Annotated in this window: 53 protein-coding genes, 1 tRNA gene and 1 pseudogene (1 of these 55 running past the window's edge); 19 read left to right on the top strand and 36 right to left on the bottom strand. The window is 72.8% G+C overall.

The features are described from left to right. Nucleotides 1-191: 191 nt before the first annotated feature. The 3 genes from ACFWUY_RS05130 to ACFWUY_RS05120 all read right to left on the bottom strand — a co-directional run bounded on the left by ACFWUY_RS05130 (nt 192) and on the right by ACFWUY_RS05120 (nt 5,836). The gene (locus ACFWUY_RS05130; protein WP_384102125.1) at nt 192-2,060 is read right to left on the bottom strand and encodes a PQQ-binding-like beta-propeller repeat protein; all 1,869 of its coding nucleotides are present in this window, start codon (nt 2,058-2,060) and stop codon (nt 192-194) included. Between the two features lie 13 nt (nt 2,061-2,073). Then, complete coding sequence (locus ACFWUY_RS05125; RefSeq protein WP_384102123.1) at nt 2,074-3,915, bottom strand: PQQ-binding-like beta-propeller repeat protein; 1,842 nt, start codon at nt 3,913-3,915, stop codon at nt 2,074-2,076. A 112-nt stretch (nt 3,916-4,027) separates the two neighbouring features. Further along, complete coding sequence (locus tag ACFWUY_RS05120; RefSeq protein WP_384102121.1) at nt 4,028-5,836, bottom strand: ABC-F family ATP-binding cassette domain-containing protein; 1,809 nt, start codon at nt 5,834-5,836, stop codon at nt 4,028-4,030. Between the two features lie 137 nt (nt 5,837-5,973). On the opposite strand from ACFWUY_RS05120, the gene ACFWUY_RS05115 reads away from it, so the two are divergent. Further along, on the top strand, nt 5,974-6,591 hold the full coding sequence (locus tag ACFWUY_RS05115; RefSeq protein WP_384102400.1) for a Uma2 family endonuclease: 618 nt from the start codon (nt 5,974-5,976) through the stop codon (nt 6,589-6,591). On the opposite strand, the gene ACFWUY_RS05110 is transcribed toward ACFWUY_RS05115, so the two are convergent. Next, nucleotides 6,569-7,858 (bottom strand): acyltransferase, encoded by a 1,290-nt coding sequence (locus tag ACFWUY_RS05110; RefSeq protein ID WP_384102119.1) that lies wholly within the window; start codon nt 7,856-7,858, stop codon nt 6,569-6,571. The two genes, ACFWUY_RS05115 and ACFWUY_RS05110, sit on opposite strands and share 23 nt — an antisense overlap. Before the next feature lie 254 nt (nt 7,859-8,112). On the opposite strand from ACFWUY_RS05110, the gene ACFWUY_RS05105 reads away from it, so the two are divergent. Further along, nucleotides 8,113-9,087 (top strand): hypothetical protein, encoded by a 975-nt coding sequence (locus tag ACFWUY_RS05105; RefSeq protein ID WP_384102117.1) that lies wholly within the window; start codon nt 8,113-8,115, stop codon nt 9,085-9,087. On the opposite strand, the gene ACFWUY_RS05100 is transcribed toward ACFWUY_RS05105, so the two are convergent. From ACFWUY_RS05100 to rsmI, 6 genes are all read right to left on the bottom strand, one after another. Then, on the bottom strand, nt 9,084-9,989 hold the full coding sequence (locus tag ACFWUY_RS05100) for a 4-(cytidine 5'-diphospho)-2-C-methyl-D-erythritol kinase (protein ID WP_384102115.1): 906 nt from the start codon (nt 9,987-9,989) through the stop codon (nt 9,084-9,086). The genes ACFWUY_RS05105 and ACFWUY_RS05100 overlap by 4 nt on opposite strands. Next, nucleotides 9,986-10,858 carry a 16S rRNA (adenine(1518)-N(6)/adenine(1519)-N(6))-dimethyltransferase RsmA gene (gene rsmA, locus ACFWUY_RS05095; RefSeq protein ID WP_384102113.1) on the bottom strand — a complete coding sequence of 291 codons (873 nt, stop codon included), beginning with the start codon at nt 10,856-10,858 and terminating at the stop codon, nt 9,986-9,988. Before rsmA ends, ACFWUY_RS05100 begins: the two co-directional genes overlap by 4 nt. Nucleotides 10,859-10,908: 50 nt before the next feature. After that, entirely contained in the window at nt 10,909-12,243 is a 1,335-nt protein-coding gene (locus tag ACFWUY_RS05090; protein ID WP_384102109.1) for a ubiquitin-like domain-containing protein, read from the bottom strand. A gap of 72 nt (nt 12,244-12,315) precedes the next feature. Continuing rightward, nucleotides 12,316-13,185 carry a TatD family hydrolase gene (locus ACFWUY_RS05085; protein WP_384102107.1) on the bottom strand — a complete coding sequence of 290 codons (870 nt, stop codon included), beginning with the start codon at nt 13,183-13,185 and terminating at the stop codon, nt 12,316-12,318. Nucleotides 13,186-13,247: 62 nt separating this feature from the next. Further along, nucleotides 13,248-13,778, bottom strand: a complete 531-nt coding sequence (locus ACFWUY_RS05080) for a hypothetical protein (protein ID WP_384102105.1) — start codon at nt 13,776-13,778, stop codon at nt 13,248-13,250. 247 nt (nt 13,779-14,025) lie between these two features. Then, the gene (gene rsmI, locus ACFWUY_RS05075; RefSeq protein ID WP_384102103.1) at nt 14,026-14,901 is read right to left on the bottom strand and encodes a 16S rRNA (cytidine(1402)-2'-O)-methyltransferase; all 876 of its coding nucleotides are present in this window, start codon (nt 14,899-14,901) and stop codon (nt 14,026-14,028) included. 61 nt (nt 14,902-14,962) lie between these two features. Between rsmI and ACFWUY_RS05070 the strand changes: the two genes are divergently transcribed. Continuing rightward, nucleotides 14,963-16,705, top strand: a complete 1,743-nt coding sequence (locus ACFWUY_RS05070) for a dolichyl-phosphate-mannose--protein mannosyltransferase (RefSeq protein WP_384102101.1) — start codon at nt 14,963-14,965, stop codon at nt 16,703-16,705. Between the two features lie 74 nt (nt 16,706-16,779). On the opposite strand, the gene ACFWUY_RS05065 is transcribed toward ACFWUY_RS05070, so the two are convergent. Together ACFWUY_RS05065 and ACFWUY_RS05060 are read right to left on the bottom strand one after the other, a co-directional pair. After that, a complete protein-coding gene (locus tag ACFWUY_RS05065; protein WP_384102099.1) occupies nt 16,780-17,346 on the bottom strand; it encodes a DUF4291 domain-containing protein in 567 nt (188 codons plus the stop codon). Between the two features lie 115 nt (nt 17,347-17,461). Then, on the bottom strand, nt 17,462-18,358 hold the full coding sequence (locus tag ACFWUY_RS05060; RefSeq protein WP_384102097.1) for an NAD(P)-dependent oxidoreductase: 897 nt from the start codon (nt 18,356-18,358) through the stop codon (nt 17,462-17,464). Between the two features lie 49 nt (nt 18,359-18,407). Between ACFWUY_RS05060 and ACFWUY_RS05055 the strand changes: the two genes are divergently transcribed. The 4 genes from ACFWUY_RS05055 to ACFWUY_RS05040 all read left to right on the top strand — a co-directional run bounded on the left by ACFWUY_RS05055 (nt 18,408) and on the right by ACFWUY_RS05040 (nt 22,128). Further along, the gene (locus ACFWUY_RS05055) at nt 18,408-18,815 is read left to right on the top strand and encodes a MerR family transcriptional regulator (RefSeq protein ID WP_384102095.1); all 408 of its coding nucleotides are present in this window, start codon (nt 18,408-18,410) and stop codon (nt 18,813-18,815) included. Nucleotides 18,816-18,925: 110 nt separating this feature from the next. After that, nucleotides 18,926-20,572 (top strand): penicillin-binding transpeptidase domain-containing protein, encoded by a 1,647-nt coding sequence (locus tag ACFWUY_RS05050; RefSeq protein WP_384102093.1) that lies wholly within the window; start codon nt 18,926-18,928, stop codon nt 20,570-20,572. Nucleotides 20,573-20,756: 184 nt separating this feature from the next. Further along, a complete protein-coding gene (locus ACFWUY_RS05045; RefSeq protein WP_384102091.1) occupies nt 20,757-21,257 on the top strand; it encodes a YbaK/EbsC family protein in 501 nt (166 codons plus the stop codon). 19 nt (nt 21,258-21,276) lie between these two features. Beyond that, on the top strand, nt 21,277-22,128 hold the full coding sequence (locus tag ACFWUY_RS05040; RefSeq protein ID WP_384102089.1) for an EamA family transporter: 852 nt from the start codon (nt 21,277-21,279) through the stop codon (nt 22,126-22,128). Between the two features lie 122 nt (nt 22,129-22,250). On the opposite strand, the gene ACFWUY_RS05035 is transcribed toward ACFWUY_RS05040, so the two are convergent. Continuing rightward, a complete protein-coding gene (locus tag ACFWUY_RS05035; protein WP_384102398.1) occupies nt 22,251-22,952 on the bottom strand; it encodes an NUDIX domain-containing protein in 702 nt (233 codons plus the stop codon). 35 nt (nt 22,953-22,987) lie between these two features. Next, the gene (locus ACFWUY_RS05030) at nt 22,988-23,371 is read right to left on the bottom strand and encodes a DUF4406 domain-containing protein (protein WP_384102087.1); all 384 of its coding nucleotides are present in this window, start codon (nt 23,369-23,371) and stop codon (nt 22,988-22,990) included. 49 nt (nt 23,372-23,420) lie between these two features. Here ACFWUY_RS05030 and ACFWUY_RS05025 point away from each other — a divergent pair, with 49 nt between their 5' ends. Beyond that, on the top strand, nt 23,421-24,179 hold the full coding sequence (locus ACFWUY_RS05025; protein ID WP_384102085.1) for a DeoR/GlpR family DNA-binding transcription regulator: 759 nt from the start codon (nt 23,421-23,423) through the stop codon (nt 24,177-24,179). A 172-nt stretch (nt 24,180-24,351) separates the two neighbouring features. Here ACFWUY_RS05025 and ACFWUY_RS05020 read toward each other — a convergent pair whose 3' ends face one another. Next, nucleotides 24,352-25,146 carry an SDR family NAD(P)-dependent oxidoreductase gene (locus tag ACFWUY_RS05020; RefSeq protein WP_384102083.1) on the bottom strand — a complete coding sequence of 265 codons (795 nt, stop codon included), beginning with the start codon at nt 25,144-25,146 and terminating at the stop codon, nt 24,352-24,354. A 173-nt stretch (nt 25,147-25,319) separates the two neighbouring features. Between ACFWUY_RS05020 and ACFWUY_RS05015 the strand changes: the two genes are divergently transcribed. Continuing rightward, the gene (locus ACFWUY_RS05015) at nt 25,320-25,871 is read left to right on the top strand and encodes a GNAT family N-acetyltransferase (protein ID WP_384102081.1); all 552 of its coding nucleotides are present in this window, start codon (nt 25,320-25,322) and stop codon (nt 25,869-25,871) included. A gap of 50 nt (nt 25,872-25,921) precedes the next feature. Next, nucleotides 25,922-26,539 carry a LysE family translocator gene (locus tag ACFWUY_RS05010; protein WP_384102079.1) on the top strand — a complete coding sequence of 206 codons (618 nt, stop codon included), beginning with the start codon at nt 25,922-25,924 and terminating at the stop codon, nt 26,537-26,539. A 9-nt stretch (nt 26,540-26,548) separates the two neighbouring features. On the opposite strand, the gene ACFWUY_RS05005 is transcribed toward ACFWUY_RS05010, so the two are convergent. The 5 genes from ACFWUY_RS05005 to ACFWUY_RS04985 all read right to left on the bottom strand — a co-directional run bounded on the left by ACFWUY_RS05005 (nt 26,549) and on the right by ACFWUY_RS04985 (nt 30,933). Then, nucleotides 26,549-27,082, bottom strand: coding sequence for a YbaK/EbsC family protein (locus tag ACFWUY_RS05005; protein ID WP_384102077.1), 534 nt, complete (start codon nt 27,080-27,082; stop codon nt 26,549-26,551). 47 nt (nt 27,083-27,129) lie between these two features. Then, entirely contained in the window at nt 27,130-28,308 is a 1,179-nt protein-coding gene (locus tag ACFWUY_RS05000) for a serine hydrolase domain-containing protein (protein ID WP_384102075.1), read from the bottom strand. 69 nt (nt 28,309-28,377) lie between these two features. Then, on the bottom strand, nt 28,378-29,133 hold the full coding sequence (locus ACFWUY_RS04995; RefSeq protein ID WP_384102073.1) for an energy-coupling factor ABC transporter ATP-binding protein: 756 nt from the start codon (nt 29,131-29,133) through the stop codon (nt 28,378-28,380). Continuing rightward, complete coding sequence (gene cbiQ / locus ACFWUY_RS04990; protein ID WP_384102071.1) at nt 29,121-29,882, bottom strand: cobalt ECF transporter T component CbiQ; 762 nt, start codon at nt 29,880-29,882, stop codon at nt 29,121-29,123. Before cbiQ ends, ACFWUY_RS04995 begins: the two co-directional genes overlap by 13 nt. A 1-nt stretch (nt 29,883) precedes the next feature. After that, complete coding sequence (locus ACFWUY_RS04985) at nt 29,884-30,933, bottom strand: energy-coupling factor ABC transporter permease (RefSeq protein ID WP_384102069.1); 1,050 nt, start codon at nt 30,931-30,933, stop codon at nt 29,884-29,886. Nucleotides 30,934-31,135: 202 nt separating this feature from the next. Between ACFWUY_RS04985 and ACFWUY_RS04980 the strand changes: the two genes are divergently transcribed. Next, nucleotides 31,136-31,519: an SsgA family sporulation/cell division regulator gene (locus ACFWUY_RS04980; protein ID WP_384102067.1), complete on the top strand. Its 384-nt coding sequence runs from the start codon at nt 31,136-31,138 to the stop codon at nt 31,517-31,519. 60 nt (nt 31,520-31,579) lie between these two features. On the opposite strand, the gene ACFWUY_RS04975 is transcribed toward ACFWUY_RS04980, so the two are convergent. Both ACFWUY_RS04975 and ACFWUY_RS04970 read right to left on the bottom strand, forming a co-directional pair. After that, nucleotides 31,580-33,754: an MMPL family transporter gene (locus ACFWUY_RS04975; RefSeq protein WP_384102065.1), complete on the bottom strand. Its 2,175-nt coding sequence runs from the start codon at nt 33,752-33,754 to the stop codon at nt 31,580-31,582. A gap of 182 nt (nt 33,755-33,936) precedes the next feature. After that, nucleotides 33,937-34,509, bottom strand: a complete 573-nt coding sequence (locus ACFWUY_RS04970; protein WP_384102063.1) for a TetR/AcrR family transcriptional regulator — start codon at nt 34,507-34,509, stop codon at nt 33,937-33,939. 184 nt (nt 34,510-34,693) lie between these two features. Here ACFWUY_RS04970 and ACFWUY_RS04965 point away from each other — a divergent pair, with 184 nt between their 5' ends. Continuing rightward, nucleotides 34,694-38,008, top strand: a complete 3,315-nt coding sequence (locus tag ACFWUY_RS04965; protein ID WP_384102061.1) for a S41 family peptidase — start codon at nt 34,694-34,696, stop codon at nt 38,006-38,008. On the opposite strand, the gene ACFWUY_RS04960 is transcribed toward ACFWUY_RS04965, so the two are convergent. From ACFWUY_RS04960 to ACFWUY_RS04940, 5 genes are all read right to left on the bottom strand, one after another. Beyond that, the gene (locus tag ACFWUY_RS04960; RefSeq protein WP_384102059.1) at nt 38,005-38,526 is read right to left on the bottom strand and encodes a GNAT family N-acetyltransferase; all 522 of its coding nucleotides are present in this window, start codon (nt 38,524-38,526) and stop codon (nt 38,005-38,007) included. The two genes, ACFWUY_RS04965 and ACFWUY_RS04960, sit on opposite strands and share 4 nt — an antisense overlap. 169 nt (nt 38,527-38,695) lie before the next feature. After that, the gene (locus ACFWUY_RS04955; protein WP_384102057.1) at nt 38,696-38,926 is read right to left on the bottom strand and encodes a hypothetical protein; all 231 of its coding nucleotides are present in this window, start codon (nt 38,924-38,926) and stop codon (nt 38,696-38,698) included. A 122-nt stretch (nt 38,927-39,048) separates the two neighbouring features. After that, a complete protein-coding gene (locus ACFWUY_RS04950) occupies nt 39,049-39,930 on the bottom strand; it encodes an SDR family oxidoreductase (RefSeq protein WP_384102055.1) in 882 nt (293 codons plus the stop codon). After that, nucleotides 39,927-40,841: an alpha/beta fold hydrolase gene (locus ACFWUY_RS04945; protein WP_384102053.1), complete on the bottom strand. Its 915-nt coding sequence runs from the start codon at nt 40,839-40,841 to the stop codon at nt 39,927-39,929. The genes ACFWUY_RS04950 and ACFWUY_RS04945 overlap by 4 nt, the downstream gene beginning before the upstream one ends. Further along, a complete protein-coding gene (locus ACFWUY_RS04940; RefSeq protein WP_384102051.1) occupies nt 40,838-42,388 on the bottom strand; it encodes a flavin-containing monooxygenase in 1,551 nt (516 codons plus the stop codon). Before ACFWUY_RS04940 ends, ACFWUY_RS04945 begins: the two co-directional genes overlap by 4 nt. Before the next feature lie 269 nt (nt 42,389-42,657). Between ACFWUY_RS04940 and ACFWUY_RS04935 the strand changes: the two genes are divergently transcribed. From ACFWUY_RS04935 to ACFWUY_RS04910, 6 genes are all read left to right on the top strand, one after another. Further along, nucleotides 42,658-43,296: a MerR family transcriptional regulator gene (locus ACFWUY_RS04935; protein WP_384102396.1), complete on the top strand. Its 639-nt coding sequence runs from the start codon at nt 42,658-42,660 to the stop codon at nt 43,294-43,296. Nucleotides 43,297-43,374: 78 nt separating this feature from the next. Next, complete coding sequence (locus ACFWUY_RS04930; RefSeq protein ID WP_384102049.1) at nt 43,375-43,962, top strand: hypothetical protein; 588 nt, start codon at nt 43,375-43,377, stop codon at nt 43,960-43,962. Nucleotides 43,963-43,965: 3 nt separating this feature from the next. Further along, nucleotides 43,966-45,279: a peptidoglycan-binding protein gene (locus ACFWUY_RS04925; RefSeq protein ID WP_384102047.1), complete on the top strand. Its 1,314-nt coding sequence runs from the start codon at nt 43,966-43,968 to the stop codon at nt 45,277-45,279. After that, entirely contained in the window at nt 45,276-45,989 is a 714-nt protein-coding gene (locus ACFWUY_RS04920; RefSeq protein ID WP_384102045.1) for an ABC transporter ATP-binding protein, read from the top strand. Before ACFWUY_RS04925 ends, ACFWUY_RS04920 begins: the two co-directional genes overlap by 4 nt. Then, nucleotides 45,986-47,224 carry an ABC transporter permease gene (locus tag ACFWUY_RS04915; protein WP_384102043.1) on the top strand — a complete coding sequence of 413 codons (1,239 nt, stop codon included), beginning with the start codon at nt 45,986-45,988 and terminating at the stop codon, nt 47,222-47,224. The genes ACFWUY_RS04920 and ACFWUY_RS04915 overlap by 4 nt, the downstream gene beginning before the upstream one ends. Nucleotides 47,225-47,617: 393 nt before the next feature. Continuing rightward, the gene (locus tag ACFWUY_RS04910; RefSeq protein ID WP_384102041.1) at nt 47,618-47,983 is read left to right on the top strand and encodes an SH3 domain-containing protein; all 366 of its coding nucleotides are present in this window, start codon (nt 47,618-47,620) and stop codon (nt 47,981-47,983) included. On the opposite strand, the gene ACFWUY_RS04905 is transcribed toward ACFWUY_RS04910, so the two are convergent. The 3 genes from ACFWUY_RS04905 to ACFWUY_RS04895 are packed head-to-tail and all read right to left on the bottom strand — an operon-like array spanning nt 47,974 to nt 51,208. After that, nucleotides 47,974-49,650, bottom strand: a complete 1,677-nt coding sequence (locus ACFWUY_RS04905; protein WP_384102039.1) for a sensor histidine kinase — start codon at nt 49,648-49,650, stop codon at nt 47,974-47,976. The genes ACFWUY_RS04910 and ACFWUY_RS04905 overlap by 10 nt on opposite strands. Next, nucleotides 49,647-50,348, bottom strand: coding sequence for a response regulator transcription factor (locus ACFWUY_RS04900; protein ID WP_384102037.1), 702 nt, complete (start codon nt 50,346-50,348; stop codon nt 49,647-49,649). Before ACFWUY_RS04900 ends, ACFWUY_RS04905 begins: the two co-directional genes overlap by 4 nt. A gap of 56 nt (nt 50,349-50,404) precedes the next feature. Beyond that, nucleotides 50,405-51,208 carry an exodeoxyribonuclease III gene (locus ACFWUY_RS04895; RefSeq protein ID WP_384102035.1) on the bottom strand — a complete coding sequence of 268 codons (804 nt, stop codon included), beginning with the start codon at nt 51,206-51,208 and terminating at the stop codon, nt 50,405-50,407. A 51-nt stretch (nt 51,209-51,259) separates the two neighbouring features. On the opposite strand from ACFWUY_RS04895, the gene ACFWUY_RS04890 reads away from it, so the two are divergent. Continuing rightward, entirely contained in the window at nt 51,260-51,739 is a 480-nt protein-coding gene (locus tag ACFWUY_RS04890) for a GNAT family N-acetyltransferase (RefSeq protein WP_384102033.1), read from the top strand. Nucleotides 51,740-51,829: 90 nt separating this feature from the next. Here the strand turns inward: ACFWUY_RS04890 and ACFWUY_RS04885 are convergent. The 6 genes and pseudogenes from ACFWUY_RS04885 to ACFWUY_RS04860 all read right to left on the bottom strand — a co-directional run. After that, nucleotides 51,830-51,903 (bottom strand) — tRNA-Ala (locus ACFWUY_RS04885). Nucleotides 51,904-51,996: 93 nt separating this feature from the next. Beyond that, nucleotides 51,997-53,031, bottom strand: coding sequence for a gephyrin-like molybdotransferase receptor GlpR (gene glpR / locus ACFWUY_RS04880; protein WP_384102031.1), 1,035 nt, complete (start codon nt 53,029-53,031; stop codon nt 51,997-51,999). A 137-nt stretch (nt 53,032-53,168) separates the two neighbouring features. Then, entirely contained in the window at nt 53,169-53,762 is a 594-nt protein-coding gene (locus ACFWUY_RS04875; protein ID WP_384102029.1) for a GNAT family N-acetyltransferase, read from the bottom strand. Nucleotides 53,763-53,776: 14 nt separating this feature from the next. Then, nucleotides 53,777-54,337: a molybdenum cofactor biosynthesis protein B gene (locus ACFWUY_RS04870; protein ID WP_384102027.1), complete on the bottom strand. Its 561-nt coding sequence runs from the start codon at nt 54,335-54,337 to the stop codon at nt 53,777-53,779. Continuing rightward, nucleotides 54,334-54,819 carry a cyclic pyranopterin monophosphate synthase MoaC gene (moaC, locus tag ACFWUY_RS04865; protein ID WP_030546596.1) on the bottom strand — a complete coding sequence of 162 codons (486 nt, stop codon included), beginning with the start codon at nt 54,817-54,819 and terminating at the stop codon, nt 54,334-54,336. Before moaC ends, ACFWUY_RS04870 begins: the two co-directional genes overlap by 4 nt. A 47-nt stretch (nt 54,820-54,866) precedes the next feature. Continuing rightward, nucleotides 54,867-55,203: pseudogene (locus tag ACFWUY_RS04860) on the bottom strand (hypothetical protein) (it continues 774 nt past the right edge of the window).

Below are 55,203 nucleotides of genomic sequence, written 5' to 3'. Positions count from 1 at the left end.
GGCACGCCTGACCCGGCAAGGTACACGCTCCCCCGCCCCGTGCGGACCCAATCCGCCCCCCGGGTCGACGGAGCGTCACCTCACGCTCCCGGGTGACACCGTGACGCCCCGTCCGCCCGACTGCGACCGGAACGACGGAACGGGCCCCTCCGGCATGCCGGAGGGGCCCGTACGTGATGCTTCCGCGGCCGTCAGCCCTTGGCGTTGTACGAGACGGCGAGGTGTTCCTGGTAGGAGGAGCCGCCGTCACGGGTCTTGCTCACGTACGTCCGCGAGACGAAGAACCTGCCGTCGCCGTAGAGGTACTCGCTTCCGGTCACGCCGAAGCTCCGCTCCGTCTCCCGCGCCGACTTCTCCGACGGGTTCTCCAGGAGGAGGGTCTCCTTCATCGTGCCCCCGTTGATGGACACGACCCGGCCGCCCTTGTCGTACGGGGGCACCTTGTACGCGATCAGGTCGCCGCCGTCCATGCGCAGCGGGACCAGGGTGTACGCGTCGCCCGCGTCCGCCTTCTCCGGCACCGTCCGGCCGGTGGCCAGGTCGAAGGCGATGATCTCGTTCGTCTCGTCGCCGTACTCGCCGGTCGCGCCCTCGTGCTCCTCGGTCGGCACGTAGAGCCTGCCGTTCCCGACGAGCGCCTGGGTGCAGGACTCGACCTTGGTCGAGCGGCAGCGGGCCGCGTACTGGTCGGCGTCCGCCGTGATCTTCGCCTTCAGCTTCCCGGTCTTCTCGTCGATCGAGAAGAAGTCCGAGATCCCGCTGCCGTCACCGGCGCTGTCGCCGACGTCGGCCGCGACGACCAGCGGCTTGGTGGAGACCACCGACGCGTACTTCACACCGGTCGGCATCTTGTACTGCGAGACCGGACCGCCCGTCATCGGGTCGAGGTTCTGGATCATCACGTACTGGCTGCCGTACGAACCGCACTTGCGGACCGCGACGAGTCCCTCGCCGCCGCCGTACCCCAGGTCGTAGCAGCTCTGCGCGTCGGACTGCGGCTTCCAGCGCGGGTTGCCGTTGGCGATGTCGAAGGCCGCGCCCCCGTCGGTGCCGCCGGCCGCGACGGTCTTCCCGCTGAGCGTGATCTCGCCGAACCGGGCCTTGCCGTCACCGGCGGAACCACCGGTGACGGAGGTGGACCACAGCAGCTTCCCGGTGGTGAGGTCGACCATGCCGACCTCGGTGCAGAGCTGGTAGTAGCGCGGTGCCACCCGCTTGGTGGCCTCGAAGAGGATCGGCACCTTGTAGTCGGCGGTCATGTGCCGGGACGTGCCGCAGACCTGCCCGGTCAGCGGGAGCGTCCACAGGACGGTGCCCTTGTCGAGGTCGTAGCCGACGATGGAGTTCACGCCGGTCTTCACGAACGCCTTGTCCGTGATCCAGGAACCGGAGACGTCCGTGGTGTCGGGAACCTTCGGCAGACCGAGGCGGAAGGCCTCCTTCGACTGGGTGACCGCCGGGGCCTTCTCCTTGCCGTCGCCCCCGATCCCGTTCGAGCCGCCGGACCCGCCGTCGGTGCCCTGCGAGGTGCCGGCCGTGCCCTTGGCCTCGCCGCCCGGGTCCTCGTCGCCGGAGTTGGCGTACCAGATGCCGCCGCCGATGATCAGGACGACCGCGACGGCCGCCGCGATGATGATCTGCAGCTGTGCCGACAGCTTCTTGCCGCCGCCCGCCGGCGCCGGGGCCGGCTGCTGGTACCCGTCGTAGGCCTGCTGGGGCTGGGTCGGGTAGCCGTACGGGGGCGGGACCGGCTGCTGGTGGCCGCCGTAGGGCTGCTGCGGGGCGGTGGGATACCCGTACGGCTGCTGCGGGGGCGCGGGAGGCTGCTGCGGGTAGCCGTAGCCCTGGTCGGGCTGCTGCGGCTGCCCGTAGCCCTGGTCCGGCTGCTGGGGGTAGCCGTACCCCTGGTCCGGCTGCTGGGGGTAGCCGTAGCCCGGCTGCTGCGGGGGGTAGCCGTAACCCTGGTCCTGGCCGGGCTGCTGCGGCGGGGGCGTCGGCGCGCCGAAGCCTCCCTGCGGGTCCGGGGGCTGGTTCGGCGGGGGCGGGGGTGGCTGCGTCATCGGTCCGTGCACCTCACTTGCTGAAGGCCATCATCGTCTTGACCTGCTTCTCGGCCTCGTCGTTGGTGGCGGAGACGCGTCCGCTGGCCACCACGAAGGTGCCGGAGCCGTAGGCGTAGCCCGCGCTGTAGAAGCTGCTCTCGACCTGGGCCGTGGACGCCGGGTGCTGGAGCAGGATCTTCGGCGCGCCGCCGGTCGGGGCGATGGTCGCGACGGCGCCGCCCGTGTCGTACTTCGGGTCCACGTACACCAGGACCTGGCCGCCCTCCATGCGCAGCGGGATCATGGACTGATCGCCGGGCGCCTTGGAACGCCACTTGGCCTTGCCGTTCCTCAGGTCGAAGGCGACGACCTCGTTGGCCGTGCCGTACGAGGTCTCGGTGGCCATGTAGAAGGTGTTCGCGTCGGCCGCGACACCGGTGCAGCCCTCCAGGTTGCGGCCGAAGATGACGAATCCGCCGCCGCACGACGGGGCGAACTTGTCCTTGCCGCCCTGGATCTGCGAGCGGAGCTTGCCCGTGGCGTCGAGCGTGAAGATGGTCCACTTCTTCTGCTCGCGCTGGGTGGCGGAGACGACCAGCGGGTCGACCGAGTAGACCTTGTCGACCTCCCAGTCGGTCTCCAGCTTGAACGTGAACGCGGGCTTGCCGGTGGCCGGGTCGACCACGCCGACGGCCTGGGACTTCTTGGACGTGCTGCCCGAGGGGCAGTCCATGGCGGCGACCAGCTTGCTGCCGCCCGCGTACGCGAAGGGCTTGCAGCCGGTGGTCGCGCCGGTGAACAGCTGCCTGCCGTCGGCCAGGGAGAAGCCGTAGGCGCTGCTGCTGCCCGCGACCGTCACCGTGTTGCCGCTGATGGACAGGGTGTTGTCCGAGAAGGCGAACAGGCCCTTCGGCTTGGGCACCGCCTTCTTCCAGCCCGCCTTGCCGGTCTTCAGGTCGACCTGCTGGAGCGAGGTGCACTTGGCGCCGTCCTTGGCGCTCTCGGCGTAGCCGAAGACCATGACCCCGTTCGCCGACGGGTTCGCGGGCGCCGCGCACAGTTCGAACGGCAGGTCGACGTTCCACTTGGTGGAGCCGTCGCTCAGGCTGTAGCCGGAGACGCTCTTGTACATGGCCTTGACGACGGTGTCGCCGACGATCCACGGGCCGTAGACGTCGGCGCCGTTGCGCGGCAGGTCGACGTTGTTCTTGAGCAGCCAGTTGATCTTGGCCTCGCCGTCCTTGCGGCCCGCGTTGAGGTCTTCCTCGCCGTTGGAGCCGTCACCCGTGCCGTCGCCCTTGTCCACGGACTCGGTGGGCTTCGGAGCGGCCGAGGAGGACGCGGAGGTGGTGGGCGGGCCGGCGATCGGGTCCTTCTCGTCGTCACCGCCGACGACGGCCCAGGTGGTGACGGCAGCCACCAGGACGGCCGCGGCGGCCACGGCGGCGACGACACCGGTACGGCCCTTGAGGGGGCCGCCGCCGGAGGGCGGGGTCGGGGCGCCCGGGAACCCCGGCTGCGGCTGGGTGGGGTAGCCGCCGTAAGGGTTCTGCTGCTGGCCGTACGGGCCCGGCTGCTGGCCGTACGGGCCGGGCTGCTGCGGGTAGCCGGGCTGGCCCTGCTGCGGGTAGCCGTACGGCTGCTGCGGAGGCTGCTGGCCGTACGGCCCCGGGGCCTGCTGCGGGTAGCCGTAACCGGGCTGCGGCTGCTGCCCGTACGGTCCGGGCGCGGCCGGCGGCGGGTTCTGCGGTGCCTGGGGCGGGACGGGCGGCACGGGCGGCGTGCCCTGGGGCCCGCCGGTGTGCGGGCCCTGGTTCGGGTCCTGGGGGACTCCGAAGCCCCCCGGCGGCTGGTTGCTGGGCGGCTGGGTCATCAGCGGTTCCCCCTTGACGTGAACGGGTTTTCTTTCTACCACTCACGCCATGGCGCAAAAGCGACCGGTCCGTCCCTTGTACCCAAGGGAGGACCGGCCTGTGATGCCCTCGTTATGCGTCCTCGGCCAGTTCGAGCCAGCGCATCTCCAGTTCCTCGCGCTCCCCCGCGAGTTCCCGCAGCTCGGCGTCGAGCTTCGCCACCAGCTCGAAATCGGTGGCGTTGTCGGCGATCCGGGCGTGCAGCTTGGCCTCCTTGTCGGAGACCTTGTCGAGCTGCCGCTCGACCTTCTGCAGCTCCTTCTTCGCGGCGCGCGAGTCCGCGGCGGAGACGCCGGGCTTCGTCTGCGCGGGCGCGGCGGCGGCCGGCGTCGGGACGGACGCCTCGATCATCCTCCGGCGCCGCTCCAGGTACTCGTCGATGCCGCGCGGCAGCATCCGCAGCGTCCTGTCGCCGAGCAGCGCGAGCGTCTTGTCCGTGGTGCGCTCGATGAAGAACCGGTCGTGGGAGATGACGACCATGGAGCCGGGCCAGCCGTCGAGGAGGTCCTCCAGCTGGGTGAGGGTCTCGATGTCGAGGTCGTTGGTGGGCTCGTCGAGGAAGAGGACGTTCGGCTCGTCCATCAGCAGGCGCAGCAGCTGGAGACGGCGGCGCTCACCGCCGGAGAGGTCGCCGACCGGCGTCCACTGCTTCTCCTTGGTGAAGCCGAACTGCTCGCAGAGCTGGCCGGCGGTCATCTCGCGGCCCTTGCCGAGGTCGACCCGGTCGCGGATCTGCTGGACGGCCTCCAGGACCCGCAGGGCGGCGGGGAGTTCGGTGACGTCCTGGGAGAGGTAGGCGAGCCGGACGGTCTTGCCGACGGTGATGCGGCCGGCGGCGGGCTGGATCTCGCCCTGACTGACGGCCGCGTCCGCGAGTGCGCGCAGGAGTGAGGTCTTGCCCGCGCCGTTGACGCCGACGAGGCCGATGCGGTCACCGGGACCGAGCTGCCAGGTCAGGTGCTCCAGGAGCGTCTTGGGACCTGCGGTGACGGTCACGTCCTCCAGGTCGAAGACCGTCTTGCCGAGGCGGGCGTTGGCGAACTTCATCAGCTCGGAGGTGTCGCGCGGCGGCGGCACGTCGGCGATCAGCTCGTTGGCGGCCTCGATGCGGTAGCGCGGCTTGGACGTACGGGCGGGGGCGCCGCGCCGCAGCCAGGCCAGCTCCTTGCGCATCAGGTTCTGCCGCTTGGTCTCCTCCGTGGCGGCGATGCGCTCGCGCTCGGCACGCGCGAAGACGTAGTCGGAGTAGCCGCCCTCGTACTCGTGCACGTCACCGCGCTGCACGTCCCACATGCGGGTGCAGACCTGGTCGAGGAACCAGCGGTCGTGGGTGACGCAGACGAGGGCCGAGCGGCGGGTCTGGAGGTGCTGGGCGAGCCAGGAGATGCCCTCGACGTCGAGGTGGTTGGTGGGCTCGTCGAGGACGATCAGGTCCTGGTCGTCGATGAGGAGCTTGGCGAGCGCGATGCGCCGCCGCTCGCCGCCGGAGAGCGGACCGATGACGGTGTCGAGGCCCTGCTCGAAGCCGGGCAGGTCGAGCCCGCCGAAGAGTCCGGTGAGCACGTCGCGGATCTTGGCGCTGCCGGCCCACTCGTGGTCGGCCATGACGCCGATGACCTCGTGCCGGATGGTGGCCTTCGGGTCGAGCGAGTCGTGCTGGGTGAGCACCCCGAGGCGCAGCCCGCCGCTGTGGGTGACCCGGCCGGTGTCGGCCTCCTCCAGCTTCGCGAGCATCCGGATGAGGGTGGTCTTGCCGTCGCCGTTGCGGCCCACGACCCCGATCCGCTCCCCCTCGGAGACGCCGAGCGAGACGCCGTCGAGCAGGGCACGGGTGCCGTACACCTTGCTGACGTTCTCGACATTGACCAGGTTGACGGCCACGTTGACTCCTGTACAGGGGATCGATCGACGTCCAAGGGTAGACGCTGGGGCGGCCGGTCACTCTTTGTGATGACGCGCTCGACTCTCTGTCGTTACCGTGGACGGCAGGCCGAAGAATCCCGCCCGTGGGAGGAACCATGACCGCCGAGCCGACGACCAGGCCGACCTCGCAGGGGTCGGCGCCCGCATGGCCGGTGCCGCCTCGCGAGGGCTGGACGGTGGACGACCTGAAGACCCTGCCCGGCCTCCCGCCGCACACCGGGTTGATCGACGGGAGCCTGGTCCTCGTGCGTTCGCAGCGCCGTTTCCACAACATCATGATCCGACTGCTGACGAACGGACTGGTCTCCGCCGTCCCATCGACGCACAAGGTCTGCAACGAGATGACGGTGGTCATCGACCGCAGCAACGGTCCCGAGCCCGATGTCCTCGTCGTCCGGAAGGAAGCCGTGAAGGGGCTCGGGCAGACCTCGTACCCGGTCGCCGACGTCCTGCTGGCTGTCGAGGTCGTCTCGCCCGACTCGGAGTCCCGGGACCACGACACCAAACCCCACAAGTGCGCCGCCGCCGGGATCGAGCACTTCTGGCTCGTGGAGATGGAGGGCGAGGACGACCACGCCGTCGTACGGGTCTACGAACGCGACCCGGTCACCAAGACGTACACGTGCACCGGAGTCCACCGCGACCGGCTCAAGCTCTCCGCTCCGTTCGACATCGACATCGACATCGGCCTCACCGCGATCGACGAGATGTAGGGCGGTCGACGAGCAGCCAGCCCACGAGGGCCATCGCGACCGCCGCCGGGGCGGTGACATCGAACGCGATCAGGGTCGCCGTGTGGCCCTCCAGGAGGCCGCCGAGGCCGGTCGCCGAGAGACCGAGGACGCCGAGGAGCGCCAGGGTGATGCCGAGGGCCGCGAGCGGCCCGGACCCGCCGTCCCGGCGGGTGGGCCCCGGCGCCTCGAAGCGGCGGAAGACGGCCACGAGCAGCGCCGTCAGGGTGGCGGCCGCGGCGATACGGAGCGGGACCTGCGCCCACCAGGCGGCCGAGGCCGGGGCCGGGAGCTCCAGGCCGAGGCCGAGCATCGCGCCGTACACCGCGAGCATGGCCGTCAGGTGCCAGAGGAACGCCGTCATCGCGATCCCGTTGGCCGCGACCACCGTCCGCCACACCCCGGCACGGGCGACGAGGCGCGCCCCCGGCCCCTTCAGCAGCTCGACCGCGCCGACCAGCCACAGGCCGTGGCAGAGGAGGGCGAGGGTCGGCGGGGCCATGTTCGAGACCTTCTCGCCGGGCATCCCCACCATGGACAGCGGGTACGGGCCGAGGGCGACGAGAGCGGTCGCGCCGAGGAGGCCCGCGCCGGCGAGCAGGGCCGGGCGGCGGAGCATGCCGTCGGCGCGGAGGAAGCCGAGCTGGTGGACCGCCAGCCACACGAACGCGAAGTTCAGGAACTCGACGAACGGGACGTGCGCCGCGAACCGCAGGACGTCGACGAGGACGGCCGCCCCGACGAGCCCGGCGAACGCGCCCCACCCGTACCGCTCGTGCAGCTTCAGGAGCGGCGGGGTGAAGGCGACCATCGCCAGGTAGATCCCGATGAACCAGAGGGGCTGGGTGACGAGCCGCAGCGCGACGCCGGTGAGCCCTCCGTCCGCGCCGGACAGCTGGAGGACGAGGGCGGCGGCGCCCCACACGCCGACGAACACCATCGTCGGCCGCAGCAGCCGCTGGAGCCGGGCCCGCAGGAAGGCCGCGTACGCGGGGCGGGAGCGGTGGGCGAGGGCGTGCGAGAAGCCGCCGACGAAGAAGAAGACCGGCATCACCTGGAACACCCAGGTGACGAGCTGGAGTGCGGGCACGACGGCGAGCAGATTGCCGACCTGCCCGTCGGTGGTGACGGCCGCCATCAGCCAGTGCCCGAGCACGACGACGGCGAGCGAGGCGACCCGGAGCAGATCGACGTACCGGTCCCGGCTCGCCGGCGTTGCGGCGGCGAGCTCACGCGCGCTGGTTCCCATGCCGGTACGGTCCCGCGGGCGGCCTCGCGGCCGACAGGGCGCTGATACTCAACCGGCACGTGAGTACGGGCCTCCGTACCCCCGGCGCGGTGCCGACCCACCCGCCTCCCGGACCCCCGGGCGCAGTGCCAACCGGCCCCATGCCGTCGGCCAGGCGGGCGACCCGGCGGCCACGGCTGCCGGACCCCACCACTGACGATCCGTCATGTTCTCCTCGGGCCACCGCCCCCAAGCCGCCTCGAAGGAGAGCCCCCATGACGAGACACCCACGCCTCGCCGCCGTCGCCACCGCCACCGCCGCCCTCGCCGTGCTCGCGGCCGGACCCGCGTCGGCCGGTGATCCGACCGTGACCGACCCCCGTGTCGTCGCCCACTTCGACTTCGCCGCCGGGCAGAACCCGGAGAACATCGCCCTCGAACCCGACGGCTCCGCCGTCATCACCTTCGCCTTCGCCCATCAGGTCGCCCGCGTCACCAAGGAGGGCGACACGACGATCCTCGCCACCCTCCCCGAGGTGCCGGACGCGCAGACGCCCGTCGGCGGGGCCGTCGCGCTGGGCATCGCCCGCGCCCACGACGGCACCCTGTACGTCGCCTACGTCACCGGTACGGAGGAGACCGGCATCTGGCGCATCGCGCCCGGCGGCGGCGAGCCGGAGCAGATCGGGTTCTTCCCGGCGGACTCCTTCCCCAACGGGCTCGCCCTCGACGAGGAGTGCGGCACCCTCTACACCGCCGACTCGCGGCTCGGCAGGGTGTGGAGCCTCCCGGTGACCGGCGGCACGCCCACGGTCTGGGCCACCGGAGCCGCGCTCGAACCCACCGCGCAGATCCCCTTCGGCGCCAACGGCCTCAAGGTCCGCCACGGTGCCGTCTGGGTGTCCAACACCGGCCGCGCGACCCTGCTGCGCATCCCGATCGGCCCCGGTCCCGACCACGCGGCCGGCCCGGTCGAGACCCGGGCGACCGGGCTCACGTCCATCGACGACTTCGCCTTCACCGGGCACGGCGACACGGTCCTCGCCGCGCTGAACCAGGTCAACGAGCTGGCGCTCGTACGCCCCGACGGCAGCCACAAGACCGTGCTCACCCGCGCGGACGGCCTCGACAACCCGACCTCCGTGGCGGTGCGCGCCAAGGCGGTCTACGTGAACAGCGCGGCCTTCTTCAACACACTGGACCCGGACCCGAACCTGCTCCTGGCCCGGATCTCCAAGAACAAGCTCTAGAGAACCCTGGCGCCCGGCGCCGGCGAGGTCGCCACCCGCGCCGTGCGGCAGGTGCCCGAGGCGATCAGGGCGGCGGCGACCGCCTCCGCGGACTCCGCGTCCTTCACCAGGAAGGCGGTCGTCGGGCCCGAGCCGGAGACCAGGGCCGCGAGGGCGCCCGCCTCCGTGCCCGCCGTCAGGGTCGCCGCCAGCGACGGGCGCAGGGAGAGCGCCGCCGGCTGGAGGTCGTTCGTGAGGGTGCCCGCGAGGGCGGTCGGGTCGCCGGTGCGCAGGGCGTCCAGGAGGGCCGGGGACGCGGTCGGCTCGGGGACCTCGGCGCCCTCGGCCAGGCGGTCGAACTCGGCGAACACCGTCGGCGTCGACAGTCCGCCGTCGGCGACGGCGAACACCCAGTGGAAGCTCCCGCCGACCGGCAGCTCCGTCAGCTTCTCACCGCGGCCCGTGCCGAGCGCCGCCCCGCCGACCAGGCTGAACGGCACGTCGGAGCCGAGTTCCGCGCAGATCTCCAGGAGTTCGTCCCGGGTCGAGTCCAGGCCCCACAGGGCGTCGCAGGCGAGCAGCGCGCCGGCGCCGTCCGCGCTGCCGCCCGCCATGCCGCCGGCCACCGGGATGTCCTTGGCGATGTGCAGGTGCACGTCCGGGGAGATGCCGTGCCGGGCGGCGAGCAGCTCGGCGGCCCGCGCGGCCAGGTTGGTGCGGTCGAGCGGCACCTTGTCGGCGTCCGGACCCTCGCAGGTGACGGTCAGCCCGGCGGCGGGGGTGGCGGTCACCTCGTCGTACAGCGACACCGCGAGGAAGACGTTGGCCAGGTCGTGGAAGCCGTCGGGGCGGGCCGCGCCGACCGCGAGCTGGACGTTGACCTTGGCCGGGACGCGGACGGTGACGCCGCCGGGGGTGGTCACGCCTTCGCCTCCGCGATCCTCGCGAACTCCTCCACCGTCAGCGCCTCGCCGCGCGCCTGCGGCGAGATCCCGGCCTTCACCAGGGCCTCCTCCGCCGCCGCGGGCGAGCCCGCCCACGTGGCGAGGGCGGCGCGGAGCGTCTTGCGGCGCTGCGCGAAGGCCGCGTCGACGACCGCGAAGACCTCCTGCCGGGTGGCGGTGGTCGCGATCGGCTCGGTGCGGCGGAACAGGGCGACGAGGCCGGAGTCGACGTTCGGCGCGGGCCAGAAGACGTTGCGGCCGATGGACCCGGCGCGCTTGACCTCCGCGTACCAGTTGGCCTTGACCGACGGCACGCCGTAGACCTTGTTCCCGGGCTTGGCGGCCAGCCGGTCGGCGACCTCGGCCTGGACCATGACGAGGGTCCGCTCGATGCTCGGGAACCGCTCCAGCATGTGGAGGAGCACCGGCACGGCCACGTTGTACGGCAGGTTGGCGACGAGCGCGGTCGGCGCCGGGCCCGGCAGTTCCTGGACGTGCATCGCGTCGGAGTGCACGAGCGCGAAGCGGTCGGCGCGCGCGGGCATGCGGGCGGCGATCGTGGCGGGCAGCGCGGCGGCGAGGACGTCGTCGATCTCGACGGCCGTCACCCGGTCCGCGGCCTCCAGGAGGGCCAGGGTGAGGGAGCCGAGGCCCGGCCCCACCTCCACGACCACGTCGTCGGGGCGCACCTCGGCCGTGCGGACGATCCGCCGGACGGTGTTGGCGTCGATGACGAAGTTCTGGCCCTTCTGCTTCGTGGGGCGCACGCCGAGGGCGGCGGCCAGTTCACGGATGTCGGCGGGGCCGAGGAGGGCGTCGGGGCTTTCGGGGCCGGTGGTGGTGCTCACCGGTACAGCCTACGGGGCACGGGTGGGGCAGCCCTACGACTCACCCCGTCTCACCCGTGCAGCCGCCTGCCGCAGTGGGGCCACGGGCTCGCCCCCCGCTGCATGTAGAGCTTCTTGGCGCGGAAGGTCTGCTCGGCGGCGGGCGCGTTCTGGGCGGTGCCGCTGCCGCCGAGGGAGCGCCAGGTGCCGGGGTCGAACTGGTAGAGCCCGCCGTACGTCCCCGAGGGGTCGACGGCGTTCGGGCGGCCGCCGGACTCGCAGGCGGCGAGCGCGCCCCAGTCGAGGCCGTCGGCGCCGGCGACGGAGGTGGGCATCGGCCGGGTGCCGACCCGCACCGTGCGGCTGACCGGTTCGCGGACGATCTCCTCGGCGATCCTGCGGGGCTTCTGCCGGACGCCGTTGACGGTGCGCAGGCCGTAGGTGACGCGGCGGACGCCCTGGACGCCCTGCCGTTCGACGACCTCGGTGCCGGTGAACAGCTCGGGGTCGCGGGTCCGCTCGACGGCGTACGGGATCACCTCCTCCCGTACCTGCCGGGAGGCGGTGATCCGCAGCACGGTGACGGTCTGGCCGTCGCGGGGGAAGGAGTCGGCGGGGACGGAGACGGTGTCCTGGCCGGAGAGGGTGATGCCGGCCTCGGCGAGGGCCTCGCGGACGGTGGCGGCGTTCGTGCGGACGGTCCGCTCGCGTCCGTCGGCGAGGAAGGTGACCGCCCGCTCGGTGCGGACGTCGAGGGCGAGGCCCTGCCGGGAGATGGGGGCGCCACGGGAGACCGAGAGGTACGCGCCCTCGGCGCGGACCCCGAGCTGGCGCAGCGCGCCCTCGACGGTGCGGGCGGTCGTCCACACCTGGCGGCGCCGGCCGTCGAGGGTGAGGGAGACGGGGCGGCCGTAGCGGACGACGATCTCGTCGCCGCTGGTCAGGGCCTCGGTGGGGGCGGGCGCGACGATGTCGTGGTCGCCGACGACGAGACCTTCGTCGGCGAGGAGCTCGTGGACGTCGTCGGCGAAGGTGTGGAGGGTGCGCGGCTCGCCGTCGACGGAGAGCCGGACCGCCTTGTCGTCGGCGACGAAGGCGCTGGTGCCGCCGGCGAGGAAGGCGACGACGAGGGCCTGTGGGACGAGCCGCCGCAGGCTCTCGGCGCCGCCCCTGGGGGCCTTGCGGCGGCGGGCGGCGCGCCGGGAACCGGCGCGGGAGCCCTGTCCCTGTCCCTGTCCCTGTCCGGGGACGGTGCCGGGGGCGGCGGGGGTTCCGCCTCCCGCGCCGGGCCCGGGGCCGACCGGGGGAATGACGAGCGGCGCGGCCTGTGTCGGCTGCTCGTGGAGGGGCAGGGTGGCCGTCGCGCCCCGCCGTCCGGCTCGGTGACTGCCCTGGGAAGTGCTCACGAGGCCGGGACCCTAGCCCCGCCCACGGCCACACTGCGGAACGACCCGACTACGACACGTAACCGTTATTGATCAGTAATCGAAGGCGCGGGCCGTGTTCACGGCGATCGCCCCGGCCATCTCCTCCTCCCCGATGCCCCGCACCTCCGCCATCGCCCGGAGGGTGACCGGGATCAGGTAGGGCGCGTTCGGGCGGCCGCGGTAGGGCGCCGGGGTGAGGAAGGGGGCGTCCGTCTCGACGAGGACGAGTTCCAGCGGGGCGACGGCGAGCGCGTCCCGCAGGTGCTGGGCGTTCTTGAAGGTGACGTTGCCCGCGAAGGACATGTAGTAGCCCTTGGCGGCGCAGATCTCGGCCATGGCGGCGTCGCCGGAGTAGCAGTGGAAGACGGTCCGCTCGGGGGCGCCCTCCTCGTCGAGGACGCGCAGCACGTCGGCGTGGGCCTCGCGGTCGTGGATGACGAGCGCCTTGCCGTGGCGCTTGGCGATCTCGATGTGGGCGCGGAAGGAACGCTCCTGCGCGGCGATGCCCTCGGGGCCCGTACGGAAGAAGTCGAGGCCGGTCTCGCCGACGCCGCGGACGTACGGGAGGGCGGCCAGCCGGTCGATCTCGGTGAGGGCGTCGTCGAGGGCCGCGTCACCGCCGCCCTCGCGGGCGCCCTGCCGGGACCAGCCGTCGGGGTCGCCGAGGACGATCCGGGGGGCCTCGTTGGGGTGCAGGGCGACGGCCGCGTGGACGTGCTCGTGGGCGGCGGCGGTCTCCGCGGCCCACTGGGAGCCCTTCACGTCGCAGCCGACCTGCACGACGGTGGTCACCCCGACGGCGGCGGCCTTGACGAGGGCCTCCTCGACGGTCCCGGACTGCAGGTCCAGGTGGGTGTGCGAGTCCGCGACCTCCACGAGAAGGGGTTCGGGCAGCGGCGGCGGGGTGTCCTTGGCACTCATGCCCCCGATCGTACGAGGGCCATGAGTGCCCGTGCGGGGCTACCCGGGGCGCCCGCCGCCGGTCACTGGTGGCGCCGGAAGGGATGCAGGAGGTCCGACAGGTGCCAGTGGTGCGGCACCGGCGGGCTCTCGGGGGCGCTCCCGGGGGTGCCGTCGGGGCGTTCTTGTCCGGTGGACCTGGTGGACCCGGCGGACCCTGCGGGCCTGGCGGTCCCGGCTGTTCCTGCGGCCCCGGCGGGCCTGGAGGGGTCTTCGGTGAGTTCCTGTCCGATGGGCCCGGACGGTGAGACGGGCTTGGTCGCCCTCGCCCCGTGCTGGTGCTTCTCCGTCGCCGCGATCAGGTCGAGCACCGACGACACCTGCCCCGCGCGCATGATGCGGACGACGTGGCCGCCGCAGTTCATGCAGGTGGGGCTGGAGAGCGGGGACGGGACCCGCTCGCCTCCGGCCTTGTAGACGACGAATTCATGACCGGCGGCGTCGACGTGGTGCTCGATGTCGTACTCCTGCTCCCAGCCGTATCCACAGCGCATGCAGGCGAAGGCGTACGCCTCATGGGCGACGGATATGCCGGTGCCGGTGATCTCGCTCATGCCAGCTCCTCTCCACTGATCAGTGGACGCCTTTTCGGGCCGGAGCGCATCAGCGGGGACCGAACCATGGGAGGCTTTTGGCTCTCCATGGCTCTCCCCTTGCCGAGCGCCCAAGGAAAAATGTCCCGGCGCCGGGTTCGGCTTTACTTTTCAGCGTAAATCAGCGCAGGACGCCCTGTGCTGTCCGGAGCCGTAGAGGATGGGTGCCGCCGGTCCGGCCCCCGCCCTTTCCCCGCTCAGCCCCGCCCTACGCCGGTCCGGACGCGCCCTTCCCCTGCCCGGACGCGGTCTTCGCCGCCACGACGGCGTCGAACACCTCCCGCTTGGGCAGCCCCGCGTCGGCGGCGACCGCCGCGATCGCCTCCTTGCGCCGCTCGCCCGCCTCCTCGCGCACCCGCACCCTGCGGACCAGCTCTTCGGCGTCGAGCTCGGCCGGTCCGGTCTCCGGGGCGCCCTCGACGACGACGGTGATCTCGCCCCGTACGCCCTCGGCCGCCCAGACCGCGAGCTCGGCCAGCGGGCCGCGCTTGACCTCCTCGTACGTCTTCGTCAGTTCGCGGCAGACGGCGGCCCGGCGCTCGGCGCCGAAGACCTCGGCCATCGCGGCGAGCGTGTCGTCGAGCCGGTGCGGGGCCTCGAAGTAGACGAGGGTCCGACGCTCGTCGGCCACCTCGCGCAGCCGCCCGAGCCGCTCCCCCGCCTTCCTCGGCAGGAAGCCCTCGAAGCAGAAGCGGTCCACGGGCAGCCCGGAGAGGGCGAGCGCGGTGAGCACGGCCGACGGGCCGGGGACGGCCGTCACCTTGATGTCCTGCTCGACCGCGGCGGCGACGAGCCGGTAGCCGGGGTCCGAGACGGACGGCATGCCCGCGTCGGTCACGAGCAGCACCCGGGCGCCGCCGGCCAGGGCCTCGACCAGCTCCGGCGTACGGGCGGACTCGTTCCCCTCGAAGTACGAGACGACCCGTCCCGTGGTGTGGATGCCCAGCGCCCGGGTCAGACCCCGCAGCCTCCGGGTGTCCTCGGCGGCCACGATGTCCGCGCTCTCCAGCTCGGCGGCGAGTCGGGGCGGAGCGTCCCCGATGTCACCGATGGGGGTCCCTGCGAGTACCAGCGTTCCTGTCACAGGGGCCATCCTCCCAGCCCGGACGGGCGACGCGCACAGGCGCGTTCCCTACGATGGCGCGGTGACCAGTACCGCACCCGAGACCCTGGAGGGCCGGCACGCCGTGGCAGAGCCCTCTTCGTGGCAACAGCGGCTCCGACGTTTCGGCTACGCGCCGCCCGCCGGAAGCACCGCACCCATCGGGCTGCGCGAGCGGCTCGTCCCCGCGTACACCCGTCCCTCCGAGCGCGTCATGTCGCTCCTCGGCCTCGGCCCCGGCGGCGCGGAGCGGCTGTGGCGGCTGGCGGCCTGGGGCGGCCCGCTCCTGGTCACGGCGGTCGCGGGCCTGCTGAGGTTCTGGAACCTGGGCAAGCCGCACGCGGTGATATTCGACGAGACGTACTACGCCAAGGACTCCTGGGCCCTGATCAACCAGGGGTACGAGGGGGCGTGGCCGAAGGACATCGACAAGAAGATCCTCACGGACCCGGGTTCGGTCCTCGTACCGACCGACCCGGGGTACGTGGTCCATCCCCCGATGGGCAAGTGGGTCATCGGCCTCGGCGAGAAGATGTTCGGCTTCGAGCCGTTCGGCTGGCGCTTCATGGTGGCGCTGCTCGGCACGCTGTCCGTCCTGATGCTGTGCCGGATCGGCCGGCGGCTGTTCCGTTCGACGTTCCTGGGCTGTCTGGCGGGTCTGCTGCTCGCCGTCGACGGACTGCACTTCGTGATGAGCCGCACGGCGCTGCTCGACCAGGTGCTGATGTTCTTCGTGCTCGCCGCGTTCGGCTGCCTGGTCCTGGACCGCGACCGGGTCCGGAAACGGCTCGCGGGCGCGCTCCCGGAGGACGAGGAGGGGGTGCTTCGGCCCGACGCGGAGATCGCGGAGTCCGTACGCCTGGGATGGCGGCCGTGGCGGATCGCGGCCGGCGTGATGCTGGGGCTCGCGGCGGCGACGAAGTGGAACGGTCTGTACGTCATGGCCGCGTTCGGCCTGATGACGGTCCTGTGGGACGTCGGCGGCCGGCGCACGGCGGGCGCCGTCCGCCCGCACCTCGCGGTGCTGAAGAAGGACCTGGTCCCGGCGTTCGTGTCGGTGGTGCCGGTGGCGATCGGCACGTACCTGGCGACCTGGACGGGCTGGCTCGTCTCGGACAAGGGCTACTTCCGCGACTGGGCCGCCAAGCAGGACAAGCTCGACGGCGGCGGGACGTGGAGCTGGCTGCCGGAGTGGTGGCGCAGCCTGTGGCACTACGAGTACGAGGTCTACAACTTCCACGTCGGCCTGACCTCGCCGCACACCTACGAGTCGAACCCGTGGTCGTGGATCGTCCTCGGCCGCCCGGTCTCGTACTTCTACGAGTCCCCGGCCCCCGGCACGGCCGGCTGCCCGGCCACCACGAAGGAGAAGTGCGCCCAGGAGATCCTGGCCCTCGGCACCCCGCTCCTGTGGTGGGCCGCCTGCTTCGCGATCCTGTACGTCCTGTGGCGCTGGGCGTTCCGCCGCGACTGGCGCGCGGGCGCGATCGCCTGCGGCATCGCGGCCGGCTGGGTCCCCTGGTTCCTCTACCAGGAACGCACGATCTTCCTCTTCTACGCGGTCGTCTTCGTGCCCTTCCTGTGCCTGGCGGTGGCCATGATGCTGGGCGCGGTCATCGGCCCGGCGGGCTCGTCGGAACGGCGCCGCACGTTCGGCGCGGTGGCGGCGGGGTGTGTGGTCCTGCTGATCGTCTGGAACTTCATCTACTTCTGGCCGATCTACACGGGCACGCCGATCCCGCTGGACCAGTGGCGCGGCCGGATGTGGCTGGACACCTGGGTGTGACGGCGGGGGGCCGGGGCGGGGCGGGAGCGCCCCGGCCCCGCTCCCCGCTCCCCGCTCCCCGCTCCCGCCGGTCGTCATCCGCCGGGAGGGCGGAGGTGCTCCCAGGCCGGGGTCAGCGGGTAGGCGCGCTCCGGAGGGAGCAGGCGCCGGGCCTTGTCGGCGTGCCCCGTACGGATCAGTTCGGCGGCCTTGCGGACCTGTGGGGTGAGGTCGGTGAGCCCGACGGTCCAGTCGTCGGCGAACGTCCGGATCAGGTGACGGCCGATGCCGACCTGGATGCTGTAGTGGTTCAGCGCGGCTCCGCGCGGTGAGCGTTCCGGGTCCCACTGGACGTGGACGGCCGCCTGGGCCACGGCCGCCGGATCCGCGGTCGTGAGGACGGCCCTGGACAGCGCCTCCTCCCAGCCCTCCCGGGTGATCCGCACCGCGAGCACGCGTTCCTGGCCGGGTTCGCGGGCCCAGTTGCCGCGGTGCACCAGCCACGGGAACGACGGCTTGATCCACGTCATCCGGTGGAAGGAGAACGGCGCCACGAAGCGGCCCGCCCGCAGGGCCGCGTCGGCGATGGCGGGCGGGTACGCCTGGTAGACCACGATCGTGCGGGCGTCGTAGTCGGCACGGATCGGGTACGGAGAGGCCATGCGGGGCACCCTGCCATCGGCCCCGGCGGCGCGGCGAGGCGATTTCCGCGTATCGGCCGGTCAGGGCGGACCGGGCCAGGTCGGACCGGGTCAGGTCACGTCACGCCCGGTCAGGTCACGCCTCGGCGGGCTTGCCGAACTCCTCGATGAGCACCGGGTACTGCTCCCCGCCGTGCCCGGCGGCGATCGCGCGGTCGGCCATCGCCTTGAACAGCTTCGGCAGTTCCGCGTTGACGCCGGCCGCCTCGCTCTCCTCGATCAGGTGCGCCATCGCCCGGGCGTCGGTGTCCAGGGCCGACACCTCCGCCGGGTAGGAGCCGCGGTCGATCTGCTCGGCGTACCCCGGCAGCCATGCGGCGACCCCGGCGGCGATCCGCCGGGCGAACGGCGCGTACGTCGCGGCGTCGACGCCGGCCGTCCCGAGCAGGGCGGTGCCCTGGAGCCAGGCGTTCAGGACGCTCCACATCATGGCGAGGCCGGCCACGTCGTACAGGGACGCGAGCCCGTGGTCCTCGCCGAGGTGGGTGACGGTGCCGAGCGCGCCGAGCACGGGCTCGTACTCCTCGAAGACGGACCGCGGTCCGCTGTGCAGGATCACCGCCTCTGCGGTCCCGATCACCGGCGGTACGGCCATGACGGCGCCGTCCAGGTAGCGGGCGCCGCGTTCCTGCGCCCAGCGGGCGGTCTCCCTGGCCTGTGCGGAGTCGCCGGAGGTCAGGTTGACGAGTGTCGTGCCGGCCAGTTCGACGTCGCTCGCACCGAGCAGTTCGCGCACGGCCCGGTAGTCGGTGACGCAGACGACCGTCAGGGCGCCGGCGCGGATCGCGTCGGCGGCCGTCGGGGCGAGCCGGGCGCCCTCGGCGACCAGGCGGTCGGCCTTGGCGGCCGTGCGGTTCCAGACGGTCGTGGGGTGTCCGGCCTTCAGGAAGGCGCCGGCGAGCGCCTGGCCCATCAGGCCAAGTCCCAGGACGGTCACGGGAGTAGGGGTGTCGGTGGTGTTGTCGTCGGTCATGGCAGCATCGTGAACGTTGATACCGGTATGAAGGTCAAGGGGGACTTCGATGCGGATCGGGGAGCTGAGCCGCCGGACGGGTGTCCACACGCATCAGTTGCGCTACTACGAGGCCCAGGGATTGCTGGAGGCCGGGCGCGGCGGCAACGGGTACCGCGAGTACGACGAGGACGCCGTGCTGCGGGTGCGGCAGATCCGGCACCTGCTCGACGCCGGGCTGTCCTCCGAGGACATCGCGTATCTGCTGCCCTGCGCGGTCGGGGAGACCCCGGAGCTGCTCGGCTGCCCCGAGCTGCTGGCCGCGATGCGGTCGCGGCTGCGGCGCATCGACGACCAGATGGAGCGGCTGGCCCGGTCGCGCGACGCCCTCACCGGCTACATCGACGCGGCGGAGCGGGTGAGCGACGTGAACTATCCGCCCTTCGACGGTTCCGGCCCCGTGCCGGTCTCCGCCTGACCGTTCCGCACGGAACCCCGTTGCCCACGTGACGGATGTGCCGATAGTTGCTCGACACACCGAGAGGGCACTGCTTGACTGGACGGCCACCTGGGGAGGGGACCGCAGTCATGCGCAGTGGAGCCAAGGTCGCGATAGTGGGGAGCGTGTTCGCCGTAGTGGCGGGCGGGGTCGGGTACGGCGGCTACAACCTGTGGAACGGGATCACGGGCGGCGACACGTCGTCCGTGGGGACCCGGTCCGAGGCCGCACCGAAGACGGGGCCCGTCACCGCCGAGGAGGTCGAGACGGCCTCGCGGGAGTTCCTGGCGGCCTGGGCGGCCGGTGAGCCGGAGAAGGCCGGGCAGCTGACGAACGACCCGGTCACGGCGGTGCCCGCCGTGGCGGCCTACCGGGAGGGCGCGAGGGTCTCGGAGGCCGTCATCACGCCGGGGGCGGCCGTCGGGACGAAGGTGCCGTTCACGGTGAAGGCGACCGTGACGTACGACGGCGTGTCGAAGCCCTGGTCGTACGCCTCCGAACTGACCGTGGTGCGGGGGAAGTCCACCGGCCGGCCGCTGGTGAAGTGGGCGCCGTCCGTGCTCCACCCGAAGCTGCTCACCAACAACGCCACGCTGCGCACGGTCGAGGCGATGAGCGACAGCATCAAGGCCGTCGACCGGAACGGCGACGAGCTGTCGGTGGAGGAGTACCCCTCGCTCGCGCCGATCATCGCCGAACTGCGCACCCGGTACGGGGCGAAGACGGGTGGCACGGCCGGGATCGAGACGTGGATCGTCTCGGGCAGCGAGGCCGTTCCCAACACCTCCGTCCTGGTCCTGCGGAAGGGGAAGCCGGGCACCCTGAAGACCACCATCGACCCGGACGTCCAGGCGGCGGCCGAGAAGGCGGTCAAGGGGTACGGGAAGGCGGCGGTGGCGGCGATCGAGCCGTCGACGGGCGCGATACGGGCGGTCGCCAACAGCCCGGCGGCCGGCTTCAACACGGCGTTCCTGGGCAAGCAGGCCCCCGGCTCGACGATGAAGATCGTGACCGCGACGATGATGATGCAGAACGGTCTGGCGACGCCCGACACCAAGGTGGAGTGTCCGTCCGACGTCATCTCGCGGAGCAGCACCTTCCAGAACCTCGACAAGTTCAGCATCACCGACGGCACCCTCACCGAGGCGTTCAGCCGGTCCTGCAACACCGCCTTCATCAAGGCGATCAGCCCCCTCAGCGACAAGAACATCGCGGACACCGCCCTCGGCGCGACCGCCCGCGACTCCTTCGGCATCGGTCAGGTCTGGCAGGTGGGTGTCCCGGCGGCGGACGGCAGCGTCCCCGAGTCGGCCGGGAGCGAGACTCCCGCCTCGTACATCGGCCAGGGCAGGATCACGATGAGCGCCCTCAACGTCGCCTCGCTCTCCGCGACCGCGAAGAACGGCGGCTTCCTCCAGCCGTACCTGGTGGCGAAGAGCCTCGACGGCCGGGAGTTCGCCACGGCCGAACCGCTCTCCGGCGAGGTCGCCACGGGGCTGCGCAAGATGATGAGGGCGGCGACGACGGGGAACGGCACCGCGGCCGAGGCGATGGCCGGCGTTCCCTCCCCGAAGGGCGCCAAGACCGGCTCCGCCGAGGTCGACGGCCAGTCCACGTCGAACAGTTGGTTCACCGGCTACTCGGGCGACCTCGCGGCGGCGGCGGTCGTCGAGGAGGGCGGCCACGGCGGCGACTCGGCGGGCAAGGTGGTCGCGAAGGTCCTGAAGGCGGGCTGACGCACCTGGGGCACGGGGCCGGGGTGACGCACCCGGGGTACGGGGGCCGGGGTGACGCACCCGGGGTACGGGGCCGGGGTAACGCACCCGGGGTACGGGGCCGGGATGACGCACCCGGGGTACGGGGTGCCCGGGGCCGGAACCCGGTCGCATGGCCCGTACAGCCACCGCTACCGTGCGGGCCATGACCTCAGACGACATCTCCCCCGCGCACCCTCAGTTCGCCGCCGCCCTCAAGGAGTTGGGCCTCGCCGTCGAGATCCGCCGCTTCCCGGACGAGACCCGCACCGCCCAGCAGGCCGCCGGGGCCATCGGCTGCGAGGTCGCCGAGATCGTGAAGTCGCTGATCTTCGCCGCCGACGGGGTGCCGGTCCTGGTCCTGATGGACGGCGCGTCGCGGGTGGACGTGGAGCGGGTACGGCAGGAGCTGGGCGCGGGGAAGGTGACCCGGGCCGACGCGAAGGCGGTCCGGGAGGCCACCGGGTACGCGATCGGCGGCGTCCCGCCCTTCGGGCACCGGACGCGGACCCGGGTCCTCGCCGACCGGGGCATCCTCGACCACGACGTGGTGTGGGCGGCGGCGGGCACCCCGCACACGGTCTTCGCGATGGACCCGAAGTCGCTGGTGGCGCACGCGGGCGGAACCCTGGTGGACGTCCGCGAGCCGGCCGGGGACACCCGGTGAACGTTCGCGAGCCCTCGGCGTGACGCCGCTCGTGACCCTCGTGGTCCTCGTCGCGGCCGTCACCCACGCCGGCTGGAACGCCATCGCGCACCACATCAGGGACCAACTGCTCTCGTTCACGCTGATCTCCGGCGGCGGGGCGGCGATCGGCCTGGTCACGGCCTGCTTCGTACCGCTGCCGGCGGCGGGGGCGTGGCCGTACCTGATCGCGTCCGCGCTCCTCCACGTCGGCTACTACGCCCTCCTCATGCGTTCGTTCACGCTCGGGGACTTCGGGCAGATGTACCCGATCGCACGCGGTACGGCCCCGCTGGTCGTGACGGCCCTCGCGGCGGTCCTCCTCGACGAGATACCGGACGGCCGGCAGCTGCTCGGGGTGGCGGTGGCGTGCGCGGGCCTGACGGGCCTGGCCCTGTGGGGCGTCCGGGGGAAGGGCGACCGCCCGCACTGGCCGGCCCTCCTGGCGGCGGGCGCGACGGGCCTCTCGATCGCGCTCTACACGGTCGTCGACGGCGTCGGCGTCCGCGCCTCCGGCACCCCGCTCGGGTACGTCGCGTGGCTGATGATCCTGGAGGGCCTGGTGATCCCGGCGTACGCCCTCTGGACCCGCCGCGCGGCCCTCCTCCCCCAGCTCCGCCCGTACGCGGCCCGTGGCCTCCTGGGCGCGGCCCTCTCGGTCGCCGCGTACGCCCTCGTCCTCTGGGCCCAGACGAAGGCCCCTCTGGCCCCGATCGCCGCCCTGCGCGAGTCCTCGATCATCGTGGGCGCGGCGATCGGCGCGCTCTTCTTCAAGGAGCGCTTCGGCGGCCCGAGAATCGCGGCGGCGGGCCTGATGGTGGTGGGCATCGGGCTGATGCTGCACGCGGGGTGACGGGCGCGGCCGGCAGGGCCCGCCACGGCGGCGTTCTCGTTCGAGTGAGCATCCGCCTCCGGCGGCGTCCGCCGTACCCGGCCCGGACACGGCCGCCCGGTCCCCCTCTGCTCGGAGCGGGGTCAGCCGGTGTCCGCCGCAGGGGCGAAGGGGCCGTGCAGGGCGGCCCATTGGAGGAGCAGGATCGTCTTGCCGTCGGCGATGTGTCCGTCGCGGACCATGGCGAGGGCGTCGGCGAAGGACAGCTCCAGGACTTCGATGTCCTCGCCTTCTTCCTCCAGCCCGCCGCCGCTTCCGTCCCGGTCGGCCGGTGTGTAGGGGGCGGCGTAGAAGTGCAGGCGTTCGGTGACCGAGCCGGGACTCATGTAGGCGTCGAGGACGTGGGTGAGCGGGCCGAGTGTGACGCCGAGTTCCTCGGCGGCCTCGCGCCGGACGGCGTCGAGCGGGTCGTCGTCGTCGAGCAGCCCGGCGGCGGCTTCGACGAGCATGCCGTCCGGGTGGCCGTTGACGTAGGCGGGGTAGCGGAACTGGCGGGTGAGCAGCACCAGTCCGCGCTCGGCGTCGTACGGCAGGACGACCGCACCGTCGCCGCGGTCGTAGGTCTCGCGCTGCTGGGTCTCCCAGCGTCCGTCGCGGCGCCGGTAGTCGAAGGTGGTGCGGCGCAGTACGTGCCAGCCCTGGGACGTGAGCTCCACGTCGCGGACCACGACGTCGGGGTTGCGGTCCAGGTCACGGCCGGCCCGGTCGAGGCCGGTGCGGCCGCGGTGGTCGGGGATGTCGACACCGGGGCGGCCGGGGACGTCGGCGGCGGGGTGGTCGGGCATGTCGGCGCCGGGGCGGTTCGACGGGCTCGGGCTGGTCACGCGGTCTCCTGCGGGGTGCGGCGCGGGATCTCGTCCACGTGGTGGTAGACGGGCAGGCCGCGGCGGCGGGCGGTGGCGACGTCCTGGTCGGCCCCGGCGGAGTCCCCGGGGAGCCGGAGGACGGCGTCGCAGTGGGCGAGCAGGCGGTCGGCGGTCGGGTGGAGCACCTGGTCGGCGAGGGGGTCGGTGGGTCCCGCACCGGCCGAGCGCAGGACGGGCAGGGCGACCCACTCGCCGATCATGGGGATGTGACCGGTGGCGAAGACCGGCCACGCCGCCGCTTCGAGGCGGGCGAGGTTCGCGGCCATGGCCCGCGGGTCGCCGTCGGTACCCGAGCGGTAGGGCCCGGCGATGAGGATGAGCATCGGCTTGTCGGTCATGGTGCGCTACGGTACATGCAGAAACGTGCAAAATCTGGAAGGAATACGAATGCTGGCCGCTGAACGGCGCGACCACCTGCTGAATCTGCTCGCCCGCGAGGGCAAGATCGTCGCCAAGGACGTCGCCGCGGACCTGGGCATCTCCGAGGACAGCGTGCGGCGCGACCTGCGCGACCTCGCCGCCGAGGGACTCTGCCAGCGGGTCTACGGCGGGGCGCTGCCCGCCTCCCCGGCCGTCGTCGACTACGCGGCCCGGCAGACCGTCACCCCCGAGGGCAAACGGAGGGTCGCCACCGCGGCGGCCTCCCTCGTCCAGCCGGGCAGCGCACTGATCCTGGACGGCGGCACCACCGCCCTCGCCGTGGCCCGTGCCCTTCCGCCGGACCTGGCCTGCACCGTGATCACCCACAGCCCGACCGTCGCGGCGGCGCTGCTCGACCATCCGCGGGCCGAGGTCTTCCTGCTCGGCGGCCGCGTCTTCAAGCACTCCGCGGTGACCTGCGGGGCGGCCGCGGTCGAGGCCGCCCAGAACGTCTCGGCCGACCTCTGCCTGCTCGGCGTCACCGGCGTCCACCCCGAGGCGGGGCTGACCACCGGAGACGCCGAGGAAGCCGCGATGAAGCGCGCGCTGGCCACACGGGCCGCGGACACCTACGTCCTCGCCTCGTCCGAGAAGATCGGCACCGCCTCCCGGTTCCGCGTCCTGCCCTGGGAGGAGATCAGCGGACTGATCACCGACGCCGACCCCGGCGACCCCGTGGTCGAACACCTCGCGGCGCGCGGCGTGGAGATCCTGGCGGCCGGCTGAACCGGCGGCGCCGCCGGTCACACGGTGTCGGTCCCTCCCGGCCCGTCGCACGAGGCGCGGAAGAAGTCCGTACGGATACGGCGGAAGCCGGTGTGACCGGTCACCCGGGAGCGGGCCAGGCACCGGACGGCGGGCCCGCGCCCGTCGTCCGCCGCGTCGGTCGGTCCGTCGGTCAGTCCCCTTCGAAGGGGTTCAGGACCTCCGCGAAGTGGGTGTTCACCGCGAGCAGCCCGCCGTCCACCCGCAGGACCGTGCCCGTGATCCAGGACGCGTCCCGGGAGGCGAGGAAGGCGACGGCGGCGGCCACGTCCTCGGGGGTGCCGACGCGGCCCAGGGGGTAGACGCGGTCGGCGAGGGCCGCGAGTTCCTGTTCGCGGCCCGTCCATGCCGTCGTCGCGATCGTGCCCGGGTTGATCTGGTTCACGCGGACCCCGCGCGGCGCCGCGTCGCCCGCCAGGGTGCGGGTGAGGGAGGCCAGGGCCGCCTTCGCCGCGCTGTAGGCGTGGCCGCCGAAGTCGGCCTCGGCGTTGACGGAGCCGATGGTCACGATCGCCCCGCGCCCGCCGGCCGCCGCCAGGTGCGGCAGCGCCGCCCGGGAGCAGCGGACGGCGCCCAGGAAGGTGACGTCGTGCTGGCCGGTCCAGACCTCGTCGGGCTCGTCCTCGAAGCGGTCCCGGTCGGGGGCGACGGGCGCGAGGGCGTTGTTGACGAGGACGTCGAGACCGCCGAAGGCCTCCACGGCGTACGCGACCGCCGCCTCCACCGAAGACCGGTCGGCCACGTCGCAGTGCCGGGCCAGCGCGCCGGGGATGTCCGCCGCCGTGTTCCCGGCCTCCGCCTCGTCGATGTCGGTGACCAGGACCCTGGCGCCCTCCGCCGCGAGGCGCCGCGCGGTGGCCGCTCCGATGCCGCGCGCCGCGCCCGTGACCAGTACTCCGTATCCGTCGTATCGCCTGGTGAGTTCCATGGCCCGATCTCAGCACCGAACGCGTCGACCACACCAGGGCGCACCACGGCTCCGCCATCCGAAAAGGCGGAGAGCGACGTTCCATCGGCGTCGAGCTCCTTTTTCCCACAGGCGACGCCGGATTACCTTCGACCGGTCCGACGTCCGGTTCGCTTCCGACCCGAAGGCACCCCATGCCGGTCCGCCCCGCCACCGCCCGCGACGCCGAGCTCCTGTGGAACGTCCTGCTGGAGGCGTACAACTGGAACGGCGAGCAGAGGTTCACCGTCGAGCAGCTCGCCGCCGATCCGTATGCCGCGCGCTACCTCGCCGACTGGCCCCGAGAGGACGACTTCGGAGTGGTCGCCGAGACCGACACGGGCGAACCGGTCGGGGCGGCCTGGGCGCGCCGCCTGCCCGAGGACAGGCCCGGGTACGGCTTCGTCGCACCGGACGTCCCCGAGCTGAGCCTCGGCGTGCTGCCTGCCCATCGTGGGCGCGGATACGGGCGCGCGCTCATGGAGGCGCTGATCCGAACCGCCGTCGAGCGGCCGGCTCCGGTCGCTCGGCTCAGCCTCAGCGTCGAGGACGGGAACCCCGCCGTGGGCCTTTACACCTCTCTCGGCTTCACCCGTGTCGGACGCAACGGCGGCTCGGACACGATGGTCCTGAGTACCGGCCCGACGTACCAGGGCCGCCCCGACTCCGTCACCTCGCCCTCGCGCGACCGTCCGTCGATCGACTAGCGTCACGGGGTGCCCTGAGGCGCGGGGCGTGGATGTGGGGGATCGGGAACATGGCTCAGTTGATCGCCGTAGCGGTCATCACCGTTCTGGCTGTCATCAGCCCCGGCGCGGACTTCGCCATGACCGTCCGCAACAGCTATCTGTACGGGCGTACGGCGGGCGTCCTCGCGGCCGTCGGGATCGCCCTCGGCGTGCTCGTCCACGTCACGTACACGATGCTGGGCGTGGGCCTGCTCGTGTCCCGCTCGCCGATGCTGTTCACCGCGATGAAGCTGATCGGCGCCGCGTACCTGGTGTACATCGGGTACAGGACCTTCGTCACCAAGTCGCGGGTGGACGTGGACCTTTCGGACGGCGCCGGGCTGTCGAAGGCGGGGGCGCTGCGCACCGGGTTCCTGACGAACGCGCTCAATCCCAAGACGATGCTCTTCGTCCTGAGCACGTACACGCAGGTCGTCAGCGCCGACACCCCCGTCTTCCAGCAGGTCGGCTACGGGCTCTTCATGTCGTTCGCGCACCTGGTGTGGTTCGGGCTCGCCGCGGTCCTGTTCTCCCAGGAGGGCCTGCGGGCCCGGCTGTTGCGGAAGCAGGCCGTGCTCAACAAGGTCATCGGGTCCGTGCTCGTCGCGCTCGGGATGGTGCTCGCGCTGACGCCCTCCGTCGCCTGACGCTCCGGGTCAGTCCGTCGACACCCGCTCCACGCGCGGCTCCGTCAGCGACCGGTAGTCCTTCGAGGACAGGGCGATCGAGCGGTCGAGGCGCGCCGCGTTGAAGTAGAACTCCTCGTTCTCGAGCAGGGCCGGGTCGACGAACAGGTCGAGGCGCTCGTCGAAGGCGAAGGGCAGGATCGTGCCGCTCGGGGAGCCCGCGAGGTCCTCGGCGATCTCCGGGGAGGCGAAGGAGACGTACGTGCCGCCGTACAGCGCCTTCACCGCCGCGAGGTCGATCCGCTTGTCGCCGGGTACGACGACGAGCGCGAAACGCTTCTCCTTCTTGCCGATCTTCACCATCGCGATGATGCACTTGGCCGCCTGGGCGGGCGCGTGGCCGCGCAGCGCGCTGACCGCGTCGGTGGCGCCCTCGGGGGCGTGCTCGATCACCCGGTAGGCGGCCCCGTGCTCGTCGAGGAGGGCGAGCAGCTTCTCGTACGTCTCGTGCGGGTTCCGCACCTCGTGCGCCTCGTGCGTCTCGTGGGTCGGATCTGCGGTCATGCGCCTTTCCCCTCCTGCGACTTGGGTACGACTCCGGTGCCTCGACCCTACGCGCCGGTGGGCGTCGTCACCGACCGCACCGCCCGCACGAGCGCCTGGGCGCGCGGGTCCGCCGTGACCGTCTTGCGCATGCCGTTCGTGACGTACCCGAAGGCGGTCCCGGAGTCGGGGTCGGCGAAGCCGAGGGAGCCGCCGCGGCCGGGGTGGCCGAAGGAGGACGGGCCGAGGAGCGGGGAGGCCGGGCCGTGCAGCATGTGGCCGAGGCCGAAGCGGGTGCCGACGAGCAGCACCCTGTCCGGACCCGCGGACTCCTCCGTCCGCGCCCGTGCGAGGGTGTCGGGGGTGAAGAGCCCGCCGAGCGTGGCGGCGTAGAAGGCGGCGAGGGCGCGGGCGGTCGCCACCCCGGCCGAGCCGGGCAGTTCGGCGGCCCGGTAGACCGGGTCGTTCTCGTCGGGCTTGGGGTCGATGACCCCGAAGGCGCGCCGGGTGAGGGAGTCCGCGTCCCGGTACGCCTCGGAGACGGACCGCTTGGGGCGGAGCCTGAGCGCGCCGCTTCCGGCCGGTTCGATCTCCTCGACGGGGCCGATCCTGCCGACCCGGTGGGCCTGCGCCTCGGGCAGTCCGATCCACAGGTCGAGGCCGAGGGGGCCGGTGATCTCGTCGGCGACCCAGCGGCCGATGGTGCGGTCGGTGACCCGGTGGACCAGGCCGGAGAGCAGCCAGCTGAAGGTGTGGGCGTGGTAGCCGTGTGCGGTGCCGGGTTCCCAGACGGGGGCCTGGGCGGCGATCGCGCGCGTGGCGGTGTCGAGGTCGGTCGCCTCCGCCAGGGTGAGGGGGCGGTCCAGGACGGGGACGCCCGCCCGGTGCGCGAGGAGCTGCCGTACGGTCACCCGGTCCTTGCCGGCCGCCTTGAACTCGGGCCAGTACGCGCCGACCGGGGCGTCCAGGTCGAGCAGGCCGCGCTGGTGCAGCAGCAGGGGTACGGCGGCGGCGACGCCCTTGGTGGCGGAGCGGACGACCTGGGCGGTGTCCGCCGTCCACGGGTCCGTGCCGTCCACGTCGCGGCTGCCCGCCCACAGGTCGACGACCTTGACGCCGTCCTGGTGGACGGCGACGGCCGCCCCGCGCTCGCCGCGCTGCTCGAAGTTGCGCAGGAACGCGTCCCTGACCGGCTCCCAGCCCGCCGCCACCGTGCCCTGGACGTCCACCCGACCCACTCTCCTCATACGCGTACGACCGGCTCCCATGGTGCAACGCGGGTCGCGGGGGCCGGATTCCGGGGTCGGGCGACGGGGTCAGACCACCGAGCCGGGCACGAAGCCGAACGGCAGCTCCAGGCGGTGCCGGGCCATCAGCTCCTCGTCGGCGAGGATCTCGCCGGTCCGTCCGTCGGCGGCGATGACGCCCTCGCTGAGGATCACCGCGCGCGGGCAGAGCTCCAGGGCGTACGGCAGGTCGTGGGTGACCATCAGGACGGTGACGTCGAGGGAGCGGAGAATGTCGGCGAGCTCGCGGCGCGAGGCCGGGTCCAGGTTGGAGGACGGCTCGTCGAGGACGAGGATCTCGGGTTCCATGGCGAGGACGGTCGCGACGGCGACCCGGCGGCGCTGCCCGAAGGAGAGGTGGTGCGGCGGCCGGTCGGCGTACTCCGCCATGCCGACCCGGTCGAGGGCCTTCCGCACGACGGCTTCCAGCTCCGCGCCCCGCAGTCCGGCCGCCGCCGGGCCGAAGGCGACGTCCTCGCGGACGGTCGGCATGAACAGCTGGTCGTCGGGGTCCTGGAAGACGATGCCGACCTTGCGGCGGATCTCCGCCATGTGCTTCCTGCCGACGGGCAGCCCGGCGACGGTGACGCCGCCCGCGCCGGCGGTGAGGATGCCGTTGAGGTGGAGGACCAGGGTGGTCTTCCCGGCGCCGTTGGGGCCGAGGAGGGCGACCCGTTCGCCGCGTCCGACGGTGAGGTCGACGCCGAACAGTGCCTGGTGGCCGTCGGGGTACGCGTACGCGAGGCCGCGTACGTCGAGGGAGGGGGCGGCGGTCATAGGGTCCATCCCAGGAGGCAGATCAGGAGTGCGGTGAGGGGGAGGGCCGCCGCGTACGTCCACTGCGCGCGGGTGGCGGTCACCTCGTCGAGGACCGGCATGGTGCCCGTGTAGCCCCGGCTGATCATGGCGAGGTGGACCCGCTCCCCGCGCTCGTACGAGCGGATGAAGAGCGCGCCCGCCGACTTGGCGAGGACGCCCCAGTGCCGTACGCCCCGCGCCTCGAAGCCGCGTGAGCGGCGGGCGACGGACATGCGGCGCATCTCGTCGGTGATGACGTCGCCGTACCGGATCATGAACGAGGCGATCTGGACGAGCAGGGACGGCAGCCTCAGCCGCTGGAGGCCGAGGAGCAGGGCCCGCAGTTCGGTGGTGGAGGCGAGGAGGACGGAGGCGGCGACGCCGAGGGTGCCCTTGGCGAGGACGTTCCAGGCGCCCCACAGGCCGGGGACGGAGAGCGACACCCCGAGGACGGCCGTCCGCTCGCCGGGGACGACGAACGGCATGAGCAGCGCGAAGGCGACGAACGGTATCTCGATGAGGAGCCGCTTGAGCAGGAAGCCGGCCGGAATCCGGGCCCTCGCCGCCACGGCCGCGAGGAGCAGGGCGTAGCCGGCGAAGGCCCAGACGGCCTCGCGGGGCGTCGAGACGACGACCAGGACGAAGACGAGGACCGCGGCGAGCTTGGTGTGCGCGGGCAGCTCGTGCACCGGTGAGTGCGCGTGCCGGTAGAGCTTGTGGGCGTGGCCCGCTCCCATGTCAGACCCGCGCCCCGGTCTCGTGCCCGCGGCGGCGGACCAGCCAGAACGCGCCCGTGCCGACGGCGAGGGTCGCGCCCACGCCGATGACTCCGGCGAGGCCGCCGGAGAGGCGGGCGGCGTCGATGCCCTCGACGCCGTAGTCGGCGAGCGGGGAACCGGCGGCGGCGTGCTCCTCGGCCTTGCTGTCGATGCCCTTGTCGGCGGCGACCTTCTCCAGGCCGTCGGGGCTGGCGGAGGCGTAGAAGGAGACGAAGCCGGCGAGGACGAGGGCGGTGACGACGCCGCCGATCCACAGCTTCTTCGGGGAGCCCGCGGGGGCGGGTGCGGCCGTCGGTGCGGCGTCGACCAGTTCGCCGTCGACGCGGAGCTTGAGCGGCGCGGTCAGGCCCCGGGCGCCGTACACCAGGTCGGGGCGGACGGCGATCACCGCGCCGACGGTCAGCATCGTGATGACGGCCTCGCCGACGCCGATGAGGACGTGCACGCCGATCATGGCCGTGAGGACCTTGCCCACCGGTACGTCGGTGGTGCCGCCGATCGCGTAGAGCAGGGTGAAGGCGGCGGCCGACGCCGGTACGGAGACGAGCGCGGCAACGAAGGAGGCCGCGGTCACCGAGGCGCGGGTGCGGGGCAGCAGCAGGACGAGGCCGCGGAAGAGCCCGTAGGCGACGACGACGGTGACGATGCCCATGACGGTGATGTTGACGCCGAGGGCGGTGAGGCCGCCGTCGGCGAAGAGGATGCCCTGCATGAGCAGGACGACGGCTATGCACAGGACGCCGGTCCAGGGCCCGACGAGGATCGCGGCGAGCGCGCCGCCGAGCAGATGTCCGCTGGTCCCGGCGGCGACCGGGAAGTTCAGCATCTGTACGGCGAAGATGAAGGCGGCGACGAGTCCGGCGAGCGGGGCCGTGCGGTCGTCCGCGTGGCCTCCGGCGGCGCCGAGTTCCCGCCGTGCCCCGCGCAGGCTCACGGCGACGGCGCCGGCGGCGACGACTCCGGCGGCGAGCGATACGGGGGCGTTGATGAATCCGTCAGGTACATGCACGCCCTGAATGATGAGCGCTCCTGCAAAGAACTTGCAAGAGCGCACAGGGCACAGAACGGCGGCGCACGGCCGCGCGTGACCCCGGCCACACCCGCGCCCTCTGACGCATGACCCGCGCACCGCCAGGGAAAGAGTGGGACATTGAGTATGTAGACGTACAAAACGGATACATGCAGAAGAGACGGCTGTGAGGAGCATTTCCATGCGCGCCCCGGATGACCGTGAAGACGCCCGCGACACCGACGCCCATGGAATCGAGGACCGCGCCAAGGGCCGGATCATCAGCGACGCCCCGCTCTCGCGCCCCGTTCCCGTGGCCCTCCGCTACGACCCCGACTTCTCCCCCGCCACCGTGCGCTTCGCCTTCCCCGGCGAGGAGTGGTCGTTCCCCCGCGTCCTCCTGGAGACCGGACTGCGCGCCCCGACCCGGCGCGGCGACATCGGGGTCTGGCCCTGCGGCCGGGTCCAGACGGTCGTCGAGCTCCACAAGGACGACGGGGTCACGGTCGTCCAGTTCGACACGACGGCCCTGCTCCGCTTCCTGAAGCACACGTACGCCGCCGGCACGTCGATGACGACACGCTGACGGCGTACTCGCGTACTCGCCGGACGGGTCCGGCGATCAGACCTTCACCAGGTCCGGCGATCAGACCTTCACGAGGTCCGGCTTCGGGTCGGCGGCCCCGGCCCCGGCGTGCTTCGCGAGGCCCTCGCCCTCGACGTCCACGTTCGGCAGGATCCGGTCCAGCCACTTCGGCAGCCACCAGGCCTTGTGCCCGAGGAGCGCGAGCACGGCCGGGACGATCGCCATCCGGACCACGAAGGCGTCGAAGAGGACCGCGACGGCCAGGCCGAAGCCGATCATCTTGATCATCTGGTCCGTCATGCCGATGAAGCCCGAGAAGACCGCGATCATGATCACCGCGGCGGCGGTGACCACCCGGGCGCTGTGCCGGAAGCCGGTCACGATCGCCTCGCCGGGCCGCTCCCCGTGGACGTACGCCTCGCGCATGCGGGTGACGAGGAAGACCTCGTAGTCCATCGCGAGACCGAAGACGACGCCCACCATGAAGATCGGCATCATCGACATGATCGGGCCGGTCTGCTCGACCCCGAAGAGGCTTCCGAGCCAGCCCCACTGGAAGACCGCGACGACCGCGCCGAGGGCCGCGACCACCGAGAGCAGGAAGCCGAGGGCCGCCTTCAGGGGGACGAGGATCGAGCGGAAGACCACGGTCAGGAGCAGGAAGGCCAGGCCGACGACGAGGGCCAGGTAGGGCACCAGGGCATCGTTCATCTTCTGCGAGAAGTCGATGTTCATCGCGGTGGCGCCGGTGACGAGGACGTCGTCCCCGGTGGCGTCCCGGATGTCGTGGACGAGGCTCTCGGTGGCGACCGAGGACGGCCGGTCCTTCGGGACCACGGTGATCATGGCGGCGTCGCCGGCCTTGTTCGGGGTCGCCGGGGTGACCGCCGCCCAGCCTTCGAGACCCTTGATCGTGGAGACCGTCCGGTCGGCGGTCGCCTTGTCGCCGTCGACGACGACGAGCAGCGGGCCGTTGAAGCCGGGACCGAAGCCGTCCGAGAGCGCGTCGTACGCCCGGCGCTCGCTGGTGGAGGTCGGCTTGACGCCGTCGTCCGGGAGGCCCATCTCCAGGGAGGCGGCGGGCAGCGCGATCGCACCGAGTCCGAGGACGCCGACGACCAGCACCATCACGGGGCGGCGGATGACGAAGCGGGCCCAGCGGGTGCCGCCGTTGGGCTTGTCGGCCCGGGAAGCGGCGCCCTTCGCGGTGCCCTTGCGCTGCTTGCGGCCGATGACCTTGTCGCCGGCGAAGCCGAGCATGGCGGGGATCAGGGTGAGTGCGATCAGTACGGCGATCACGACCGTGCCGGCGGCGGCGAAGCCCATCTTCGTCAGCATCGGGATGTTGACGACGGCCAGGCCGACCAGGGCGATGACGACGGTGAGTCCGGCGAAGACGACGGCGGAGCCGGCCGTGCCGACCGCGCGGCCCGCGGCGTCCTCCTTGTCGCGGCCCTCGGCGAGCTCCGCGCGGTAGCGGGAGACGATGAAGAGGGCGTAGTCGATGCCGACCGCGAGGCCGATCATCATCGCGAGGGTGGAGGTGGTGTTGCCGAGGTCGAGGACGTTGGCGAGCGCCGTGATCGACGAGACGCCGATGCCGACGCCGATGATCGCCGTGAGCAGCGGGAGTCCGGCGGCGACGAGCGAGCCGAAGGTCAGGACGAGCACGATGCCGGCGATGACCACGCCGACGATCTCGCCCGCGCCGGTGGCCGGCATGGTCTGGAGGGCGTCACCGCCGACCTCGACGGTCAGCCCCTTGCCCTGGGCGTTCTGCCCGGCCCGGGTGAGGGCCTCGCGCGTCTCGTCGGTCAGCTCCATCGCGTTGACCTTGTAGGCGACGGAGACGTAGGCGGTGGAGCCGTCCCGGGACACGGCCTGCGCGGCGTACGGGTCGGCGACCGAGACGATCTGGTCCGAGCCGGACTTCAGCGCGGCGACGGTCTCCTCGACGACGGCCTTGTGGGCCGGGTCGGTCATCTTCCGGCCCTCGGGGGCCTTGAAGACGACGCGGGCGGTGGCCCCGTCGGCACCGGCGCCCGGGAAGCGCTCTTCGAGCAGGTCGAAGGCGCGCTGGGCCTCGGTGCCCGGGATCGAGAAGGAGCTGGAGGTGGCGGCGGGTGCGGTGGCGGCGCCGATCCCGGCGATCGCCAGGAGGGCCACCCAGAGGAGGGCGACGAGCCGTCGGCGCCGGAAGGCGGAACGGCCGAGCTTGTACAGGAACGTGGCCACGGGGGCGTACTCCCATTGTGGGTGGGACAGGGCATGGGGAGCCGGCCCGACGGCGTGAGCGGTTCGACGTCAGGTGGAGAAAGGGTCTTGCGGTACTTCTGGAGCTCAGGACTTCTGAGCTCGGTACTTCTGCGGTGCTTCTGGAGCTCAGGACTTCCGGAGCCCCGCGGTGCTTCTGCGGTTCAGACGCCGAGTGAGGGGAGCACGACGGCGTCGACGTAGGCACTGAGGAACGCGCGGTCGACCGGCTGGTCGTCGATCAGCGGTCTGGCGACGAACGCACCGATCAGCATGTGGGGAATGAGCTTCAGCGCCGGGTTGGCGGCGTCGACCTCTCCCCTGCGGACCGCTCGGCGCAGCACTTCGTCGAGGCCGTTCATCTCGGGTTCGATGAGCAGCTCGCGCAGCGCCCGGTGCAGTTCGGGGTTGGTGTGGACGGCATGGGCCAGACCCCGCATCAGCGCGGAGTCCTTCTCCATCTGGCAGTCGTCGGTCCGTGTCATCAACTCGTGGAAGTCGCCGCGCAGCGAGCCGGTGTCGATCTCGGAGAGGTCGGCCGGCTTGTTGTGGCGCAGCGCCCTGGCGACCAGCTCGGGCTTGCTCCCCCACTGGCGGTAGAGGGTGGCCTTGCTGGAGTGGGTGCGGGCGGCGACGGCGTCCATGGTGAGGGCGTCGTAGCCGACTTCGCGGAGGAGGTCGAGCACGGCCCCGTACAGCTCGGACTCCCGCTCGGGAGTGAGTCTGCTGCGTGCCATGAACCGGCCTCCGAGTCGAACGAAACGGTTTCGTACAGTACGAAGATACCCCCGACCCCATCGAAACGAAACCGTTTCGTACGTGTCCTGGGCCACAGCGGGCCACCTTCGGCTTCACGCCTCGGAAGACGCCCGCATACACGTACGAGTTGCCTCACCCCCTCCGCGCGGAAAGCATGAAGAGGTGAGCCACGACGTCGCGTACCTCCGTTTTCCGCACCTCCACGACGACCTGCTGTGCTTCGCCGCCGAGGACGATCTGTGGATCGCCCCGCTCGTCCCCGAGGGCGACCGCCCCGGCCGGGCCTGGCGGCTCACGGTCGACCGGACCCGGGTCGGCCACCCGCGCTTCTCGCCCGACGGGCGCCACATCGCGTACACGAACTGGCGCAGCCTCGACCCCGAGATCCATCTCGTCCCCATAGACGGCGGGACCGCCCGGCGGCTCACCTACTGGGGCTCCACCGACACCCGGGTCTGCGGCTGGACGCCCCCCGACAAGGACGGCCGCTCCGACATCCTCGCCGTCTCCTCGCACGGCCAGCCCTTCTCGTACTACTCCTGGGCCTACGACGTCCCCACCGACGGCTCCCCCGGCAAGCGCCTGCCCTGGGGCCCGGTCTCCGACATCACCGTCATCGACGGCCCCGAAGGCCGCGAGGGGGAGCGCCGCACCCTCCTCCTCACCGGGAAGCCGCCGCACGAGCCGGCCGCCTGGAAGCGGTACCTCGGCGGCGCCACCGGACGGCTCTGGCTGCACGGCGAACGGCTGCTGCCCGACATCGGCGGCCACCTCGACTCGCCCATGGCCGTCGACGGCCGGATCGCGTTCCTCTCCGACCACGAGGGCATCGGCAACCTGTACTCCTGCCTGCCCGACGGCACCGACCTGCGCCGCCACACCGACCACGACGACTTCTACGCCCGGCACGCCTCCAGCGACGGACGCCGGGTCGTCTACCAGTGCGCGGGCGACCTGTGGATCGTCGACGCCCTCACCGCCGACTCCCGGCCCCGGAAACTGGAGGTACGGCTCGGCGGCCAGCGCGTCGGCCGGCGCGCCTACCAGGTGCCCGCCGCCCATCACATCGACGCGCTGTCCGTCGACGAGACCGGCCGCGCCAGCGCCGTCTCCGTACGCGGCAGCCTGTACTGGCTGACGCACCGCGACGGCCCGGCCCGCACGATCATCGACGAGCCGGGCGTCCGCGTCCGGCTCCCCGAGATGCTCGGCAGCGGCGGCCAGGTCGCGTACGTCACCGACGCCGAGGGCGAGGACGCCGTCGAGGTCGGCTATCTGCCGCGCGCCAGCGGCGACCGGCCGCCGCGCCGGCTCGCCTCCGGCGACCTCGGCCGGGTCGAGGAACTCGTCGCCGACTCCGCGGGCGAACGCCTCGCCATCGCCTCCCACGACGGACGGCTCCTCCTGCTCGACGCGTCGGAGGACTCCGACGGCGAGCTGACCGAGCTGATCCGCTCGGTCAACGGCCCCGTCCGCGACCTCGCCTTCTCCCCCGACGGCGCCTGGCTCACCTGGTCCCACCCCGGCATCGGCCGCTCCCTGCGTTCCATCAAGATGGCCCGCATCGCGGGACCCGGCGCCCGGACCGTCGTCGACGTCACCAACGGGCGCTTCGAGGACGAGAACCCCGTCTTCACCCGCGACGGCCGCTACCTCGCCTTCCTCTCCTGGCGGGGCTTCGACCCGGTGTACGACGTGCACACCGGCGACCTGTCGTTCCCGCTCGGCTGCCGGCCCTACCTCGTGCCGCTGTCCTCCGCCACGCCCTCTCCGTTCGCGCTGCTCCCCGACGGGCGCCCGGCGGCCGGCGGCCTCGACCCCGCCGACGACGACACGGACACCGGCGACGGCACCGTCACCGTCGAGATCGAGGGGCTCGCCGAGCGGGTCACCCCGTTCCCCGTCGCCGCCTCCAAGTACTCCGCCCTGCACCCGGTCAGCGGCGGCGGCCTGGTCTGGCTGCGCTGGCCCATCTCGGGCGCGCTCGGCGAGACCTTCGCCAACCCGGCCGACACCTCGGGCCGCCCCACCCTGGAGCACTTCTCCATCGTCAAGGCCCGCAAGAGCGAACTCGCCAAGGACCTCGACTGGTTCTCGGTCAGCGGCGACGGCACCCGGATCGTCGTCGCCGACGAGGGCGAACTGCGGGCCGTGCCCGCCACCGAGCCCGGGGACGGCGACTCCACCGTCTACCTGGACCTGCGGCGCATCCTCCACGAGGCCGACCCGGGCGCCGAGTGGCGGCAGGCCTTCGACGAGGCCGGCCGGATCGTCCGCGCCTACTTCTGGGAGCCCGGCATGGGCGGGGTCGACTGGACGGCCGTCCTCGACCAGTACCGGCCGCTCGTCGAACGGGTCGCGTCCCCCGACGAGTTCGCCGACCTGCTGCGGGAGGTGATGGGCGAACTGGGCACCTCCCACGCGTACGTGACGCCCGCCCGCCGCAACGAGGGCCCGCCGCACTACCAACGGCCCATGGGACTCCTCGGCGCCAACCTCGTACCCCGCGAGGCCGGTTGGACGGTGAAGCGGATCCTGCCCGGCGAGTCGTCCGACTCCAAGGCCCGCTCCCCGCTCGCCGGCACCGGCATCCGCGAGGGCGCCGTCCTCACCCATGTCGACGGCCGGCCCGTCGACCCGGTCACCGGCCCGTACCCGCTGCTCTCCGGCACCGGCGGCACCACCGTCGAGCTCACCTTCACCCCCGCCGAGGGCGAGGGACGCGCCCGCCGCGTCGCCGTCGTCCCCCTCGTCGACGAACGCCCGCTGCGCTACCAGGACTGGGTCGCCAAACGCCGGGCGGTCGTCCGGGAGGTCAGCGGCGGCCGCTGCGGCTACCTCCACATCCCCGACATGGGCGGCTCCGGCTGGGCCCAGTTCAACCGCGACCTGCGCATGGAGGTCTCCCGGCCCGCCCTCATCGTCGACGTGCGCGGCAACGCGGGCGGCAACATCAGCGAACTCGTCATCGAGAAGCTCACCCGCCGGATCCTCGGCTGGGACCTCACCCGGAACGCCCAGCCCGTCGCCTACGCCTCCAACGCCCCGCGCGGCCCCGTCGTCGCCCTCGCCGACGAGGCCACCTCGTCGGACGGCGACATGATCACCGCCGCCTTCAAGCTCCTCGGCCTCGGACCCGTCGTCGGCCAGCGCACCTGGGGCGGTGTCGTCGGCATGACCGGCCGCCACCGGCTCGGCGACGGCACCCAGATCACCGTCCCGATGAACGCTGCCTGGTTCCCCGAGTACGGCTGGTCCCTGGAGAACCACGGCGTCGAACCCGACCTCGCGATCCTCCGCACCCCCCTCGACTGGGCCGAGGGCCGCCACGCCCAGCTCGACGACGCGGTCCACGTCGCCCTCGCGCTCCTCACGGAGACCCCGGCGGCGAGCCCTCCCGGCTACGAGGACCTCCCGGACCGCTCCCGCCCGAAACTGCCACCGAGGGAGAACGGGACCACGGAGGAGACCGCCTAGACCCCGGGCCCTGATCCGCCGGACACGCCCTGGAGGCCTCCGAGGTCCAGCTCGTACGAGGTCCCCGCCCGTCCGTCGATCGTCACGCTGCCGACCGCGCCGAAGCCGACCCGTCCGAGCACGGCCCTCGACCCCTCGTTGTCGAGGGTCGTGACGGCGGTCAGCCGGCTCAGCCCGTACTCCTCGCGCGCCAGCCGGCACACCTCCCGCACCCCGGCCGTCGCCACCCCGCGCCCGGTCGCCCGCTCGGCCACCCGGTACCCGAGTTCGGCGCCCCCGTCGGCGACGTCGACCAGATTGAACCGCCCGAGGATCTCCCCGCCCTCCCCCACCAGCACGTGGAAGTGGATCGCCCCGGTCTCCTGCTCGTCGAGCAGCGCCCGGTGCCGCTCCTCGAACCCGCTGAAGTACGCGTCCCCCCGGTCGGGCACGGACGCGGCGAAGTACTCCCGGTTCTCCCGCTCGAAGACGAGCAGGGCGGGGGCGTGGTCGGATCGGAGTCGCTCAAGTACGGCCATGGTGGCCACCGTACGAAGATCCGCCGCCCGGCGCGTACGACTTTTCGGCCCGGTGCCGTCCGCGCGAATGGCGGCGTCGCCCGACGGAGCCGGGCCACCCGCCTGTACGTACGCACGTGCGAAGGCGCACCCGGTGTCGCGGGTGCGCCTTCGCCGGGGAAACTCCGGGTCAGATGCCGGACTCGCGGCCGATGCGCTCCCGGTCGGCGCGCTCCTGGTCCAGGCGGTCCTGGTCCAGGCGGTCCCGGGCGTCCTGCTGACCCCTGCGGCTCGCGTCGTCGGAGCGCTCGCGGCCCTGGGAGGCGCGGGAGGACGCTTCGTCCTTCGCCTTGCCCATGGCCTCCTTGGCCTGCTGCTTCGCCTGCGCCGCCTTGTCCTTGAACTGGTCCTGCATGCCCATGGAATTTCACTCCTAGAAGGCTGTGTGGAGAGGGGACTTCGTGCCCCCTCGGGCCACGACCAGCGTTGCACGAGCGAACACGCCGCGCATGTCGATCAGTCACGGAGCGTGAACACCGGCCGTCAGGCCCGCTCCGTCCGTGCCTGCTCGTCGGCCGCTCCGCCCGCGCCCACCAGTCCCTTCGACACCGAGCCGAGCCGGGGCTCGAAGCGCCTCATCTCGCGCTGTCCGACCGTGGCGATGAGACCGGGCAGGTAGCCGCGGACCGACTGCATCCCGCGCAGCCACCACTGCGCGTACACATGGGCCGAGCGGCGCTCGATGCCCGCCACGATCCGGTCGACGGCCGGGCCGAGGGGGTAGGTGCGGTTCGAGGGCCACGGCAGCCGCTGCCGCAGTTCCCGCATCACGTCGTCCTGGTCGGCGCCCCGCACCATGTCCGTGTCGGTCCAGGAGAGATAGCCGACGCCGACCTTCACCCCCTTGTACGCCACCTCGGCGCGCAGGCTGTGCGCGAAGGCCTCGACGCCCGACTTGGAGGCGCAGTACGCCGTCATCATCGGGGCCGGGGTGAGGGCGGCGAGCGAGGCGATCTGGAGGAAGTACCCCCGGGACTCCATGAGGACCGGCAGGAACGCCCGGCCCGTCACCGCGCCGCCGATCAGGTTGACCTCGATGACCCGCCGCCAGGCGGCCGGGTCGGAGTCGACGAACGGACCGCCCGCCGCCACACCGGCGTTGGCGACGACGATGTCGACCTTGCCGAACCGCTCCTTCACCTCGGCCGCGACCTTCGCCATCGCCTCGTGGTCGGTGACGTCGGCGTGCCACCAGTCGGCCTCGGTGTGCAGCCGCCCGGCGACCTCCTTGAGCTGCTCCGGTTCCAGGCCGACGAGCGCGATCCGCGCGCCGCGCGCGGAGAGCTTGCGGGCGAGGAGTTCACCGACCCCGCGCGCGCCTCCGGTGACGACCGCGACCTGTCCTTCCAGACTCACCCTGCTCATGCCTCTGCCTCCTCGGTGTCCTTCACGCCCAGGTACGTGAGGGTCAGTTCGCGGATCTGCGCGGTGACGGCCTCCGGGGCCTCCACCGGTGTCATGTGGCCCATGCCGGCCAGTTCGACGAGGCCCGTGCAGTGCGGCAGCGCCTCCGCCATCGCGCGGGAGTGGACGGCCGGGGTGAGCCGGTCGGCGGTGCCGACGAGCACCGCCACGGGCAGCCGCAGCTCCCGCAGTCCCGCTCCGAGGTCGAGCCCGGCCAGGACCTGCGACCAGCCGAACCGGGAGGTGCGCGGGCAGGCGTGCACGATCCGCGCGCAGGCGTCGACCCGCTCGGGCGCCGATCCCGGTCCCATCGTCGCGTACTTGAGGATCCGCTTCGAGACGGCGTTGACCGGCCCGAGCGGCGCCTTCGCGCCCAGGGCCGCCTTGGTGAGCCGGCTGCGCAGACCGCCCGGCCGCAGTGGTACGACGGTGGCCTCGGCCGTCAGCCGGGAGGGCCCGGTGGAGCAGAGCAGGACGGCGGCGGCGTGCTGCCGGAAGCCGGGGCGCCCGGCGGCCGCCATGATCGTCATGCCGCCCATGGAGTGCCCGGCCAGGACGGCCCGTTCGCCGGGGCCGAGGGTGGCCGCGAGCACGGCCTCCAGGTCGTCGGCGAGCGCCGTCGTGGAGTACCCGCCGGGGCCGGGCACCGGGGAACGGCCGTGGCCGCGCTGGTCGTAGGCGATGACCCGGTGGTCGGCGGCGAGCGCCCGTATCTGCTCGGCCCAGAAGGTGGTCGAGCAGGTCCAGCCGTGGGCCAGGACGACGGCGGGGGCGCCCTCGGGGCCGTACACCTCGACGTGGATCCGGGCGCCGTCGGCGGAGACGGCGGTGAGTTCGCGGGACACGGGCAGCGAGGTCAGGTGCCGGCTCACTGGGCGGCCTCCTGCTTGCGGGAGGCGGTACGGGTCTTCGGGGCGGCGGGTTCCCCGACGGCGGGCTTCGCCGGCCTGGGCGCGCGGATCACCTCGTACTCGGAGAGGTCGACCTGCCGGGTCTCGCGCCGGAACTCGCCCGTGGTGCCCGGCCACAGCGTGGTGTTGCGGCCGTTGGCGTCGAGGTACCAGCTCTCGCAGCCGCCCGCCTTCCACACGGTCCGCTCCATCCGGGTCTGCACCTTGCGGTTCCAGGCGTTGACGGCGGAGGGCCGGACGGCGAGGGCGGCGCGCCCTCCCAGCACGTTGAGCTGGCGCAGGTAGTCGGCCATGTAGTTCAGCTGGGACTCGATCATCAGGATCATCGAGGAGTTCCCGAGGCCCGTGTTGGGGCCGATGACCGTCATGAAGTTGGGGAAGCCGGCGGCGGTGGCGCCGCGCAGCGCCTCCATGCCGCCCTTCCAGCTCTCGGCGAGGGTCTTCCCCTCCGCGCCGACGACCCGCTCGGCGATCGGCATGTCGGTGACGTGGAAGCCGGTGCCGAAGACGATCGCGTCGACCTCGGTCTCGGTGCCGTCGGCGGCGACCACGGTCGAGCCGCGGACCTCGCGCAGACCGGAGGCGACGACGTCGACGTTGGGCTGCGCGACCGCCGGGTAGTAGGTGCTGGAGAGCAGGATCCGCTTGCAGCCGATGCGGTACGAGGGGGTCAGCTTGGCCCGCAGCGCCGGGTCCTTGATGGACTTGGCGATGTTGGCCTTGGCGAGCCGCTCGACGAGCCCGAGCTCGTTCGGGTGCTTGGTGAAGGCGCCGACCTGGAGTTCGCGGATGCCCCAGAGCAGGCCGCGGCGGAGGGTGCCGGTGACGGGCAGGGTGCGGTGGAGCCAGCGTTCGGGGCCGCTGATGGCCCGGTCCATGCGGCGCATCACCCACGGGGGCGTGCGCTGGAACAGCGTCAGCTTCCCGACCTGCGGCTGGATCGCCGGCACGATCTGGATGGCGGAGGCGCCGGTGCCGATCATGGCGACGCGCTTGCCGGTGAGGTCGTAGTCGTGGTCCCAGCGGGCCGAGTGGAAGACCCTGCCGGGGAAGTCGGCGAGCCCCGGGATGTCGGGGATCTTGGGGTCGGAGAGCGGCCCGGTCGCGGAGACGACGACATCGGCGCTGAAGGCGCCCTCGCTGGTCTCGATCTCCCAGCGGAGCGCCTCGGCGTCCCACGCCATCCGAAGCACCTCGTGGTTCAGCCGGAGGTGGGGACGGAGCCCGAAGGTGTCCGTGACATGCTCCAGGTAGGCGCGGATGTGGCGCTGTCCGGAGAAGGTCCGCGGCCAGTCGGGGTTGGGCGCGAAGGAGAAGGAGTAGAGGTGGGAGGGGACGTCGCAGGCGCAGCCGGGGTAGCTGTTGTCCCGCCATGTGCCGCCCACGGAGTCGGCCCGTTCCAGGACCACGAAGTCGGTGATTCCCTCGCGGCGCAGCCGGACCGCGGCGCCGAGGCCACCGAATCCCGATCCGATCACCGCCACCCGTACGTGCTCGTGCTTCGCCATGCCGCCTCCCGTACACCCGGCCAATCACGCCAGCAATCACTGGCACAGTCGGGACTGTAGAGCAGCTCCATACCGAGCGGTAGGGGTACGGCGAGGGAAAGTTACCGGCGGTACAACATAGGCTGGCGTGCGTGGCTGAAGGATCAGGCGAAGGACCGGGACCCGGCAGGGGCGCACACACGGGCGTACGCGAGAGCGGGCGCGCGGACGCGGGCGCACCCCCGCACGAGCCCCCGCGCGAGACGCACGAGGGCGTACGCGAGTACCGCATGGACGAGCTGGCGGCCGCCGCCGGCATCACCGTGCGCACCCTGCGCTTCTACCGCGAGCGCGGCCTGATCCCCCCGCCCCGCCGCGAGGGCCGGATCGCCTGGTACGACGAACAGCACCTGGCCCGGCTGCGCACCATCGCCGCCCTCCTGGAGCGCGGCCACACCCTCACCGGCATCGCCGACCTCACCAGCGCCTTCGAGAGCGGCCGCAACGTCCGCGAGGTCCTCGCCCTCGACTCCCCCAGCGAGGAGGAGCCCGTCCGCCTCACCCCCGAGGAGCTCGCCGACCACTTCGCCGGCGAGGTCACCCCGGAGAACCTCGCCGCCGCCCTCGACCTCGGCTACCTCGCCACCGACGGCGAGGAGATCGTCCACATCAGCCGCCGCCTGCTCGACGTCTCCGCCGCCCTCGTCCGCGAGGGCGTCCCGCTCGCCGAGGTCCTCAAGGCCGGCGCCCGCGTCCGCGAGCACGCCGAAGCCCTCGCGGAGCTCTTCACCGAACTGCTGCGCACCCACGCGGCCGAGGACGACCTCTGGAGGCTGCGCCCGCTCGCCAAGAGCGTGGTGGAGGCCGAACTGTCGATGGCGCTCGACCGACGGCTGCGCCCGGCCGCCCCCGGGGATCCGGCCTCATGATCGCCTGACAGGTTCTTCAACGGTTCTTCATCACCCCCGTCCTACGGTCGCCCCACCCACCGAGGAACGGGAGAACCGATGAGGACCACACGGATGCTGGCCGTCGCGGCGGCTTCGGTCGTGGCGTTCGCGCTGACCGGCTGCGGCGGCGCGAGCGACGAGGCAGGCAGGATCCCGACGGCCGGTGACGCCACCGCGCCCGCCGGTACGGGGGCGGGCACGACCGCCGGCGGCTCGGGCAAGGACGGGGTCGCCGCGTACGTCGAGGCCCGGCGCGCCTGGGTGAAGTGCCTGCGCGAGAACGGCGTCGACGCGCCCGACCCCGACGCGAACGGCCAGGTCGACTTCGGCGACAGCGCGGCCCTCAAGAAGAACCCGGCCTTCCTCAAGGCCTCGGAGAAGTGCTCTCCGCTCAGCCCGCCGGTCCCCGAGGAGATCGAGCGAAGGCTGGCGCCCAAGCTCACCCCCGAGCAGATCAAGACCCAGTTCGCGTTCGCCGACTGCATGCAGAAGAACGGCGCCCCCGACTTCCCCGACCCCGCCCCCGACGGCAACGTGTACGGGGACCCCCAGTGGGACTCGACCACGGCCGCCGCCAAGCAGGCCTCCCGCACCTGCGCCCCGATCATCGGCGACCCGGTCGAGCAGGGCCCGGGCAAGGGCTGATCGATGAGCGGCATGTTCACGGACACCGACACGGAGCCGGACCCGGGCGACGGCGCGGAGGCGGAACCGGTGCGGGAGGGTACGGCTCCCCCGCGCGCGCCCGGCCGGCGGCGGAGCCGTACCGTCCTCGTCGCCACGGCCTTCACCGTGGTCACGGCGGTCGCCGTGGTCGGCGCGCTCGGCCTCGGCGGCGGCGGGGACGAGGGCCCCGCGGCCCCGCCGAGGGCGGGTTCCACGGTCGCCGTCACCCGCACCACCCTGGTCGAACGGACCAAGGTCGAGGGCACTCTGGGGTACGGGACGGAGGTGCCGCTGCCGGTGAAGGCGACCGGCACCGTCACCTGGCTCCCGGAGGCGGGCGCGACCGCCGAGCGCGGTGACACGGTGCTGCGGGTGGACGACCGGCCGGTGGTGCTGCTCTACGGGACGCTGCCGATGTACCGCGAGCTGGGAATGACGGCGTCCACGGCGACCCCGGACACCGGATCCCCCACGCCACCGGCGCCGGGGGGCGCCGGAAGCAAGGGCTCCGACACCGACACGGCCCCACCCCCGGCGAACCCGACGAACCCGACGATCCCGCCGGCCTCGACGGTCCCGCCGGCCCCCACGTCCCCGCAACCGCTCCGCGGCATGGACGTCCTCCAGTTCGAGTCGAACCTCGCCGCGCTCGGCTACGAGGGCTTCACGGTCGACGAGAAGTTCACGACCGCCACCGAACGGGCCGTCAAGCGCTGGCAGAAGGCGCTCGGCGTGCCCGAGACCGGCCGCATCGGCCTCGGCGACATCGTGTACGCCTCCGCCCGGGTGCGCCTCGGCCAGGCGGGCGTCCGGCTCGGCGCCGCGGCCGGCGACAACGTCCTCACCTACACCGGCACGTCCCGCAAGGTCGTCGTCAACGCCTCGGCGCTCGAAGCCTCCTGGGCCGTGCGCGGCACCGACGTCACCGTCGGCCTGCCCGACGGAAGCCCGGTGAGGGGCAGGGTCGCGACGGTGGGCAGGCAGGCGACCGCACCCGAGGGCGAGGGCACGGGCGGCGCTCCCCCGACGGTCCCGGTCACGATCACCGTCGCCGACCAGCGGGCCCTGGGCCGCCTGGAGAGCGGCCCGGTCAGCGTCGAGTACGTGGGCAGGAAGCGTGAGGACGTCCTGGCCGTCCCGGTGGCCGCCCTGGTGGCGCTCGCCGAGGGCGGGCACGGCCTGGAGACCGAGGACGGCCGCTTCGTCGCGGCCCGGACGGGCCTCTTCGCCGACGGCCTGGTGGAGGTGAGCGGCCCGAATCTCCGCGAGGGCCTGAAGGTGAGGATCCCCCAGTGAGCGGCGAACCCGACACCCCCGTCGTGGAGTTCCGCGAGGTCTCGAAGACGTACCCGGGCGGGGTCGCGGCGGTCCGGGACGTGAGCCTGCGCATCCGGCGCGGCGAACTCGTCGCGATCGTCGGCCCGTCGGGCTCCGGCAAGTCCAGCATGCTGAACCTGATGGGCAGTCTCGACCGCCCCACGGCGGGCCACGTCCTGGTCGACGGGCACGACGTCGCCGCCCTGACGGACCGGGAGGTCTCCGCGCTGCGGGCCACCCGGATCGGCTTCGTCTTCCAGCAGTTCCACCTGGCGGTCGGCGTCCCGGTCCTGGACTCGGTCGCGGACGGCCTCCTCTACGCAGGGGCCCCGCCGCGCCGCCGCCGCGCCCGCGCCGCCGCCGCCCTGGCCAGGGTCGGTCTCAGCCACCGCGTCCACCACCTCCCGCACCAGCTGTCGGGCGGCGAACGCCAACGCGTCGCGGTGGCACGGGCGGTGGTCGGCGGGCCGGCGGTGCTGCTCGCCGACGAACCCACCGGAAACCTGGACTCCGCCTCGGGAGCGGCGGTCCTGGCGCTCCTGCGCGAGCTGCACGCGGCCGGTACGACCGTCGTGGTCATCACCCACGACCGGGAGATCGCGGCCGCGCTGCCCCGCCGCATCGAGATGCGGGACGGCCGGGTGGTCGCCGACACCGCCACGGAGACCGCGATCGGAGCGCCCGGATGATCCCCGCCCCCCGGAAGCACGACAGAAGAAGCCCACTGAACAAGGGCACCACGCTCCGCCCGGCCCGGCTGCGCCCCGCCGACGTGATCCGCCTCGGCGGCACCGGCCTGCGCACCCGCCCGCTGCGGGTGTTCCTCTCCGCGCTCGGCATCGCGATCGGCGTCGCCGCCATGATCGCGGTGGTCGGCATCTCCGGCTCGGGCCAGGCGGAGGTGGACCGCAGGCTCGACGCGCTCGGCACCAATCTGCTGCGGGTCGCGCCGGGCGCCACGCTCGGCGGGCAGAAGACGAAGCTCCCGATGGAGGCGGTGGCCATGATCGGCCGCGTCCCGCCGGTCCGTGAGGTCGCCGCCACCGGCGCGACCGAGGCGAAGATCTACCGCAACGAGAAGATCGCCGTCGGCCGCACCGGCTCCCTCGCCGTCCTGGCGGCCGACGACGGGCTGCTCCCGGCGGTCGGCGGCCAGATCCGCAGGGGCCGCTGGCTGGACGCGGCGACCGCGCGCTACCCGGCGGTGGTGCTCGGCGCGACGGCCGCCCAGCGGCTCGACGTGTACACCCCGGGCACCCGGGTCTGGCTGGGCGGGCACTGGTTCTCCCTGGTCGGCGTCCTCGACCCCGTGCCCCTGGCTCCCGAGCTGGACGGGGCGGCGCTCGTCGGCCGGGAGGCGGCCCGGACGTATCTGCGGTTCGACGGACATCCGTCGACGGTGTACGTACGCACCGAGGACAGCGCCGTCGCGGCGGTACGGGCGGTGCTCCCGGCCACCGCGAACCCGGCGAACCCCGGCGAGGTGCAGGTGTCCCGTCCCTCGGACGCGCTCGCGGCCCGCGAGGCCACCGAGTCGGCGCTCACCGGTCTGCTCCTCGGGCTCGGCGGGGTGGCGCTGCTCGTCGGCGGGGTCGGCGTCGGCAACACGATGGTGATCTCCGTCCTGGAGCGCCGCCCCGAGATCGGGCTGCGCCGGGCGCTCGGGGCGACCCGGGGCCAGATCCGCGTCCAGTTCGTCACCGAGTCGCTGCTGCTGTCGGTGATCGGCGGCCTCGGCGGCACGGTCCTGGGGACGGTGATCACGGCGGCGTACGCCCTGAGCAGGGGGTGGCCGACGGTGGTCCCGGTGTGGGCGACGGCGGCGGGGGTGGGGGCCACGCTGGCGATCGGCGTGCTCGCGGGCCTCTACCCGGCGGTACGGGCGAGCCGCCTGGCCCCGACGGTGGCCCTGGCGGGCACCTGACACACCGCCGGACACGGCACCTGGCACACCGCCGGACACGGCGCCGGGAAACGGCCAACCTGTCCCCGGCACCGCCCCGGACCCGGTTGGCCGCTTCTCGTCGTTCTCCCCGGACAGGAATCGGGAAATCCGCTGGAGCGGAAGGCAATTCACGGGCGTCCGTCCGCCCGTCACGGCTCCGGAATTCCATCGACCGGAAGACGGGCGGACGTTTCGGGGCCCCACGCAATAGTCCTGAAATACTTCCCGATTCCCACCATCCAAAAGCAGCCGACACCGCGTCCGCCCATTGAACGCCTTCTCTCCCCCGGGCAATTCTTTCTCCGCACTCGAACGAACCGGCCCGTCCGGCACGACGCCGGACGGGAACGACCAGGAGTTCAGGAGAGATCGATGCGTCTTCGGACGAAGCTCGCCGCGGTGGCCCTCGGCGCCGTCGCGGCCACCGGCGGCCTCGTGCTGCCGACCACGGCGGCCGTGGCCGCGCCGGAAGGCACCGCCGCCTGCTCCAACCCCGGCTGGTCCAACAAGGACGGCCGTGGCGGCAGCACCAACACGAACTACGTCAACATCCGCACCGGCCCGACGACCGACTGCACCTCGGTCGGCCAGGCGCAGGCGAGTCACAGCCTCACCCTGCACTGCTGGGTGAACGGCCAGAACGGCACGTGGTCGCACGTCCGTGACAACAGCACCGGCGTCTCCGGCTGGATCAAGGACAGCCTGCTGAACAACTACGGATCCAACGTTCAGTGCTGATTCCGCACCCCGCTGCCGGCCCCGCCCCGCGGGGCCGGCAGCACCACCGTGAACACGGACCCCACGCCCACCTCGGAGGTCACTTCGACGGCCCCCTGATGGTCCGCCACGATCTGCCGGGCGATGGAGAGACCGAGCCCGCTGCCGCCGGTGGCCCGCCCGCGGGCCGCGTCCGCCCGCCAGAAGCGGTCGAAGAGACGCGGCAGGTCGGCGGCCGGAATCCCGCTGCCGGTGTCCCCGACCGCGATCCGCACCATCTCGTCCGCCTCGGTCACCTCGAGCCGCACACGGCCCCCGGGGGCGGTGTGCCGGATCGCGTTGCCGACGAGGTTGCCGAGGGCCTGGCGCAGCCGGTCCGGATCCCCGTACAGCCGTACGGTGCCGGGCCCCGCGCCCACCACCTCCAGGGCTACCCCGGCCGCCGCGCCCCGGGCGCTGTGCGCGGTCCGGCAGGCCTCGGCCAGCTCCCGCGCGTCGAGCGTCCTGCGGTGGTACGTGAGGGCGCCCGCCTCGGCGAGCGCCAGGTCCTGGAGGTCGTCCACGATCCGCTGCTGGAGCAGCACCTCCTCGTGGAGCGAGTCGAACAGCTCGGCGTCGGCCTCGACGACCCCGTCCTGGAGGGCCTCCAGATAGCCGCGCAGGTTGGCGAGCGGGGTGCGCAGCTCGTGGGCGATGTCCCCGACGAGCCGGCGCTGCCGCTCCTCGCTGTCCTGGAGGGAGCCGGCCATCCGGTTGAAGGACCGCCCGAGCTCCCCGATCTCGTCCCGGCCCGAGGCGGGCACCCGGCGCCCGAGATCGCCTTCCCCGAGCCCGCGGGAGGCCGCGGTGAGGGCCCGTACGGGCCGGAGCACGGCCCGGCTGAGAAGCAGCGCGCAGGCGAGCGCGGCGGCGGCGACCCCGGTGGCGACGAGCACGGTCGGGCCGACGGCGAGGGTCTGCCCGGCGTCGTCGACGGCGCCAAGACGCACGGTCAGCGGCTGCGGGCCGACGGCGGCGGTGCGCTCGGTGAAGACCCGGCGCAGGCATGCGGTCGCCTCCGCGGCCCGCGGCGCGCGACAGGCGTCGGCGGCGGCTGTGTCGGCGGGCCTCATCCGGCTGGCGTCGGGCTGGGCGCAGGGGGCGCTGCCCGGCAGGCCGCCGGGGGCCTTCCCGCCGTCCTGGAAGACCGGGATCCCGAACTTGCCGGGCAGGACGTCGATCGTGTGCCCGGCCCGGGTCAGACAGGCCGCGTACGTCACACCGGAGTCGTAGACCGCGATCATGGCGGCGGTGACCTTGCGCATCGAGCCGGGGTCGAAGCTCGCGGGGATCTCCAGCCGGGGCCTGGGGTCGACGAGGAGCGGGGGCGCGGTGCCGCCGGGGCGCGGGTCCCGGCCGAGGAGCGTGTCGGAGTCGGCGATCTGCCCCTGGCTTCCGACGGCGACGCGGATGCGCTGCCCGGTCTCCTCGCTGAGGGTGCGCACGGTGCCGGAGACCCCGTCCCAGGTGCCGTGGGTCTCGCCGTACGTGCGGAGCTCGCCGGTGATCCGGGCGACGGACTGGCGGTCGGCGGCGGCGGACTCGCGGAGCTGACCGGTGACCTGCCGCAGGGTCAGCCAGGCGGTGGCGGCGGTGGCGGCCACGGCGACGAGCAGGACGAGCGCGAAGACCCGCAGCCGGAAGCTCACGTACCCGCCCCGTCCGAGAGGCGGTATCCCCGCCCGTACACGGTCTCCAGGTGGCGGGGGCGGGCCGGGTCGGGCTCCAGCTTCAGCCGCAGGTTGCGGACGTGGGCGTCGACGGTGCGCTCCAGGACGTCGCTGTCGAAGCCGAAGACCCGCTCGATGATCTGCGCCCGGGTGAAGACCCGCCCGGGCTCGCGGGCCAGCACCTCCAGAAGGGAGAACTCCTTGGAGGTGAGGGCGACCGGTCTGCCCGCGACCCGCACCTCGAACCGGGCGGTGTCGAGCTCGACCTCGCCCACCCGCAGCGGCTCGTCGCGGACGGCGGCGCCGCTCGCCCGGGACCGGCGGAGGAGGGCACGGACCCGGGCGGTCAGCTCGCGGGGGCTGTACGGCTTGGTGAGGTAGTCGTCGGCGCCGAGGTCGAGCCCGAGGAGCATGTCCTCCTCGGTGCTGCGCGCGGTGAGCAGCAGGATGGGCACGTCGGATCCCTCGGAACGCAGGATGCGGCACACGTCGAGCCCGTCGACGAAAGGCAGCATCACATCGAGAACGACAAGATCCGGCCGTACGCTGCGAACCCGTTCCAATGCGGAACGCCCGTCGGCGACGACCTGGACGGTATTTCCCTCCCGCTCCAGATAGATCCGAATCAGCCGCGACTGCTTTTCGTCGTCCTCGGCGATGAGAATGCGCGCGCTCAACGATGACCCCCACCCGGTTCCGCCAATTCAGGAGCACGGTACCGCGAGGAAATGGGCTACATCTCGTAGACGGCGGTGACGGGCGCGTGATCGCTCCACCGCTCGCCGTGGCTGGCGGCCCGCTCGACGTACGCCTTCACGGCCTTGGCGGCGAGGCCGGGGGTGGCGATCTGGTAGTCGATGCGCCAGCCGGAGTCGTTGTCGAAGGCGCGCCCGCGGTAGGACCACCAGGAGTAGGGCCCTTCCTGCTCGGGGTGGAGCGCGCGCACGACGTCGACGTAACCCCCGTCACCCTCGTCGAGCACCCTCCCGAGCCACTCCCGCTCCTCGGGCAGGAAGCCGGCGTTCTTCTTGTTGGCCTTCCAGTTCTTGAGGTCGGCCTCGCGGTGGGCGATGTTCCAGTCGCCGCAGACGACGACCTCGCGCCCGTCGGCGGCGGCCCGGACCCTGAGCTCCTTCAGGTACGGCAGGAACTCGCCCATGAACCGGTACTTCTCGTCCTGGCGCTCGGTGCCGACCTCGCCGGAGGGCAGGTAGAGGCTGGCGACGGTCACGCCGGGCAGGTCGGCCTCGACGTACCGGCCGCTGCCGTCGAACTCGCTCGACCCGAAGCCGACGCGCACCCGGTCGGGCTCGCGCCGCGTGTAGAGGGAGACGCCGGCGCGGCCCTTGGCGGCGGCGGGCGCGTGGACGGTGAACCAGCCCTCGGGCGCGCGCACCTCGACGGGCAGCTGCGCCTCCTCGGCGCGTACCTCCTGCAGGCAGACGGCATCGGCGGAGGACCCGGCCAGCCACTCGACGAAGCCCTTCTTGGCGGCGGCACGGAGTCCATTGACATTCACGGACGTGACAGTGAGCATCCCGGGAGAATACCGACACCCCGACGTCCGCATAGATGTACGATGCTCCGCATGAACATCCAGCCCACGCCCTATGACCACCCCGACGCCGTCAAACTGGAGGACGCCGTCCAGGCGGAGTACGCCGTCCGCTACGACGACGAGGGCGATGTCACACCGCTGGACGCCGGAATGTTCGTCCCGCCCCACGGTCTCTACCTCCTCGCGTACGACCCCGAGGACCGCCCCGTCGCCAGCGGCGGCTGGCGCACCCAGGACAAGAACGACCAGGGCTACGAGGACGGCGACGCCGAGCTCAAGCGCATGTACGTGGTCCCCGAGGCCCGCGGCCTCGGCCTGGCCCGCCGCATCCTGGCCGCCCTGGAGGCCGACGCCCGCGCGGCCGGCCGCACCCGCATGGTCCTGGAGACGGGCACCGCCCAGCCCGAGGCCATAGCCCTCTACACGTCCAGCGGCTACGAGCCCTGCGTCAAGTTCGGCCACTACCGCGACTACGAGAACAGCCGCTGCTTCGCCAAGCCGCTGAACTGACGGGGCGTCCGCCGGCGACGGCGGACGAACCCCGTGCGAACGACGAAAATCCCGCCCGATCTTGCGATCGGACGGGATTCCCGGTGTCTGTGGACCTGTGGGGATTTGAACCCCAGACCCCCTCGATGCGAACGAGGTGCGCTACCAGACTGCGCCACAGGCCCTTGCGACGTGTGAAACATTAGCATCCCGAGCGGCTCAGGCAAAAATCCGTTTCACCGCAGGTCAGCCGGGGGCCGTCGCGGCCCCGGCCGGGGTCACTCGTTGGCGGCGCGGGGGCGGTCGTCGTCCGCGTACTGGTCGAAGAGCGGGGTGCGGCCGTGGTCGCGGCCGCGGCCGGGCGGGGTGGCGCGCCGGCGGGGGGCCGGTGCGGGGGCGGGGGCCGGGTCGGCCGCCGTGGAGGAGCGGGCCGCGCTCCAGGTCTCCGGGTCCGTGATGTCGATGCCGCTGGTGGCGCGCGGGGCGACCGGGGCGGTGACGTACGTGGGGAGCGGGACCGGGACCGGGTCCCAGCTGTCGCCGCGGGCCGGGCCGCGCTCGCGCTGCTGGTCGACCCACTCCGCGTGGTCGGTCTGCTCGACCAGGGCGCGCCGGTCCGCCTCCTGCGGGGAGGGGGCCTGGGAGGCGTCGGGCGACGGTTCGGGCGTGGGTGCCGGGCGCCTGCTCTCGCGGAGCCGGGCCGCCGCCGCTTCGGCGCGCCGCCGGTCCATCACGTACACGAAGCGGCGTCGTTCCTGGACCCGCAGGTGCACGATGTACGCGCTGAGGAGCAGTGCCGGGACGGCCGGCGCCCAGAGGAAGGCGATTCCGCCGACGGCGGCGACGACCGCGCCGAGGGTGAAGGCCGCGAAGAGGAGCGTCGTGGTGCGGCGGCGGCGGGCGAGGACCTTGCCACGGCGGGCGCGTTCGGCGGCGGCGCCCGTGGCGGGGCGGGCCGGGGCCTGCGCCGAGTGGGGTGCCTGTTCCGGTTCCGGCGCCGGGAGTTCCAGGCGCGCCTCGGTCCTGGCCGCGGGCGCGGAGAAGGCCCGGACGTCGACCGAGCTCAGATGCTCGGTCGTCGCGTCCGGGTCCACGTCGGGCGTCGGTCCCTCCGCCGTTCGGTCCCGTTCCTTGAGCTCCTTGGCGTACCGGCGCTCCATGCCCGCCCGTCCGGAAAGCAGCCGGATGGCGGTGCTGAAGCGTTCCGTCGGACGGGCTTCGTTCAGCTCGTCCTGCCTGCGGAGCCACATCGGTACCAAGTAGGCGGCCCAGGCCCCGACGATGACTGCGTAGATGAGGCCGCTGCTGCTCACGCTTCACACGGTAGAGGGGTTCGCGTGACGGCATCGGCCAATTGGCCCGGTGTGTCGCACGATCTGGCTGATATCACTGAAGTTTTTTGTGATTGTTCAGATCGATTGACTGCCAACTACCGATCGAATTCGAACATTTATTTTATTCTCGCCTGGTGCCAGCGGCGCAGCAGCCCCTCCGGCACCTCCTCCGCCGTCAGCGCGAAGACCAGATGGTCCCGCCACGCGCCGTCGATGTGGAGATAGCGGGGGCGCATCCCCTCCTCGCGGAAGCCGAGCTTCTCCACGACCCGGCGCGAAGGGCCGTTCTCCGGGCGGATGCACACCTCCATCCGGTGCAGCCCGACCACGCGGAAGCAGTGGTCGACGGCGAGCGCGACCGCCGTCGGCATCACCCCGCGCCCGGCCACCTCGCTGTCCACCCAGTAGCCCACGTGCCCCGAGCACATCGAACCCCAGGTGATGCCGGCCACCGTCAACTGGCCGACGAGCCGCCCCCGGTACTCGATCACGAACGGCAGCATCCGGCCCGCGTTCGCCTCCGACCGCAGATGGCGGACCATCTGACGGTACGTCGGCCGCCGGGCGACCGGGCCCCCCGGGGCCGGCGGCGGAACCGTCGCCTCCCAGGGCCGCAGCCACTCGCGGTTGCGCCGGTTCACCTCCCGCCAGGCCGCGTGGTCGCGCATCCTTATCGGACGGAGCACGACCTCGCCGTCCACGAGAACCACGGGCCAGGACGGGATCACGACGGTCTCGGGTGGTCGCCGCCACGGATCTGGTCGACGGCGTGGCGCAGGATCGGCTCCAGGACGGTCAGCCCGTCCCGCACTCCACCGGAGGACCCCGGCAGGTTCACGATCAGGGTGCCTTCCGCGACCCCCGCGAGGCCCCGCGAGAGCGCCGCCGTCGGCACCTTCTCCCGGCCGTGGGCGCGGATCGCCTCCGGGATGCCCGGGATCTCCCGCTCCAGGACCCGGCGGGTCACCTCGGGGGTCTCGTCGGTCGGCGAGATGCCCGTACCGCCGGTGGTGACGATGACGTCGTACCCGGCGGCGACCCCGGCACGCAGGGCCGCCTCCACCGGCGCGCCGTCCGGGACGACCTGCGGGCCGTCCACGGCGAACCGCATCCGGGTCAGGCCCTCGGCGATCAGCGGACCGCCCTTGTCCTCGTAGACCCCGGCCGACGCGCGGTTGGAGGCGGTGACGACCAGCGCGCGGTAGGCCTCGGCCGGAACCTCGTCCGGCGGCCCCGCGGGCTCCTCGTGCTCGTGGGCGCCCGCCACCCGGCCCGCGCGCGTCACGCCTCGGCCCTCGTCCAGTGACCCGACTTGCCGCCCGTCTTCTCCTCCACCCGTACGTCGGAGATGACCGCGCCCTTGTCGACCGCCTTGATCATGTCGACCACCGTCAGGGCCGCCACCGAGACCGCCGTCAGGGCCTCCATCTCGACGCCCGTGCGGTCCGTGGTCTTCACCGTCGCCAGGATCTCGACCGCGTCGTCCGTGACCGCCAGGTCCAGGGTCACGCCCGAGACTGCCAGCGGGTGGCAGAGCGGGATGAGGTCCGGGGTCTTCTTGGCGCCCATGATCCCGGCGATCCGGGCGGTCGCGAGCGCGTCGCCCTTCGGGACGCCCTCACCGCGCAGCAGCTCGATCACGCGCGGCGACACGAGCACCCGCCCGCTGGCGCGCGCGGTGCGGGACGTGACGTCCTTCGCCGATACGTCGACCATGCGGGCCGCGCCCGCCTCGTCGATGTGGGTGAGACCTTGCTGCGTGCTCATGGCCGTGACACTCCCGGTCGCTGTATGGGGACGACACCGTACCGTTCCTACAGACTGAGCGGGAATGAGTCCTGTTGCCAGAACTGCTGCTCAGCCGCGTGTCCCGAGCGGTGTCGGGCACGCTGGTCGCCCGCTTTCGCTCCGTGTCCGGGCGGCGCGCCTCGTGGACGCGGTCCGGGAACACGGGGGCGGGGTCCCTCACGCCCAAGCGCGTCCGGTCCGGCCTGGACGGTCCGATGCCCCGCAGCATCGCTCTGGTACTGCGGGGGCGGTGCCGTCCGTCGCCGGATCGGGTGTCCTTGGGCGCGCCTTCCGATCGCCACGGCGGCAGCGCTGCCCCGGTGCGCGAACCGCACCCGCGCAGAAAGCGTTCGCCAGCCCGGC

The sequence above is a fragment of the Streptomyces sp. NPDC058664 genome, assembly GCF_042716635.1.
In the GTDB taxonomy this organism is placed as follows: domain Bacteria; phylum Actinomycetota; class Actinomycetes; order Streptomycetales; family Streptomycetaceae; genus Streptomyces.
The sequence above is the reverse complement of the archived record's forward strand: the minus strand, read 5'-3'. Positions and strand labels throughout refer to the sequence as shown.

Coding starts and splice junctions, on each gene's coding strand:
- ACFWUY_RS05130 (WP_384102125.1), bottom strand. CDS start 2,060: ATGACGCAGCCACCCCCGCCCCCGCCGAACCAGCCCCCGGACCCGCAG.
- ACFWUY_RS05125 (WP_384102123.1), bottom strand. CDS start 3,915: ATGACCCAGCCGCCCAGCAACCAGCCGCCGGGGGGCTTCGGAGTCCCC.
- ACFWUY_RS05115 (WP_384102400.1), top strand. CDS start 5,974: ATGACCGCCGAGCCGACGACCAGGCCGACCTCGCAGGGGTCGGCGCCC.
- ACFWUY_RS05110 (WP_384102119.1), bottom strand. CDS start 7,858: ATGGGAACCAGCGCGCGTGAGCTCGCCGCCGCAACGCCGGCGAGCCGG.
- ACFWUY_RS05105 (WP_384102117.1), top strand. CDS start 8,113: ATGACGAGACACCCACGCCTCGCCGCCGTCGCCACCGCCACCGCCGCC.
- ACFWUY_RS05085 (WP_384102107.1), bottom strand. CDS start 13,185: ATGAGTGCCAAGGACACCCCGCCGCCGCTGCCCGAACCCCTTCTCGTG.
- ACFWUY_RS05080 (WP_384102105.1), bottom strand. CDS start 13,778: ATGAGCGAGATCACCGGCACCGGCATATCCGTCGCCCATGAGGCGTAC.
- ACFWUY_RS05065 (WP_384102099.1), bottom strand. CDS start 17,346: ATGGCCTCTCCGTACCCGATCCGTGCCGACTACGACGCCCGCACGATC.
- ACFWUY_RS05060 (WP_384102097.1), bottom strand. CDS start 18,358: ATGACCGACGACAACACCACCGACACCCCTACTCCCGTGACCGTCCTG.
- ACFWUY_RS05055 (WP_384102095.1), top strand. CDS start 18,408: ATGCGGATCGGGGAGCTGAGCCGCCGGACGGGTGTCCACACGCATCAG.
- ACFWUY_RS05050 (WP_384102093.1), top strand. CDS start 18,926: ATGCGCAGTGGAGCCAAGGTCGCGATAGTGGGGAGCGTGTTCGCCGTA.
- ACFWUY_RS05045 (WP_384102091.1), top strand. CDS start 20,757: ATGACCTCAGACGACATCTCCCCCGCGCACCCTCAGTTCGCCGCCGCC.
- ACFWUY_RS05035 (WP_384102398.1), bottom strand. CDS start 22,952: ATGCCCGACCACCCCGCCGCCGACGTCCCCGGCCGCCCCGGTGTCGAC.
- ACFWUY_RS05030 (WP_384102087.1), bottom strand. CDS start 23,371: ATGACCGACAAGCCGATGCTCATCCTCATCGCCGGGCCCTACCGCTCG.
- ACFWUY_RS05025 (WP_384102085.1), top strand. CDS start 23,421: ATGCTGGCCGCTGAACGGCGCGACCACCTGCTGAATCTGCTCGCCCGC.
- ACFWUY_RS05020 (WP_384102083.1), bottom strand. CDS start 25,146: ATGGAACTCACCAGGCGATACGACGGATACGGAGTACTGGTCACGGGC.
- ACFWUY_RS05015 (WP_384102081.1), top strand. CDS start 25,320: ATGCCGGTCCGCCCCGCCACCGCCCGCGACGCCGAGCTCCTGTGGAAC.
- ACFWUY_RS05010 (WP_384102079.1), top strand. CDS start 25,922: ATGGCTCAGTTGATCGCCGTAGCGGTCATCACCGTTCTGGCTGTCATC.
- ACFWUY_RS05005 (WP_384102077.1), bottom strand. CDS start 27,082: ATGACCGCAGATCCGACCCACGAGACGCACGAGGCGCACGAGGTGCGG.
- ACFWUY_RS05000 (WP_384102075.1), bottom strand. CDS start 28,308: ATGAGGAGAGTGGGTCGGGTGGACGTCCAGGGCACGGTGGCGGCGGGC.
- ACFWUY_RS04995 (WP_384102073.1), bottom strand. CDS start 29,133: ATGGACCCTATGACCGCCGCCCCCTCCCTCGACGTACGCGGCCTCGCG.
- cbiQ (WP_384102071.1), bottom strand. CDS start 29,882: ATGGGAGCGGGCCACGCCCACAAGCTCTACCGGCACGCGCACTCACCG.
- ACFWUY_RS04980 (WP_384102067.1), top strand. CDS start 31,136: ATGCGCGCCCCGGATGACCGTGAAGACGCCCGCGACACCGACGCCCAT.
- ACFWUY_RS04970 (WP_384102063.1), bottom strand. CDS start 34,509: ATGGCACGCAGCAGACTCACTCCCGAGCGGGAGTCCGAGCTGTACGGG.
- ACFWUY_RS04960 (WP_384102059.1), bottom strand. CDS start 38,526: ATGGCCGTACTTGAGCGACTCCGATCCGACCACGCCCCCGCCCTGCTC.
- ACFWUY_RS04955 (WP_384102057.1), bottom strand. CDS start 38,926: ATGGGCATGCAGGACCAGTTCAAGGACAAGGCGGCGCAGGCGAAGCAG.
- ACFWUY_RS04950 (WP_384102055.1), bottom strand. CDS start 39,930: ATGAGCAGGGTGAGTCTGGAAGGACAGGTCGCGGTCGTCACCGGAGGC.
- ACFWUY_RS04940 (WP_384102051.1), bottom strand. CDS start 42,388: ATGGCGAAGCACGAGCACGTACGGGTGGCGGTGATCGGATCGGGATTC.
- ACFWUY_RS04935 (WP_384102396.1), top strand. CDS start 42,658: ATGGACGAGCTGGCGGCCGCCGCCGGCATCACCGTGCGCACCCTGCGC.
- ACFWUY_RS04930 (WP_384102049.1), top strand. CDS start 43,375: ATGAGGACCACACGGATGCTGGCCGTCGCGGCGGCTTCGGTCGTGGCG.
- ACFWUY_RS04925 (WP_384102047.1), top strand. CDS start 43,966: ATGAGCGGCATGTTCACGGACACCGACACGGAGCCGGACCCGGGCGAC.
- ACFWUY_RS04915 (WP_384102043.1), top strand. CDS start 45,986: ATGATCCCCGCCCCCCGGAAGCACGACAGAAGAAGCCCACTGAACAAG.
- ACFWUY_RS04910 (WP_384102041.1), top strand. CDS start 47,618: ATGCGTCTTCGGACGAAGCTCGCCGCGGTGGCCCTCGGCGCCGTCGCG.
- ACFWUY_RS04895 (WP_384102035.1), bottom strand. CDS start 51,208: ATGCTCACTGTCACGTCCGTGAATGTCAATGGACTCCGTGCCGCCGCC.
- ACFWUY_RS04890 (WP_384102033.1), top strand. CDS start 51,260: ATGAACATCCAGCCCACGCCCTATGACCACCCCGACGCCGTCAAACTG.
- moaC (WP_030546596.1), bottom strand. CDS start 54,819: ATGAGCACGCAGCAAGGTCTCACCCACATCGACGAGGCGGGCGCGGCC.